The organism is Nocardioides sp. NPDC057772 (genome assembly GCF_042798075.1).
GTDB lineage: Bacteria > Actinomycetota > Actinomycetes > Propionibacteriales > Nocardioidaceae > Nocardioides.
In genome coordinates, this window is sequence record NZ_JBHVKN010000023.1 from 1 (window position 1) to 43106 (window position 43106).

The 43106-nt window shown below is 69.8% G+C and carries 40 protein-coding genes; 16 read left to right on the forward strand and 24 right to left on the reverse strand.

The features are described 5' to 3' along the window. Positions 1 to 197 precede the first annotated feature (197 nt). Both ACFVJS_RS06635 and ACFVJS_RS06640 read left to right on the forward strand, forming a co-directional pair. Positions 198 to 395, forward strand: a complete 198-nt coding sequence (locus ACFVJS_RS06635; RefSeq protein WP_378878129.1) for a hypothetical protein — start codon at positions 198 to 200, stop codon at positions 393 to 395. A 320-nt stretch (positions 396 to 715) separates the two neighbouring features. Next, on the forward strand, positions 716 to 1999 hold the full coding sequence (locus tag ACFVJS_RS06640; protein WP_378878130.1) for a uracil-xanthine permease family protein: 1284 nt from the start codon (positions 716 to 718) through the stop codon (positions 1997 to 1999). A gap of 6 nt (positions 2000 to 2005) precedes the next feature. Here the strand turns inward: ACFVJS_RS06640 and ACFVJS_RS06645 are convergent, their stop codons facing one another. From ACFVJS_RS06645 to hemQ, 4 genes are all read right to left on the reverse strand, one after another. Continuing rightward, positions 2006 to 2704: an Imm52 family immunity protein gene (locus ACFVJS_RS06645; RefSeq protein ID WP_378878131.1), complete on the reverse strand. Its 699-nt coding sequence runs from the start codon at positions 2702 to 2704 to the stop codon at positions 2006 to 2008. Between the two features lie 84 nt (positions 2705 to 2788). Continuing rightward, positions 2789 to 3382, reverse strand: coding sequence for a hypothetical protein (locus ACFVJS_RS06650; RefSeq protein ID WP_378878132.1), 594 nt, complete (start codon positions 3380 to 3382; stop codon positions 2789 to 2791). 9 nt (positions 3383 to 3391) lie between these two features. Beyond that, positions 3392 to 4099 (reverse strand): hypothetical protein, encoded by a 708-nt coding sequence (locus tag ACFVJS_RS06655; protein ID WP_378878133.1) that lies wholly within the window; start codon positions 4097 to 4099, stop codon positions 3392 to 3394. A gap of 151 nt (positions 4100 to 4250) precedes the next feature. Continuing rightward, positions 4251 to 4970 (reverse strand): hydrogen peroxide-dependent heme synthase, encoded by a 720-nt coding sequence (gene hemQ, locus ACFVJS_RS06660; protein WP_378878134.1) that lies wholly within the window; start codon positions 4968 to 4970, stop codon positions 4251 to 4253. A gap of 58 nt (positions 4971 to 5028) precedes the next feature. Here hemQ and ACFVJS_RS06665 point away from each other — a divergent pair, with 58 nt between their 5' ends. Beyond that, positions 5029 to 5982: an alpha/beta hydrolase gene (locus ACFVJS_RS06665; RefSeq protein WP_378878135.1), complete on the forward strand. Its 954-nt coding sequence runs from the start codon at positions 5029 to 5031 to the stop codon at positions 5980 to 5982. Positions 5983 to 6037: 55 nt separating this feature from the next. Here ACFVJS_RS06665 and hemG read toward each other — a convergent pair whose 3' ends face one another. The 7 genes from hemG to ACFVJS_RS06700 all read right to left on the reverse strand — a co-directional run bounded on the left by hemG (position 6038) and on the right by ACFVJS_RS06700 (position 14175). After that, positions 6038 to 7342 (reverse strand): protoporphyrinogen oxidase, encoded by a 1305-nt coding sequence (hemG, locus tag ACFVJS_RS06670; protein ID WP_378878136.1) that lies wholly within the window; start codon positions 7340 to 7342, stop codon positions 6038 to 6040. 70 nt (positions 7343 to 7412) lie between these two features. Then, positions 7413 to 7910, reverse strand: coding sequence for a flavin reductase family protein (locus tag ACFVJS_RS06675; RefSeq protein ID WP_378878137.1), 498 nt, complete (start codon positions 7908 to 7910; stop codon positions 7413 to 7415). Then, on the reverse strand, positions 7910 to 9256 hold the full coding sequence (locus ACFVJS_RS06680; RefSeq protein ID WP_378878138.1) for an MFS transporter: 1347 nt from the start codon (positions 9254 to 9256) through the stop codon (positions 7910 to 7912). The genes ACFVJS_RS06675 and ACFVJS_RS06680 overlap by 1 nt, the downstream gene beginning before the upstream one ends. 11 nt (positions 9257 to 9267) lie before the next feature. Further along, on the reverse strand, positions 9268 to 10416 hold the full coding sequence (locus tag ACFVJS_RS06685; RefSeq protein ID WP_378878139.1) for an LLM class flavin-dependent oxidoreductase: 1149 nt from the start codon (positions 10414 to 10416) through the stop codon (positions 9268 to 9270). A gap of 29 nt (positions 10417 to 10445) precedes the next feature. Then, positions 10446 to 11669 (reverse strand): SfnB family sulfur acquisition oxidoreductase, encoded by a 1224-nt coding sequence (locus tag ACFVJS_RS06690; RefSeq protein ID WP_378878140.1) that lies wholly within the window; start codon positions 11667 to 11669, stop codon positions 10446 to 10448. Further along, positions 11666 to 12772, reverse strand: a complete 1107-nt coding sequence (gene sfnG / locus ACFVJS_RS06695; protein WP_378878141.1) for a dimethylsulfone monooxygenase SfnG — start codon at positions 12770 to 12772, stop codon at positions 11666 to 11668. The genes ACFVJS_RS06690 and sfnG overlap by 4 nt, the downstream gene beginning before the upstream one ends. A gap of 161 nt (positions 12773 to 12933) precedes the next feature. Beyond that, positions 12934 to 14175: an acyl-CoA dehydrogenase family protein gene (locus ACFVJS_RS06700; protein WP_378878142.1), complete on the reverse strand. Its 1242-nt coding sequence runs from the start codon at positions 14173 to 14175 to the stop codon at positions 12934 to 12936. Between the two features lie 146 nt (positions 14176 to 14321). Between ACFVJS_RS06700 and ACFVJS_RS06705 the strand changes: the two genes are divergently transcribed. After that, positions 14322 to 15233 (forward strand): LysR family transcriptional regulator, encoded by a 912-nt coding sequence (locus tag ACFVJS_RS06705; RefSeq protein WP_378878143.1) that lies wholly within the window; start codon positions 14322 to 14324, stop codon positions 15231 to 15233. On the opposite strand, the gene hemE is transcribed toward ACFVJS_RS06705, so the two are convergent. Continuing rightward, positions 15212 to 16294, reverse strand: a complete 1083-nt coding sequence (gene hemE, locus ACFVJS_RS06710; RefSeq protein ID WP_378878145.1) for a uroporphyrinogen decarboxylase — start codon at positions 16292 to 16294, stop codon at positions 15212 to 15214. The two genes, ACFVJS_RS06705 and hemE, sit on opposite strands and share 22 nt — an antisense overlap. A 70-nt stretch (positions 16295 to 16364) precedes the next feature. Between hemE and ACFVJS_RS06715 the strand changes: the two genes are divergently transcribed. Then, entirely contained in the window at positions 16365 to 17003 is a 639-nt protein-coding gene (locus tag ACFVJS_RS06715) for a DUF3000 domain-containing protein (protein ID WP_378878147.1), read from the forward strand. Further along, positions 17000 to 18268 carry an HRDC domain-containing protein gene (locus ACFVJS_RS06720; protein WP_378878149.1) on the forward strand — a complete coding sequence of 423 codons (1269 nt, stop codon included), beginning with the start codon at positions 17000 to 17002 and terminating at the stop codon, positions 18266 to 18268. Before ACFVJS_RS06715 ends, ACFVJS_RS06720 begins: the two co-directional genes overlap by 4 nt. 83 nt (positions 18269 to 18351) lie before the next feature. Here ACFVJS_RS06720 and ACFVJS_RS06725 read toward each other — a convergent pair whose 3' ends face one another. From ACFVJS_RS06725 to hrpA, 4 genes are all read right to left on the reverse strand, one after another. Then, positions 18352 to 19689: an ABC transporter substrate-binding protein gene (locus ACFVJS_RS06725; RefSeq protein ID WP_378878150.1), complete on the reverse strand. Its 1338-nt coding sequence runs from the start codon at positions 19687 to 19689 to the stop codon at positions 18352 to 18354. Between the two features lie 154 nt (positions 19690 to 19843). Then, positions 19844 to 20254 (reverse strand): type II toxin-antitoxin system PemK/MazF family toxin, encoded by a 411-nt coding sequence (locus tag ACFVJS_RS06730; protein WP_378878152.1) that lies wholly within the window; start codon positions 20252 to 20254, stop codon positions 19844 to 19846. A 222-nt stretch (positions 20255 to 20476) separates the two neighbouring features. Then, positions 20477 to 21073, reverse strand: a complete 597-nt coding sequence (locus tag ACFVJS_RS06735; protein ID WP_378878154.1) for a hypothetical protein — start codon at positions 21071 to 21073, stop codon at positions 20477 to 20479. Positions 21074 to 21206: 133 nt separating this feature from the next. Continuing rightward, complete coding sequence (gene hrpA, locus ACFVJS_RS06740) at positions 21207 to 25100, reverse strand: ATP-dependent RNA helicase HrpA (RefSeq protein WP_378878155.1); 3894 nt, start codon at positions 25098 to 25100, stop codon at positions 21207 to 21209. A 175-nt stretch (positions 25101 to 25275) separates the two neighbouring features. On the opposite strand from hrpA, the gene ACFVJS_RS06745 reads away from it, so the two are divergent. Further along, positions 25276 to 26280 carry an alpha/beta hydrolase gene (locus ACFVJS_RS06745; protein ID WP_378878157.1) on the forward strand — a complete coding sequence of 335 codons (1005 nt, stop codon included), beginning with the start codon at positions 25276 to 25278 and terminating at the stop codon, positions 26278 to 26280. Positions 26281 to 26420: 140 nt separating this feature from the next. Here the strand turns inward: ACFVJS_RS06745 and ACFVJS_RS06750 are convergent, their stop codons facing one another. Both ACFVJS_RS06750 and ACFVJS_RS06755 read right to left on the reverse strand, forming a co-directional pair. Then, positions 26421 to 26891, reverse strand: a complete 471-nt coding sequence (locus ACFVJS_RS06750) for a hypothetical protein (RefSeq protein ID WP_378878158.1) — start codon at positions 26889 to 26891, stop codon at positions 26421 to 26423. A gap of 101 nt (positions 26892 to 26992) precedes the next feature. Beyond that, complete coding sequence (locus ACFVJS_RS06755) at positions 26993 to 27979, reverse strand: ArsR/SmtB family transcription factor (RefSeq protein ID WP_378878159.1); 987 nt, start codon at positions 27977 to 27979, stop codon at positions 26993 to 26995. 170 nt (positions 27980 to 28149) lie between these two features. On the opposite strand from ACFVJS_RS06755, the gene ACFVJS_RS06760 reads away from it, so the two are divergent. From ACFVJS_RS06760 to ACFVJS_RS06770, 3 genes are all read left to right on the forward strand, one after another. Beyond that, the gene (locus ACFVJS_RS06760) at positions 28150 to 28341 is read left to right on the forward strand and encodes a hypothetical protein (protein ID WP_378878160.1); all 192 of its coding nucleotides are present in this window, start codon (positions 28150 to 28152) and stop codon (positions 28339 to 28341) included. 69 nt (positions 28342 to 28410) lie between these two features. Further along, positions 28411 to 29715 (forward strand): citrate synthase, encoded by a 1305-nt coding sequence (locus ACFVJS_RS06765; protein ID WP_378878161.1) that lies wholly within the window; start codon positions 28411 to 28413, stop codon positions 29713 to 29715. Further along, complete coding sequence (locus tag ACFVJS_RS06770) at positions 29712 to 30362, forward strand: HAD-IA family hydrolase (protein ID WP_378878162.1); 651 nt, start codon at positions 29712 to 29714, stop codon at positions 30360 to 30362. Before ACFVJS_RS06765 ends, ACFVJS_RS06770 begins: the two co-directional genes overlap by 4 nt. Here ACFVJS_RS06770 and ACFVJS_RS06775 read toward each other — a convergent pair. Further along, the gene (locus tag ACFVJS_RS06775) at positions 30359 to 31600 is read right to left on the reverse strand and encodes an MFS transporter (RefSeq protein ID WP_378878163.1); all 1242 of its coding nucleotides are present in this window, start codon (positions 31598 to 31600) and stop codon (positions 30359 to 30361) included. The genes ACFVJS_RS06770 and ACFVJS_RS06775 overlap by 4 nt on opposite strands. 70 nt (positions 31601 to 31670) lie before the next feature. Here ACFVJS_RS06775 and ACFVJS_RS06780 point away from each other — a divergent pair, with 70 nt between their 5' ends. Together ACFVJS_RS06780 and ACFVJS_RS06785 are read left to right on the forward strand one after the other, a co-directional pair. Further along, positions 31671 to 32177, forward strand: coding sequence for a MarR family winged helix-turn-helix transcriptional regulator (locus ACFVJS_RS06780; RefSeq protein ID WP_378878164.1), 507 nt, complete (start codon positions 31671 to 31673; stop codon positions 32175 to 32177). A 78-nt stretch (positions 32178 to 32255) separates the two neighbouring features. After that, positions 32256 to 33518, forward strand: a complete 1263-nt coding sequence (locus ACFVJS_RS06785) for a S1C family serine protease (protein ID WP_378878165.1) — start codon at positions 32256 to 32258, stop codon at positions 33516 to 33518. A gap of 118 nt (positions 33519 to 33636) precedes the next feature. Here ACFVJS_RS06785 and ACFVJS_RS06790 read toward each other — a convergent pair whose 3' ends face one another. Beyond that, the gene (locus ACFVJS_RS06790) at positions 33637 to 34659 is read right to left on the reverse strand and encodes a GNAT family N-acetyltransferase (protein WP_378878166.1); all 1023 of its coding nucleotides are present in this window, start codon (positions 34657 to 34659) and stop codon (positions 33637 to 33639) included. Next, positions 34656 to 36353: an ABC-F family ATP-binding cassette domain-containing protein gene (locus ACFVJS_RS06795; RefSeq protein WP_378878167.1), complete on the reverse strand. Its 1698-nt coding sequence runs from the start codon at positions 36351 to 36353 to the stop codon at positions 34656 to 34658. The genes ACFVJS_RS06790 and ACFVJS_RS06795 overlap by 4 nt, the downstream gene beginning before the upstream one ends. Before the next feature lie 118 nt (positions 36354 to 36471). Between ACFVJS_RS06795 and ACFVJS_RS06800 the strand changes: the two genes are divergently transcribed. Both ACFVJS_RS06800 and ACFVJS_RS06805 read left to right on the forward strand, forming a co-directional pair. Next, complete coding sequence (locus ACFVJS_RS06800; protein ID WP_378878168.1) at positions 36472 to 37386, forward strand: alpha/beta hydrolase; 915 nt, start codon at positions 36472 to 36474, stop codon at positions 37384 to 37386. A gap of 70 nt (positions 37387 to 37456) precedes the next feature. Beyond that, positions 37457 to 38794 carry a cytochrome P450 gene (locus ACFVJS_RS06805; protein ID WP_378878169.1) on the forward strand — a complete coding sequence of 446 codons (1338 nt, stop codon included), beginning with the start codon at positions 37457 to 37459 and terminating at the stop codon, positions 38792 to 38794. Between the two features lie 666 nt (positions 38795 to 39460). Here ACFVJS_RS06805 and ACFVJS_RS06810 read toward each other — a convergent pair. The 3 genes from ACFVJS_RS06810 to truA all read right to left on the reverse strand — a co-directional run bounded on the left by ACFVJS_RS06810 (position 39461) and on the right by truA (position 41376). Continuing rightward, positions 39461 to 39841, reverse strand: coding sequence for a hypothetical protein (locus tag ACFVJS_RS06810; RefSeq protein WP_378878170.1), 381 nt, complete (start codon positions 39839 to 39841; stop codon positions 39461 to 39463). Positions 39842 to 39917: 76 nt separating this feature from the next. Beyond that, the gene (locus ACFVJS_RS06815; RefSeq protein WP_378878171.1) at positions 39918 to 40526 is read right to left on the reverse strand and encodes a class I SAM-dependent methyltransferase; all 609 of its coding nucleotides are present in this window, start codon (positions 40524 to 40526) and stop codon (positions 39918 to 39920) included. Then, positions 40513 to 41376: a tRNA pseudouridine(38-40) synthase TruA gene (gene truA / locus ACFVJS_RS06820; protein ID WP_378878172.1), complete on the reverse strand. Its 864-nt coding sequence runs from the start codon at positions 41374 to 41376 to the stop codon at positions 40513 to 40515. Before truA ends, ACFVJS_RS06815 begins: the two co-directional genes overlap by 14 nt. A 44-nt stretch (positions 41377 to 41420) precedes the next feature. Here truA and ACFVJS_RS06825 point away from each other — a divergent pair, with 44 nt between their 5' ends. Together ACFVJS_RS06825 and ACFVJS_RS06830 are read left to right on the forward strand one after the other, a co-directional pair. Then, positions 41421 to 42368 (forward strand): ketopantoate reductase family protein, encoded by a 948-nt coding sequence (locus ACFVJS_RS06825; protein ID WP_378878173.1) that lies wholly within the window; start codon positions 41421 to 41423, stop codon positions 42366 to 42368. Between the two features lie 55 nt (positions 42369 to 42423). Continuing rightward, positions 42424 to 43086 carry a hypothetical protein gene (locus ACFVJS_RS06830; RefSeq protein ID WP_378878174.1) on the forward strand — a complete coding sequence of 221 codons (663 nt, stop codon included), beginning with the start codon at positions 42424 to 42426 and terminating at the stop codon, positions 43084 to 43086. The last annotated feature ends 20 nt before the right edge of the window (positions 43087 to 43106 follow it).

A 43106-nucleotide genomic window follows, 5' to 3' on the forward strand; every position in this document is an offset into this window, starting at 1 on the left:
GTTTCCGGGTTTGGAACCAAGGTTAACGACTACTAACCCGGAGATGTTCTCGCAGGTCAGACCCGCAATCCCGGGTTTCCGGGTCTCCGGGTTTGATTCCCGCCCTCGCCCTATAGAGCAACACCCCGAATGGTCCAGCCGTCAACCCGCCAACCGCCCATAGCCAGCCAGCGCAACCCAGCCCGAAAGGACCCGACGTGAGCACGACCGCCACCGGCACCCCCCGAGCTGCAGACGACACCGAGGTGCGCTATCAGTACGCCGACCGCACCGGGCAGGACGCATTGGCAGCCTGGCTCGCTGACCATGAGCCGCCGCCACTTCGAGCCGACGACCGAGAGGCGATCGCCCGACTGATCACGCCCCTACCGAGCCGAACAGCCAGCGCCGCCTGACGAAGCCAAGCAGGGCCGCGAGACTCCAAGTCTCGCGGCCCTGCTGTTATGTTCTGCCCATCCTGGGAGCAGTGGACACCGTACATCGCTAACGACATTAATGGTCCCAGTTGAAGATCACGTCGACACCGATCTCCTCGGCGCGGCGAGCGGCGTCGCGGATCTGGGCGTAGTCGGCGTGCTGGGGCTGGATCTGGACTCCGATGCGGATGGTCATGTGTCCAACCCTACGGAGCGGCTGGCTTTCGTCCTCGCGTGAATCGGCCCTATCGTTCGGCAGGCGGCGGATCGTGCCGTACGAGAGCTGAAGAGGGTGCGAGATGCGATTCGGGTGGGACCTGCACGAAGACGGCAAGAACGTACGCGAGGGGGCGATCGTCAAGCCCGGTGAGCGGCTGAGCTGGCCCCGGACGATCGGCTTCGGCGGGCAGCACGTGGTCGCCATGTTCGGCGCGACGTTCCTGGTGCCGCTGCTGACCGGTTTCCCGCCCACCACGACGCTCTTCTTCTCCGGTCTCGGCACGCTGCTGTTCCTGCTGGTCACGCGCAACCGGCTGCCCTCGTATCTCGGCTCGTCCTTCGCCTTCATCGCGCCGATCGGTGCCGCGATGGGTGGCGGAGGGATGGGCGCGGCGCTCTTCGGCATCCTGGTCACCGGCGCGCTGCTGGCCCTGGTCGGCGTGATCGTGATGGTCACCGGCACCGGCTGGATCGAGGCGCTGATGCCACCCGTGGTGACCGGTGCGATCGTCGCGCTGATCGGTCTCAACCTGGCCGGCGCGGCCACCAACAACGTGGTCGGCGGCGACCCGGCCAAGCCGGATAACGGCTCGGTGCTGGTCGCCGCGATCACCCTGGCCACCGTGCTGGTCGTCGCGGTCGCCTTCCGCGGGCTGATCGCCCGGCTCTCGATCCTGGTCGGCGTCGTCGTCGGCTACATCGCCGCGCTTCTCCTGGGCCAGATCGACACCTCGGCGTTCCGCGACGCTGACTGGTTCGGCCTGCCCGACTTCACCACGCCGGACGTGACCTGGTCGGTAGTGCCGATGTTCCTGCCGGTCGTGCTCGTCCTCGTCGCCGAGAACGTCGGCCACGTACGCAGCGTCGCCCACCTCGCCGGCGACGACACCATCAACCGCGAGACCGGCCGAGCGCTCTTCGCCGACGGCCTCGCCACCTCCATCGCCGGTGGCTTCGGCGGCTCGGCGACGACGACCTACGGCGAGAACATCGGCGTCATGACCGCCACCCGGGTCTTCTCGACCGCGGCCTACTGGGTGGCCGGTGTGGTTGCGATCCTGCTCTCGCTGTCACCGAAGTTCGGAGCTCTCCTGAACACGATCCCTGCGGGTGTGCTCGGCGGGATCACCGTCGCGCTCTACGGCCTCATCGGCCTGATCGGCATCCGGATCTGGCTCGACAACCGGGTCGACTTCGCCGACCCGGTCAACCAGTTCACCGCCGCCGTCGCGCTCGTCGTCGGGATCGGCAACCTCACCCTGACCTTCGGCGACCTGACCTTCACCGGCATCGCACTCGGCACCATCGCCGCGGTCGTGATCTACCACGGGATGAGCGCCCTGGCGCGCCTGCGAGGCCGCTGACCCGGCTCAGAACTTGCTGCGCGTCGTCGGAGTCGGCGAGAAGGCGGCGCTGAGCCTCAGCACCTTGGCGAACTCGGTGGCCTTGTCCACGGACAGGAAGCCGTCGCCCTCACCCGACCCGATGACGACACCGCCGTTGTCGAGCTTGGTGAGGTGCTTGTCCAGGCCGCCCGGCAGGGCCTGCGCCCTGGCCTCGGAGAGGTAGTTGAGGTAGCCGAGCTTCGGCCCCGGCTTCCCGACGGGCTGCACCTCGGCGAGCGCGTCGGTGAAGGACCTCGAGGTCACCGCTGCCCAGTCCGGGTCCCAGGCCGAGACGAGTGAACGGAGGATCGGATCGGCGAGCGTCGCGATATCGGCGCCACGCCACTTCACCACGAAGCTGTTGCGCACCTTTGCGGACTCCGAATATCCCCCGACGACCAAGGTGATAGCCGCCGTATTGATCCGCGTCCCACGCGCCCGATACGACTGGCTGATTCCAAGATGCGGAGCATCCTTGTTATCACGAAATGCCTCGGAGATCGCCTGCAGGGCGTTATCCCGCTCTTCGAGCGGCTTTCCCGGCAGCAGGGGCGAGACCCACGAGATCTTCTCGCCGAGCACCTCGTCCAGGCCCGCGATGAATGCACCCAGCTCGTCGGCGACCTGCTCAGCGGTCTCCTGGCGTGGGCCCCAGAATCCGCGCGCGATCAGCTCTTCATCCACGGTCATGACCGTATCACCGCTCCCTCTCCGTATCGGCCGCCACCCTCGGCCACCGCCAGGCTCGCCATCGTGACGAAATGAGAATTATCCGTTGCTCTTCGGCGCATTCCAGCCGTCCCAATCACCGGGCGGATTGACGAAGTCCTGGTGCCTGACCGAAATAGGAAGGTCGAAGTCCTCGAAAAGGGTCCGCGCGGCTTCCATGGCCTCTTTGTTCGAGAAGACCCATTCAACCGGTGTATCGCCTGCAGCGTCCACCTGCCGCAGTGCCTGATCGAGCCATTCTTTTTCCTTGGCACCGTTGGGATATCCCCACGAGTCGATCATCTTCCCGTAACCGTGCTTTGTCTCGATCAGCTTTCCGTCGAGAATTCCGTCGAACTTGACCTCGTTGTCGAGCGATCCACGAAGAACGAATTCCAGTCCGTCGTCCTTGCCGGTCACCTGGCGCTCGAACTCGGCGCCGAGCTTCTGCTGGAGGAACTTGTGGTTCCGGTTGACGGGCCGCCATTCCCCGGGGCCCAGCCGGCCGTCCAGCACGCGCCGAGCCTCGGCCTGCTTCCTGATGTCCTCCGCGACATCGTCGGCGTTCTTCTTGAGCGCGTCCCCGACCTCGGTGAGCACCTCGCCCGCCTTGTCGAGGGCCTCCTTGGCGACGTCGCCGAGCTGCTTGGCCATAGCTGTCTCCTACGAGGCGAAGAGGGGAAGGGCGGACACTTCGGCGGCGAACGTCCGGCACAGGTCGTACTGGTCGGCGCCGCAGTCGCTGAGCGCGGTGGCGATCTGCTCCATCAGGTCGTAGCTGAGCTGGGTCCCTGTGGTCGCCTCGCCGTCGGTCACCAAGGGCGCTTCCGCGATCGCCATGGCGAGATCGGTGATCGTGCCGGTGAGCGGTTCGATCACCATGCTCGCCACCTGCCCGATCAGCTCCTCCATCGCGATGTCGGTCGCGATGTCGAGCGCCTTCTTCCGCACCGCGATGAGCGCGGCGTTGCCGGCCACGCTGAGTCCGGCGGTGACCACGGCGGTCGCGGCGGCCGCCGCGATCTGCGCGGCGGTGATCGTCAGCTCGGCGATGACCTTGACCTTCAGGGCGACGATCGCGTCGGCGAGCATGTCGATCCCGTTCGCCACCTCGGGCAGCGCGTCGAGCACCGCGTCCATGTTGGCCGTCCGGTTCTCCGTCCACGCCCTGATCAGCGCATTCACCGACTGGGCCTTGGAACCGTCACCGAGCTCGTTGACCCGCATCTCCAGATGATCGAGGGTGCCGCGCAGGTCCGACTCCAGCCCACGCAGCAGCTGTGCGGCGTCGCGTACGGCATCTTCATCGACGTTCGGCCACTCATAGCCGAGCAGGTCGAGAACGAAGTCCAACTCCCCAGGGATCGTCATCCCCACGTCTCTGCCCTCCCAAGGTCACGTGGATGTGTCAGCAGGACGTGACGGGATCGGCAATCGAACCCGAGCACGTGCCACCGCGACGGAAGAGGTTAGTGGAGCGACCCAGGGGCCGACAGTGAATTTCCGAGACCCGACCGAGCGGTCAGGGAAGGCGATCCAGGAGGTCGGCGATGTCGACGCGGGCGCCGGTGTAGAACGGCACCTCCTCGCGTACGTGGCGGCGGGTCTCGGAGCCGCGGAGGTGTCGCATCAGGTCGACGATGCGGGAGAGGTCGTCGGCCTCGAAGGCCAGCATCCACTCGTAGTCGCCGAGCGCGAACGACGGGACGGTGTTGGCCCGCACGTCGGGGTAGTCGCGGGCCATCTGACCGTGCTCGGCGAGGAGGCGGCGGCGCTCCTTCTCGTCGAGGAGGTACCACTCGTAGGAGCGGACGAACGGGTAGACCGCGACGTAGTCGTGGGAGCGCTCGTCGGCCAGGAAGGCGGGCAGGTGGCTGCGGTTGAACTCGGCCGGACGGTGCAGGGCCATCTGCGACCAGACCGGGACCAGGCGGCCGCCGAAGGCCGTGCGGCGCAGGCGGTGGTAGGCCGACTGGAGCTTGTCGGAGGAGTCGGCGTGCAGCCAGAACATCACGTCGGCGTCGGCGCGCAGGCCGGCCACGTCGTAGGTGCCGCGCACCACGATGTCCTCCTCGGCGAAGGCCGCGAAGAGCTCCTCGACCTCGACCGCCTCTGCCTTGCGGTCGGCGTCGCCGAGGGTCTGCTCCAGGGAGAAGACCGACCACATCGTGTAGCGGATGGTCGCGTTGAGCTCGTTGATCTTGGCTGCGTTGGACTTGATGTCGGCCTGGGGGTCGGTCATGCCCCCATTTTGCGCCACGGCAGGTCACCGGGTCGCCACCGGGCTCTAGGGTGAGCGCATGCTGCCGCTGCGTACCCGCATCTTCGCCTTCCTCCAGGAGCGCCTGGTCAAGACGCCGTTGAACGCCGAGGAGATGATCGCCCTGCGCGCGCAGCGTGAGGGGCTCCGCACCGGCCCGGTCACCGCCCTCCTCTTCGGCCGCCCCGCGGACGTCGAGGTGAAGGAGACGTACGTCGACGGGCGCCGCTTCGCGATCTACACGCCTCCTGGCGTCGGCGAGGCGGCCCCCATCGTCATCAACTACCACGGCGGCGGCTGGTGTCTCGGCACGCCGGAGCAGAGCGCCTGGGTCTCCTCGCACGTCGCCGCCGGCACCGGCTCGATCGTGGTCGCGCCGTCCTACCGGCTGGCACCCGAGCATCCGTTCCCGGCCGCCGTCGAGGACGCCTGGTCCTCCCTGGAGTGGGTGGCGAAGCACGCCGCTGACCTGGGTGGCGACCCGTCACGGATCGCGGTGATGGGCGACAGCGCCGGCGGCAACCTGGCCGCGGTCGTGTCCTTGATGGCTCGTGACGCCGGCGGGCCCTCGGTGCGGGCGCAGGTGCTGATCTACCCGGCCGTGGAGATGTACGAGAAGTTCCCCTCCGAGGCCGCCAACGCCAACGGCCCGGTGCTCACCTCGACGCAGATGAGCACCTTCGGCCACCTCTACATGGGCGAGCGCTACGGCGACGAGTCCTGGCAGGCCTCTCCCCTGCGTGCTGCCTCGCACGCCGGGCTGCCGCCGGCCCACATCATCACCGCCCTGCACGACCCGATCCGCGATCATGGGACGCGCTATGCGGAGGTGCTTCGGGCCGCCGGGACGCCGGTCTCGCTCGTCGACTACGACACCGCGTTCCACGGGTTCATGTCGCTGCCCGGGGTCGCGCCGGCAGCGCCTGAGGCGCTTGCGGGGATCGTGGAATTCCTACGGGATGTCGACCGAGGTAACTCGGTGAGCGGTCACTGACTTCGCGGAGTTCCACGAAGTCGGCGGGCCCCGACCGAGTTAGCTCGGTCAGCATTCAGCCGATCTCAGCCGCAGCGCGGTGGGCCGACCCGATCGTCGCCGGGATGCCGACTCCGTCGTAGGAGGCACCCGCGAGGGCGAGTCCGGGGACGCCCCGGAGCCCCTGACGGATCCGGGCGACGCGGTCGAGGTGGCCGACGGGGTACTGCGGGAGCGCGTCGGTCCAGCGCTGGACGTGCACGTCGGTCGGCGTCGCGGTGATCCCGGTGATCTCGGCCAGGGCACCGAGGGAGTCGGCGATCAGGCGGTCGTCGTCGTCCGAGGGCGGCTCGCCGTGCCGACCGATGGACGTACGCAGGTAGTTGCCGCGCTTCCCCACCCACGCCCACTTGGCGAAGGAGAAGGTGGAGGCCTTGATCGCGCACTCCTCGACCGGCGGGACGAGGAACCCGGACCTGCCGGCCAGGTCGGCGGGCAGGTCGGGGAAGGCGAAGGTCACCACCGCGACGCTCGCGGTCTCGATCGCGGACAGCTCGCGCGCGACCGACGGGGCGCTCGAGCGGAGCAGCTTCGCGGCGACCGGAGCAGGCGTGGCGACCACGACGGCATCGGCCGCCTCCACCTCGCCGCCGGTCTCGACGAGGAAGCCTTGCGGCGTACGGGTGACCGTGTCGACCCAGGTGTCGAACCGGATGTCCTGCCCCTCGGCGAGGGTCGCGGGCAGCCGCGACATGCCGCCGTCGATTCCGGCGAAGACCGGTACGTCGGTGGACGGCAGCGCCGCGGCCGCTTCGAGCAGCGACCCCTTCTCGGCAAGCATGAACAGCTGCGGCGCGGCCGCCTTCACCGAGATCGCGCGGGCATGGCCGGCGTAGACCCCGGCGAGCAGCGGGTCCGTCAGCCGGTCGGCGGTCTCGTCGCCGAACCGGGACGCGATGAAGTCACCGACCGAGATGTCCTCGTCCGTCTTCGCGGGCGGGAGGGTGGGTTCGCGGCGTACGACCTCCAGGGTCTCCTCGGAGAGGAGACCGGCCGACTCCAGCGCGGGCAGGTCGAGCGGCACGCCCATGATCGAGCGCGGGATCGGCCGCAGCGCGCCGCGCGACCAGATCGCCGACTTCGCGTCGGTCGGGTGCACGATCTCGAGGCCGACCTCACGAGCGAGGGAGACGCCCTCCGGTCTGCGGTTGAGCATCGCCTCGGCACCGACGTCGACCAGCTGTCCGGCGACCGACTCCCCGCGGATCTTTCCGCCGACCCGGTCCGAGGCCTCCAGCACCGTGACCCGATGGCCCTTCAGGGACAGATCGCGGGCCGCGGTCAGCCCGGCGATCCCTGCTCCGACGACGATGACACGCACACCAGCAGTCTCCCACCCGTGCCTGAGGGCACGCTGATGAGGTGGGCCGGTCAGGTGAACCCTTGCCGAGTCAGCTGGCCAGCTTTCCGAAGTTGGATCGATGGAAGACCAGGGGTTGCCCGGCGCCGTGGTCGGCGGCGTGGAGCTGGAGGAGTACGACGATGTGGTCGCCGGCCTCCACCTCGCGGTAGACGGTGCAGTCGAAGCGGGCGAGGCCCTCGTCCAGGGTCAGCGCACCGTCGACGGTCTCGCTGACGACCAGGCCGTCGAACCGGGAGTCGACCGGGCCGGCGAGCTGGCGGCAGACCTCACCGTGGTGCTCTGCGAGCACCGTGACGCCCAGGTGCGAGGAGCGGCGCAGGTCGGGCCAGGTCTTCGACGTCCTGGCCACCGAGAAGGAGACCAGCGGCGGGTCCAGGGACACCGACGTGAACGACGACGCGGCCAGGCCGACGGGACGTCCGTCGACGACGGCGGCGACCGCCACCACCCCGCTCGGGAAGACCCCGAATGCCTGCCGCAGCGCGGCCGGGTCGAGATCCTGGTTCGTACGCAGCGGACCGGTCATCACGCCACTACCTCTCTCGCGGGCACTGCCCGCGCCTCGTCCACGGCCGTGTCCCGCAGCCTCTCGCCATGGGTCTCCGGCAGCAGCCACATGCAGGTCAGACTGATCGCGGCGACCACGACGTTGTAGCCGGCCACCCACCACAGCGAGCGGTCGTCGGAGAGCGTGACCAGGGCGGCCGCGATCAGCGGCGTCAGCCCGGAGGCCACCACTCCCGAGATCTGGTAGAGCGCGTTGAGCGCGGAGAACCGATAGCGGGTGTCGAACAGCTCGCTCCAGAACGCCGCAAGCGGTCCGTAGACGGTGCCGTAGACCAAGCCGAGCCCGCCCACGAATGCGGCGATCGACGGCACCACCGCTCCCGACTGCACCGCGGCCGCGACCGGGAAGGCGATCACCAGGCCGAGGACGGCGCCGACCGTGTAGACCGGCCGCCGCCCGAACCGGTCGCTCAGCGCCCCCGCGGCGATGGTCGTGACCACGCCCAGCAGCGCACCGGCCATGATCGCGTTGAGCACCACCGACCGGTTCAGACCGGCGACGGCCACCGCGTAGGAGAGCAGGAAGACCGAGTAGAGGTTGTAGGTGAAGCCCTCCACGAACCGGGTGCCCATCCCGAGCAGCAGCGTGCGCGGCTGACGGCGGAAGAGCTCGCCGACGGGCAGCTTGGAGACCTTCTTCTCCGCCTGCACCTCCTGGAACGACGGCGTCTCCATGATCGAGAGCCGGATCCAGGCGCCGATGGCGAGCAGCACGATCGAGATCAGGAAGCAGACCCGCCACCCCCACGCCAGGAACGCCGCATCAGGCAGCCGCGAGGCGATCGCGAACGCCCCCGAGGCGAGCACCAGCCCGCCCGGGACACCGATGTGCGCGAAGCTGCCATAGAGCCCGCGCCTCCCCTGCGGCGCGTACTCGGTGGCGAGCAGCACCGCCCCGCCGTACTCGCCCCCGACGCCGATCCCCTGCAAGATCCGGAGCACCACGAGCGCGATCGGGGCGAGCACCCCGATGGAGTCGTACGTCGGGAGCAGCCCGACCAGCGACGTACCGACGCCCATGATCACGAGCGTCCAGATCAACATGGTCTTGCGGCCGATCCGGTCGCCGAAGTGACCGAAGACCAGCCCGCCGATCGGGCGAGCCAGGAACCCGACGGCGAAGGTGCCGAAGGAGGCGAAGGTCGCGGCGGTGCCGCTGAGCCCGTTGAAGTAGAGCTTGTCGAAGACGAGACCGGCGGCGGTGCCGTAGAGGAAGAAGTCGTACCACTCGATGGTCGCACCCACCGAGGCCGCGAGCGCGACCCGCTTCGGGTTGGCGGTGGCCTGGTGCGTGACCGCAGACATACCGGTCCTCCCTACTGCGCCGCGGCGCCGAAGGGCACCGCGGCCCCTCGGCCGACGACAGGGGCGGGGTGGGACCACAGGCCCCGGCGGGCGAGCTCGGGAAGGACGCCCTCACCGAACCAGTAGGACTCCTCCAGGTGCGGGTAGCCGGAGAGCACGAACTCGCTGATCCCCACCGCGTGGTAGGCCTCGACCAGGTCGGCGATCTCGGCGTAGGAGCCGACCAGCGCGGTCCCGGCGCCACCGCGGACCAGCCCGATGCCGGCCCACAGGTTGGGGTGGATCTCGAGCCCGTCGCGCGAGCCCTGGTTGAGCTCCAACATCCGCCGCTGCCCCTCCGAGACGCTGCGGGAGAGCCCCGCCTGGACACGCGCGATGTCCTCGTCGGAGATGTTCTCCAGCAGTCGGTCGGCCTCGGCCCACGCGGCCGCCGAGGTCTCGCGGGCGATCGAGTGGAGCCGGATCCCGAAGCGGAGCTCACGCCCGCGGTCGGCCGCCAGCTTCTGAACGCGAGCGATCTTCTCGGCGACCGCGGCCGGCGGCTCGCCCCAGGTCAGGTAGACGTCGGCGTGCTCGGCTGCGACCTCCAGCGCGGCCGGCGAGGACCCCCCGAAGTAGACGTCGGGGACCGGAGTCGGCCGCTGCTCGAGCCGGGCGTTCTCCACCGAGAGATGCTTTCCGGAGAAGGTCACCGTCTCCCCCGCCCACAGCCGGCGGACGATGTGCAGGAACTCCCCGCACCGCTCGTACCGCTCGTCCTTGGCGAGGAAGTCGCCGTACATCCTCTGCTCGTGGTCCTCGCCGCCGGTGACGACGTTGAGCAGCAACCGCTGGCCGGACAGGTTCTGGAACGTGCCCGCCATCTGCGCGGCCAGGTAGGGCGAGACCGAGTCGGGCCGGAAGGCGACCAGGAACTTCAGCCGCTCCGAGAGCGAGCTGAGCATCGCGGTCGTCACCCAGGCGTCCTCGCACCACGCCCCGGTCGGCGTCAGCGCCGCCTCGAACCCGAGCTGCTCGGCGCTGCGGGCGATCTGACCGAGGTAGGGCACGGTCGCGGGACGGCCCGCCGCCAGCGCGCTGACGCCGTGGCCGCCGCCGATCACATGACGGCCGTCGCCGCCGTTGGTCGGGAGGAACCAATGGAACTTCAGAGTGCTCATCGCTGCCTTTCACGTGGGGATGCGGGATGTCAGAGCTGCCCGTGCCGCGGCGGTGGTGTGCCGTCGACGGCCCACCGCCCGAGGTGCTGCACCTTCCAGGCGGCCGGGTCGTGCAGCGTGTGGGTGCGGGCGTTGCGCCAGTGGCGGTCGAGGTTGGTCGTCGTCAGAGCCGACCGGGCACCGGAGACCTCGAGCAGCCGGCTGGTGACGTCGACCGAGACCTTGGCGGTCGACGCGCGGGCGGCCGCGACCGCCAGGCTGGCCTCAGCGGCCGACTCGGCGGTGAGGTCCGCGTCGGCCTCGTCCACGCGTCGGCCCGCCTCGGCGAGGAGCGCCTCGGCGCTGCGTACGGCCAGCTCCATCTCGCCGAAGGCCTGGACGACCAGCGGGTCCTGCGCGGCCGTCTCGACCCCGGCGATCGCGACGGCGTCGGCGTAGGGGCGGGACTTCGTGCACACGAACGTGGAGGCCTCGTCCAGCGCACGCCGGGCGATCCCGGCGTCGATGGCCGCATGCAGCAGCTGCGCGAAGGCGCCGTAGGTCGTCGGCACGTCGAACGTGATCGCGAACGGAGTGATCCACTCGTCCGGGACCACGACGTCGGTGAGGCGCACCGTCCCTGACCCGGTCGTACGCTGCCCGACGGCGTCCCAGTCGTCGACGATCTCGACGCCGGGAGACTCCGTGCGGACCCACGCCACCTGCAGCGGCCCGTCGGTGTCACGCCGGGCGAGGACGGCGAGGTAGTCGGCGAAGAGCGAGCCGGTGCAGTAGAACTTCTCGCCGTTCAGCAGCCACTCCCCCTCCTCCCGAGCAGGCGTGAGCGTGGTCCGGATGTCCCGCACGTGCTTGGTGCCGAACTCCGACTGCGCGTTGGCGATCAGCGCCCCGGTCCGCACCTCGCTGTAGATCCGCTGCGCCAGTTCGCGAGTGCCGTTCAGCCGCAGCTGGTTGAGACGGAGCCCATTGAGCATGGCGAAGTGGCTGTGCGGCACCTGGCCGACGTTGGGATCACCCCACGAGACCAGCCGAAACACCTCGGCCACGGTCGTGGCCGGGAGCGCTGGACCGCCGAACTCGAGCGGGACGGTGAGCGCACCGAGCCCGGCGGCGGCGTACGCCTTGACCTGGTCGTAGGGCAGCGTCCGGTCCCGGTCGCGGGCGCCGTCGCCGAGCGCGAGCTCCTCGGCCACCCGGCGGGCGACCAGGGGCGCGGTCTCGGCGTCGAGCCGGGCGATCTCCGTCGTGCTCAAGCCACGGGCTCCAGCTGCTGCGCCTCCAGCTCGCGCACGAGCGGGAGCACGCGCTGGCCGAAGTACTCCACGTCCTCGAGGTAGTGCAGGAAGCCACCGAGGATCAGGTCGGCGCCGGCCCGCTTGAACTCCACGATCCGTTCGGCGACCTGTTCGGGCGTGCCGATCAGCCCGGTGCGGAAGCCGTCGTTGTACTGCACCAGGTCCTCGAAGGTGGAGTCCTGCCACATCCCGGTCTTGTCGCCGGTCGACTGCCCGGCCTGCTTGACCGCGGCCCCGAAGCCCTCGACCGCCTCACGGTCGGCCTTGGCGATGATCTCCCGGAGGGTGTCGCGCGCCTCCTTCTCCGTGTCGCGGGCGACGATGAAGCCGTTGATGCCGAACCGGACCCGGCGACCCAGCGGCTCGGCGACCGCGTTGACGTCCTTGACCTGCGCGGCCAGGCCCTCGGGGGTGTTGCCGTTGGCGAAGTACCAGTCCGAGACCCGGCCGGCCATCGCCTTGGCGTCCGAGGAGTTGCCACCTTGGAAGATCTCCGGGTGCGGCCGGCCCTCGCTGGCCAGCGGCTTCGGCTTCAGGTCGAAGTCGTGGAGCCGATAGAAGTCGCCGTTGAGCTCGGCGGCGTCGCTCGTCCAGATCTCGCGCAGGTAGCGGATGAACTCCTCCGAGCGGCGGTAGCGCTCGCCGTGCTCGAGCCACGGCTCGCCCAGCTTGGTGAACTCGTCCTTGAACCAGCCGGAGACGACGTTGACGGCCGCGCGACCGCCGGAGAGATGGTCGGCCGTGGCCAGCCACTTCGCGAGTACGCCGGGCTGCCAGAGCCCCGGGTGGACGGCGGCGATCACCTTCAGCCGCTCGGTGGCCAGCAGCAGCGCCAGGGAGAACGAGGTGGACTCGTGCTGGTAGGCGGCGCCGTAGGAGGCGATGTAGCGCACCTGGGAGAGGGCGTACTCGAAGCCGTTGTTCTCGGCCAGCTGCGCGAGCTTCTTGTTGTAGTCGTAGCTCCAGTCGGTGCGCTGCTCGATCTTGCTCACCACCAGGCCGCCACTGACGTTGGGCACCCAGTAGGCGAACTTCAGGGGCTCGGTTGCCGGTGAAGTCATGCTGCTCTCCTTGGATCGCTAATGTCTATTAAACTTATCGAATTAAATGGGTGACGGGACCGGATCTTCCGATGTGGACCACCGGCAGACCCGATCCCGTGATAGGCGCCGCCTATCAGGCAGCGTCCGGGCGAGAGGCCCTGCTGATCACCGAGGGCGGCTCACGTGTACCAGGTCGGCGCCGGGATCTCGCCGAGCAGCGCGTAGCGCCCGACCTCGGCCCGCTTGTGCGCCACCGGGTCGTGCAGCGAGTGGGTGCGGATGTTGCGCCAGGCGATGTCGAGACCGACCTTGTTGGAGGTCGCCCGGGCACCGGTGAGGTCGTAGACCTTGGTGCCGATCTCGAGGCCGACGTCGATCGCGACCTGCTTGGCGGCCGCGATCACGACCGCGGCCTCACCGCGCTCCTGCTCGGTGACCTCGTCGGCGTGGGCGTTGATGGCCTCGATCAGAGTCGCGGCCCGCTCGACCAGCGCCTCGGCCGCCCAGAGCTTGGACGTCAGGTCGCCGTAGGTCTCCTGGATGTAGAACTCCTCGCTCGCGCTCTCCTTGACGTCGCCGGCGTAGGGCCACGCCCGGGTCGTGTCGCGGGTGTAGGTCGCCGCGGTCTTCAGCGCACCCTCGGCGATCCCGATGTAGAAGTTGGCGAAGATGATCTGGATGAGCGGGACGTTGAGCGTGTTGTAGACCCGCGGCTGGAACTCGAACGAGCCGTCGGCCTGCTTCACGTAGCCGGCCGCGGCCTCCCACGGGACCCGCACACCGTTGATCTCGACGGCGCCGGACTCGGTGAGCCGCTGGCCGAGGTTGTCCCAGTCCCCGGCGAAGACGATGGCCTCCTGCTGGGTCGGGACGATCGCGAAGACGTGCTTCGCGGTGCCCTCGATGACGCCCTCGAGCACGGTCAGGTCGGAGACCCGCCCGCCGGTCGAGAACGACTTGCGACCGGTGAAGACGAGCTCGTCGCCCTCGACCCGGATCACCAGGTCGTCGTCGCGCGGGTTGACCGCACCACCGAAGAAGAAGTTGTTCTCGGTGTAGAGCTGCTCCACGGCGGCGATCTGCTCCGGGGTGCCGACCAGCCGTGCCGCCCAGGCCCAGAGGTAGTGGTAGCCGAGCAGCTGCCCGATCGAGCCGTCGCCCGCGGCGACCGCCCGGACGACACGCAGCGCGGTCGTCCAGTCCTGACCGGCGCCGCCGTGCTCGACCGGACCGAGCAGCGTGACCAGGCCGCTCTCCTTGAGCAGATTCACCTCGTACGTCGGGACCTGGTTGGCCCGGTCGCGGGCGACCGCGTCCACGGAGAGACGAGTCGCCACCTCGCGTGCCCGGTCGATCCAGCCCTCGGGGGTCGTGGGTGCCGCATCGAACTCCGCGGCGTTGCGTACAGCCTCTGTGGTCATCGCGCCCTCTCAGTCTTGTGTCGTGGAACCTTGCATCCTTAGTTGACCAAATTAGTAGAGAATGAGCGGGCGGGCGCCGGATGGACGCCAGCGATCACCGATCACCCGCTCGGGATGACCGATCACCGCCCGGACGAGAGGACAGCGTGAGGATCGAGCAGCTGGAGTACATCGCCGCCGTGACCCAGTACGGCTCGCTGCGCCGCGCGAGCGAGCAGCTCCACATCTCCCAGCCCGCCCTGAGCGAGGCGATCACCAAGCTCGAGCGCGAGCTCGGCGTGACCCTGCTCGACCGGCGCCGTGCCGGCGCCCGGATCAGCCGCGAGGGTCAGGAGCTGCTCCACTCCATGTCGGACGTCCTGGAGGCGGTCGACCGGCTACGTCTGGCCGCCGGCGACCAGCACGCCGGGGTCAGCTCGGTGCGTGTCGGCACGGTCCACGCCGGCACCTCGACCGTGCTGCTCCCGACGTTGCGGCGCTTCGGCGACGCGCACCCGCGCACGAGCGTCGAGGTGCGCACCATGGTGCAGGAGGACATCTACCTCGCCCTGACCGAGGGCACCGTCGACATCGGCCTGGTCAACCTGCTCGACGGCGACGACCTGCCACCGACGGTCGAGGGCACGCCGCTCCTCCACGGGCGGCCGGTCGTGGTGCTGCCCGCCGGCCACCCGCTCACCTCGCGCGAGGAGATCACCGTCGACGAGCTCCGCGAGGAGCCCTTCGTCGGAATGCGCTCGGGCTACCTGATGTACCGCTTCGCCCACCGCGTCTTCGGTCGCGACCTCCCCCACCACTGGCATGCCACCGACGGCGCCGAGATGGGCAAGATGATGGTCGGCGAAGGCCTCGGGCTCACGCTGCTGCCCGACTACAGCGTCGTCGGCGACCCGCGCGAGACCGGCGGACACATCACCGTTCGTCCCCTCGCAGGGGATCGCTCCCGGGTGACGATGGTCGCGGTGCAGCGACACAACGCGCGTACGACCTCGGGAGCGCGCAGCCTCCTCGACCTGCTGGCCGAGACCGCCCGCTCTCAGCCCTCGGCCGGCTCGTAGCTCTGCACGAGCTCGGTCAGCCGGGCGAGCTGGTCGGGGTCGGTGCTCGGGATGACGCCGTGACCGAGGTTGAAGACGTGGCCCTTCGCCCGCCGGCCGGCGTCGATGATCTTGCCGGCCTGCTCGAGCATCACCTCGGTGGGCGCGAAGACCAGAGCGGGGTCGAGATTGCCCTGGACACCGAAGCCGTCGCCGAGCTGGTCGATCGCCCAGTCCAGCGGGGTGCGCCAGTCGACGCCGACGACCTCGGCACCGGCACTGCCCATGAGCGGCAGGAGCATGGCGGAGTTGACGCCGAAGTGGATCCGCGGCACGCCGAGCTCGCCGATCCGGGACATCACCTCGCTGGAGTAGGGCAGCACATGACGCTCGTAGTCGGCGGGGGTGCAGGCACCCGCCCAGGAGTCGAAGAGCTGCACCGCGGAGGCGCCCGCGCGGACCTGGACCTCCAGGAACGCGGCGGAGATCCCGGCGATCTTGCGCATCAGGGCATCCCACACGTCGGGGGCGCCGAACATGAGCGCCTTGGTCTTGGCGTACTCCTTCGAGGGGCCGCCCTCGACCAGGTAGGAGGCGACGGTGAACGGGGCGCCGGCGAACCCGATCAGCGGGGTGCCGCCGTTGATGCCGGCCAGCTCGCCGGTGAGGTTCTGGACGGCCTCGGTGATGTAGGGGACGTGCTCCGGAGTCAGGTCCGGGATCGCCTCCACGTCGGCCATGGTGCGCACCGGCTCGGCAACCACGGGACCCACACCGGGCTTGATCTCGAGGTCGACCCCGACCGCCTTCAGCGGCAGCACGATGTCGGAGAAGAAGATGGCCGCGTCGACCCCGTAGCGGCGTACGGGCTGGAGGGTGATCTCGGTGATCAGGTCGGCGTTCTGGCAGGACTCGAGCATGCCGATGCCCTCGCGCACCTTCAGGTATTCGGGCAGCGAGCGACCTGCCTGGCGCATGAACCACACCGGCGTACGGCTCGGCTTCTGCCCGGCCAGCGCCTGCAGGAACGGGGAGGAAGCGAGCGCGTCAGCGGTGTTCCCAGGAATGTGTACAGCGGCCACCAGGCAATGGTCCCATCCGGTGCGGCGTGTACGCACATCGCGAATCGCACAGAAGACATACCCTGTTCACATGGTCGTCCGTGGAGAGTCGCGTCCCGCCGCGGGGCCGGAGAGCGGTCCTGCCGTGTTCCGGTCCGCCGCGGAGGGGATGCGCGCCGCGACCTTCCGGCCCGAGGTGCTGGCCGAGGAGATGCCGGCCCCGCAGCGGATCGCTCCCTACGCCGCGGCCCTGTCGGCCGATGTGACCGTCGGCGACGTCGACGTGGCGACCGGGCGGCTGATCCTGCTGCACGATCCGGACGGCAACGACGCCTGGGGCACCGTGCACGGACTGCCCGGCACCTTCCGGCTGGTGGCCTACGCACGGGCCGACATCGACGTCGAGCACATCAGCGACCCGCTGCTGGGCGAGGTCGGCTGGTCGTGGCTCATCGACGCGCTGTCCGCTCACGGCGCCGAGCACGTCGCCGCTGCGGGCACCGTGACCCGCGTCGCCACCGAGTCCTATGGCGGGATGGCCGATGAGGACGGCACTGCCCAGATCGAGATCCGCGCTTCCTGGACTCCGGTCGGGAGCGTCTCGGGTGATCTGGACCTGCGACCGCACACCGAGGCGTGGGGCGAGCTGCTCTGCACGGCTGCGGGACTTCCTCCGGTGCCGGAGGGTGTCACCGTCATGCCGAGCCGGCGAGGGCAGCGAGGCGCGTGATCGAAGAGAACGCCGAGGCCGAGAAGGGGCCGGACACACCAGAAGATGCTGCTCCGGCGCCGCTGCTGACCCTGCGCGACGGGCTGCCCCCGGTGACCGACACCGACGAAGGCCTGGTGAAGGCCGCTGCGGCCATCGCCGCCGGGACCGGACCGGTCGGGATCGACGCCGAGCGTGCCTCCGGCTACCGCTACTCCAACCGCGCCTACCTGATCCAGCTGCGCCGCGAAGGCTCCGGGATCTGGCTGATCGACCCGATCGAGCTGACCACGATGGACCCGCTGATCGAGGCGCTCGAGGGCACCGAGTGGATCCTGCACGCCGCCACCCAGGACCTCCCCTGCCTCAGCGACCTCGGCCTGCACCCGTCCGCGCTGTTCGACACCGAGCTCGCGGGGCGGCTGCTGGGCTATCCGAGGGTCGGGCTCGGCACCCTGGTCGAGACGGTGCTGGGATTCACCATGCTCAAGGAGCACTCCGCGGCCGACTGGTCGACCCGGCCGTTGCCCGACGCCTGGCTGGAGTACGCCGCGCTGGACGTCGAGGTCCTCGTCGAGCTGCGCGAGGCGCTGGCCGCCGAGCTCGTCGCGCAGGGCAAGGACGCCTGGGCCCGCCAGGAGTTCGACTGGCTGCGCGGGTTCGAGGCGCCGGTGCGTACGGATGCCTGGCGGCGCACCTCCGGCATGCACCGCGTCCGAGGCCGTCGCGGGCTCGCCGCCGTGCGCGAGCTGTGGATCGAGCGCGACCGGATCGCCCAGCAGCGTGACGTCACGCCGAGCCGGATCATCCCCGACGCCGCGATCGTGGCCGCCGCGCAGGAACTCCCGCAGGACAAGGCCTCGCTGCTCGGCCTGAAGGGGTTCCACGGCCGCGGCGCCGAGCGCTACGCGACCTCGTGGGTGAAGGCCATCAACCGGGCGCTCACGATGGACGAGGACGAGCTCCCGGTGCGGTCACCACGTGCCGAGGGTCCTCCCCCGCCGCGCGCGTGGGCCGACAAGGACCCCGCGGCCGCCCGCCGTCTCGCACTGGCACGTGAGTCCGTCAACGCGCTCGCCGAGGCGCGCAACCTCCCCGCCGAGAACCTGCTCACCCCCGACTTCCTGCGCCGCGCCATGTGGACGCCACCGAAGACCCGCGACCCCGGCGCCCTCCTCGACGGCATCATCGAGATCCTCTCCGGCTTCGGCGCCCGCGGCTGGCAGATCGCCCTCACCGCGCCGCTGCTCACCGACGCCGTCCTTCACGCAGACATCGAGCCCTGACCCGATCCCAGCCTCACGCTGGTCGACACGCTCGGCCGCGGGCGGCCTCGCGGCTCGACCGGCGGTCACTGACGCCTCGGCGGCTAGGAGCTGGGCGAGGTGGACGGGGTCGGTGAGGTCGATGGGGTCGTCGGGGTCGGCTGCGGGAAGACGGTCTTGGAGAGCTCGTCGATCTGGACGGCGAAGTCCTCGACCTGGTCGGGCTCGACGACCGCCAACGAGCTCCGGACCGCGACGGCGGCGACCTTCTGCAGCTGGGCGAGCTGGGTGGCCTCGGGGAGGACCTGCATGTCACGGACGGTGTCGGTGAAGATGCGGGCGTTCCTGGGGTTGCGCTCGGGCTGGGTGAAGACCGGGGCGTAGCCGACCTCGGAGTTGACCGGCACGAAGTGACCGGTGCGGACCATCTTGACGACCGACTCGGTCGAGATGAGGTAGGTGAGGAAGTCGGCGGTGGCGTCGGGGTCGACGGTCTCCGAGCCCATGCACAGGCCGGCGTAGTCACCGGTGGTGCCGTTGCCGCCCGGCATCGGCATCACGTCCCACTCCATCCCCTCGGTCGCGCGGAGGTCGGAGACCAGCGAACGGTCACCGGCGAGCGCGACCAGGCGGCCCTGCTTGAAGGCCTGGAACGGGGTGCGACCGCCGAGGTCCTTCGCGGTGGCCAACACGTTGGGCTGGCTGAGCACCTCGACCAGGTCCTCGTAGGACCCTGCCGAGTCGCCGAGCGTCGTGGTGGTCGGGGCCAGCGGGTCGTCGAAGAGGGTGGCACCGGCACCGGCGAGCCAGGGCATCAGCGCGCCGAGGTTCTGCTCGACATAGGTGCCCCGCACGCCCTTGTTGTGCTCGGCGGCGTACGTCATCGCAGCACCGAACTGCTCCAGGGTCCAGCCACGCAGCGAGCCGTCGGCCCGGACGGTCGGGGTCGGCAGACCCTCCTCCTTCATGGCCTCGAAGTCGATCAGGCCGGTGTTGACGTAGACGACCTGCGGAGAGACGGAGTAGGGCATGCACTCCAGACGGCGGTCGACGGAGAAGTCCTCCATCGCCTCACGCGAGTACTTGTCGCCGAAGTCGACGTTGCGGGCCTCGAGCAGGGTGTCGACGGGCTGGATCAGCTTGTCCTCGGCGAACACCTCGACGTCAGCCCGCGGGGTCAGCACCACGTCGACCTTCTCGCCGCCGCTGACGGCCGCGGTGAGCTGGTCGGCGGTCGGCCAGGACTTCACCTCGACGGTGACGTTGGGGACCTCTTGGGTGTATTCGGCGGCGAGCTGCTTGTAGGTGTCGACCAGCGTCTTGTGGCCCGAGACCCCGAAGACGAGCTTCACCTTCGCGGGAGCCTTGGTCGTGGTGCTCGGCGAGGGCTTCGAGGTCGGCTCACCACCGCAGGCCGCAAGGGACGCCGAGAGAACCGTCACCAGAAGCGCCGTTGCCAGTCGCGTGCGCCGCACCATTTCCTCCATCTCAACACCGGGACCGGGTCTGTGATGGAACCACAGACCCGGTTTACCAGCGATTCACTTTACGATACGTACCTGGACACTTCCTGAGAAGACGGCCCTGGGGGCCGCCTCAGGCGAGGTGATCGCGTGCGGCCTTGATCACATCGTCGAAGATCTCCTTGGCCAGCACATCGCCCTCGCGGCGTACGTCGGCGGGGTCCATCCGGATGAGCCGGTCCAGGCGCACCTCCGAGGGCCGGCCCTGCCGGTCCCAGCCGCCGGTGCCGACATCCATCCAGTACCGACCGTGGCGGGCCTCCTGCGCCTCGTCGCGGTCGTGGTCCTTGCTGGTCAGCATCAGGCAGAGGAGTACGCCGGCCTTCTGCCCGATCACCAGGACGGGACGGTCCTTGCCCTGGGTCTCGTCGTCCTCGTAGGGCACCCAGCCCCACACGACCTCGCCCGGGTCGGCGTTGCCGTCGCCGAGCTCCGGCTCGTAGGAGATGGCGCCCTCGCGCGGGGCGGGCTGGGTGTCGGTCACTTCGGCTCCTCGGTCGGTGGCTGGCGTCATGGCCGCCCAGCCGAGGCGCACCGGAAAAGATGATGAACACGCCGGACCGGGAGCGCCTCACGGCGCAAGGCCGCTCGTAGCGGCTGAAGTTGGGACCCGGGGCTGCCGCAGCCCGACGTGTTCGGCGACCAGTGTAACGGTGCCCCCAACCTCTGCCACATCAAAGCGAGCAGGAGGCTACCGCACCGAGACTCACGTCAGCCGGTGGTCCAGCTCGGCGTGCCCCGCGGCCTCGAGCTGCTCGGAGAGCTGCAGCATGTTGCGTACGTCCTTGGCGGCTGCGTCCGGGTCCAGGGCCGCCCGCCCGGCGGCGATGACGCGGGAGAAGGCGGCAGCGCGGAGGAGCACCACGGCGAAGTCGCTGCCGGCGATGCCACGCAGCACCTCGTCGACCATCGCCTTCAGCTCCTGCGGGCCCGGCGGCTCCGCGACCCCGGCCACGACCTGCGCGACCTGGGCCTTCGCCCGCCCGGCCTCGAACTCGCGCGCGGCGCCGACCGGGTCGGCGTAGACCCAGCTGCGGAGCAGGTAGAGCCGCCACAGACAGCCGGCCAGCGACTCCGCCGGCGAGCTCGACCACACCTCCGCGATCGTCTCGATGCCCTCGGACTCGGCCAGGTGCAGGATCCGCTCGGCGACCGCGGGGTCGTCGCTCTCCCGCGCGCCGCGTACGAGCGCCGTCGCCGCCGCGTCGGCCGCCTCCTGCACCAGGGCAGGGTCGTCGCCCCCGAGGAGGGAGTCGAAGAAGCCGTCCCCGGGACGCATCGGCGAATGAAACTCTCTGGGCATCAGATCGAGCGTAGCGGCCGCCGCGGCCATGTAACACGTCGTTCGTAGGACTGGTCGCCCTGTCAGAACGACCGGATAGTCCTACGAACGACGTGTTACACCGCGCCCGCGCCGGCTCGGCACCGTTCCGAGATCAGCCGAGCAGCTTGCGGATGCGCGCGTCGGAGACCTTCTCGGCGGTGCCGAGCTGCTGCGCCCAGAGCTGGACGCGGTACTCCTCGAGCATCCACCGCACCTGGCGCAGTCGCGGCCCGGGCGGACGGCCCTCGGCCAGCGCCTCGACCTGATGCAGGTAGGCGTCCTGGAGCGACGCGATCCGGTCGTGGGTCGTGCGGTCGCCGCGCAGGTCGCTGTCGAGCTTGCGACGGCGCTCGACGATCGCCTTCAGATAGGTCGGGTAGCGCCGGATGTGCTGGGCACCGGCCTCCGCGACGAAGCCGCGGTGGACCAGCCGAGCGAGCTGCTCCTTCATGTCGGTCAGGGCAGGGAGCTGGAACATGTCGGCCCGTCCGGAGAGGGCCTTGTCTGTCTCGCGGTACGCCTCGAGGGCCCGCATCACGTCGGCCAGGACCGCCCGAACGGCCGCCACCAGATCGGCTTGGCTGCCGGCGGCGGCCAGCAGCGCGGCGTACGTCTCCTCGGTGCGCGGCAGCGGACGGGCATCGACCAGCTGGCGGACGACGGCCGCTCGGCAGTCCTCGACCAGCTCGGCGGCGCTGGGGTAGGGAGAGCCGGCCAGCGCGAGCTTCTCCATGGTGGTCAGCCCGTCGACCACCTGCTTGCCGACGTCGGGCAGCGCCAGGAGCAGCAGCCGGGCGACGCCGAGCCGGTGACGGGCCTCCGCCTCCTCGACAGACCCGGCGACCACCAACCCCACCGTCGTGCCCTCGTCGGAGAGGCACGGAAAGACGGTGACCTCGTGGCCCGCCCGCTTCTCCGTCACCGTCGTGGAGATCGACCCGAAGACCCACGAGGTCTCGCCGGTGCGGGTGTGGCCCGCGGAGGCGGCGACCTCGGCGATCGCTGCCTCGAACTCGCCTTCGAGCGGCGCCTTGAGCGCGTCCAGGTCCTTGCCGCGAGCCGTCTCGCGGCCGTCCTCGCCCACGACCCGGTAGGTCGGCCGCAGGTGCTCGGGCACTTTGTCCCAGTCCCACGCCTCGCGCGGGATGTGCACGCCGGCGGTCGAGCGCGCCCAGCGCTCCAGCGCCGTCAGCAGCGGCTCCTCACCCGGAGGTGTCTCCTTCAGGAACGCCCGCGCCTTGTCGGGAGCCGGCACGAAGCTGACCCGCAACTGCTTGGGGAGCGACCGGATCAGCGCGGTCACCAGCTCCTCGCGCAGCCCCGGCACCAGCCAGGAGAAGTCGTCGGCTCCGACCCGGTTGAGGGTCGCCACCGGCACGTCGATCGTCAGTCCGTCGTCGGCCGCACCCGGCTCGAACTGGTAGCTCAGCGAGAAGGTCAGCGGGCCGCCCCCAGGATTCTGCAGAGCCCACTCGGCCGGGAAATCCGCCTCGGTCACCTCACCGGCGGCTTCGTTGGTGAGCATCGAGAGGTCGAAGGTGAGCAGGTCGGGCGTCTCCCGGCGGGCCTGCTTCCACCACTGGTCGAAGTGAGCCCCCGACACGATCGATGCCGGCAGCCGGCGGTCGTAGAAGTCGAAGAGCGCGTGCTCGTCGACCACGATGTCGCGGCGGCGGGCCCGGTGCTCGAGCTCCTCCGCCTCCTCCATCAGCTTGGCGTTGTCACGGAGGAACCGATGGTTGGTACGCCACTCGCCATAGACCAGCGCATGCCGGATGAAGAGCTCACGGGAGAGCTCGGGATCGATCTTGCCGAACGCCACGGGACGGTCGGCGACCAGCGGGACGCCGTAGAGCGTCACCTTCTCCCGGGCCATCACCGAGGCGCGCTTCTGTGACCAGTGCGGCTCGGAGTAGGTGCGTTTGACCAGGTCACGGCCGAGTCGCTCGGCCCACTCGGGCTTGATCGAGGCGTTCTGCCGGGCCCAGAGACGCGAGGTCTCGACCAGCTCGGCAGACATCACGAACTGAGGGTTCTTCCGGTGCAGCGCCGATCCGGGGAAGATCGCGAACTTCGCACCGCGCGCGCCCTCGTACTCCCGCGGACCCGGCCGCCGCCGGTCGCGACCGGCAGCGGCATCCGCCTTCTTGTCGCGCTCCTCCAGCGCCCCGATGTGCGAGAGCAGGCCGGAGAGCAGCGCCTGATGGATCCCGTCGGCGTCATAGGCCGCTTTGTCGTCGCCGTCCTCGTGACCGATGTCACGGTGCCCCTTGCCGAGGTCGATCTTCATCTCCCGGCACACCTGCCGCAGCTGCGACTCCAGGTCCTGCCACTCCCGGACGCGTACGTAGTGCAGGAACTCCCGCTTGCACAGCCTCCGGAACGCACTCGACGAGAGCTCGTGCTGCTGCTCCTTGAGGTAGCGCCACAGGTTGAGCCAGGTCAGGAAGTCGGAGGTCTCGTCCTTGAACCTGGCGTGCAGCTGGTCGGCCTGAGCCTGCTCCTTGGGGTGGTCCTGCCCCGGACGCTCGCGCGGGTCCTGGAGCGAGAGCGCGGCGGCGACGACGATGACGTCGCGTACGCAGCCGAGCCGCTCGGCCTCGAGCACCATCCGCGCCAGCCGCGGGTCGATCGGCAGCCTCGCCAGCCGCCGGCCCAGCTTCGTCAGCCGCTGGCCCCGCATCGCGCCGAGCTCCTCCAGCAGCTGTACGCCGGCGGTGATGTTGCGCCGGTCGGGCGCCTCCACGAACGGGAACCGGGCGATGTCGCCGAGCCCGAGGGAGGCCATCTGGAGAATGACCGAAGCCAGGTTGGTCCGCAGGATCTCCGGGTCGGTGAACTCCGGCCGCCCGAGGAAGTCCTCCTCGGAGTAGAGCCGGATCGCGATGCCCGCCTCGACCCGCCCGGTACGCCCCGAGCGCTGGTTCGCGGAGGCCTGCGAGATCGGCTCGATGGGCAGGCGCTGCACCTTCGTGCGTGCGGAGTAGCGGGAGATGCGGGCGACGCCGGTGTCGACGACGTACTTGATCCCTGGGACCGTCAGCGAGGTCTCGGCGACGTTGGTGGCGAGCACGATCCGGCGGCCGGTGTGGGGTGAGAAGACGCGGTGCTGGTCGGCGGCCGAGAGCCTCGAGAACAAGGGCACGATCTCGACCAGACCGGTCGACGGGCCGCCGCGGTTCAGGCCGAGCGCGTCGGCGAGGGCGTCGGCCGCGTCGCGGATCTCCCGTTCGCCGGGGAGGAAGACGAGCACGTCGCCGGGTCCCTCGGCGGAGAGCTCCTTGACCGCGTCGACGATGGCCTCGGTCTGGTCGCGGACGACGACCTCGCCCTCTTCGTCCTCCTCGGAGAGCTCCATCAGCGGGCGGTAGCGGACCTCGACCGGGTAGGTGCGGCCGGAGACCTCGATGATCGGCGCCGGCTCGCCCGTCCTCGGGTCGGAGAAGTGGGCCGCGAACCGCTCCGGGTCGATCGTCGCGGAGGTGATGATCACCTTCAGGTCCGGCCGCCGTGGCAGCAGCCGGCGCAGGTAGCCGAGCAGGAAGTCGATGTTGAGCGACCGCTCGTGGGCCTCGTCGATGATGATCGTGTCGTAGCGACGCAGGTCGCGGTCGCGCTGCAGCTCGGCGAGCAGGATGCCGTCGGTCATCAGCTTGATCCGGCTCGCGGCGGAGGACTTGTCGGTGAACCGCACCTGATAGCCGACGAGATCCCCGAGCTCGGTGCCGAGCTCGGAGGCGATCCGCTCGGCGACCGACCGGGCCGCGATCCGGCGCGGTTGGGTGTGCCCGATGATCCCGTTCGATCCGCGGCCCAGCTCCAGGCAGATCTTGGGCAGCTGCGTCGTCTTGCCCGACCCGGTCTCACCGGCGACGATCACGACCTGGTGGTCACGGATGGCCGCGGCGATGTCCTCGCGGCGCTGGGTGACCGGGAGCTCCGCGGGATAGGTGATCGCGACGGAGGTGGCGGCGGGCTGGTCGGACTCGGACATGAGGTCTCCCATTCTCCCCCGGCGCACCCCTCGACCGCACATCGGTTTCTCCCGAGGGCTCAACCGGGACCCGGCCCGCCGGGTGGCGGGAGCGGTCGATGTGATTCCCGCCACAGGCCGGGTTCCGTGAGGTATGAACCCGGGAGGACGCTGGGTACACCCCCGTTCACCGAAGGAGTGGCCCCCCATGACCGAGACGACCGACGACCAGATCTTCCCCGACGCGCCCGTCCGCCCGCCGTTCGACCCGGAGCTCGTACCGGTCCTCGAGCTGGTACGCGAGGCGATGCCGTCCCTCTCGGCCGAAACCCTCTCGGTGGCCCGGCAGCAGAGCACCGACGGCTTCCCCGGCATGGAGCCGGTGGACCTGACCGTCGGCGGTGCGGTCACGGTCGAGGAGCGTCAGGTCCCCGGCCCCGAGGGCGACCCCGACATCACGCTGCTGATCCTGAGCCCCGCCACCGATGGCCCACCGCGGCCGGCGGTCTATCACACCCACGGCGGCGGCATGGTGATCGGCAACCGCCGGCTCGGGGTGGAGATGTTCCTCGACCAGGTCGCGGCCGGCAACGCCGTGGTCGTCTCGGTGGAGTACCGCCTCGCTCCGGAGCACCCCGACCCCGCGCCCGTGGAGGACTGCTACGCCGGCCTGGTCTGGACCGCCGAGAACGCGGCCGAGCTCGGCATCGAGCCCGAGCGCATCATGATCGCGGGAGCGAGTGCCGGTGGTGGCCTCGCCGCCGGCACGGCGCTGCTCGCCCGCGACCGCGCCTTCCCGAAGCTGAGCCACCAGATCCTGATCTGCCCGATGCTCGACGACCGGTTCGAGACCCACAGCAGCCACATGCTCGACGACGAGGGCGTCTGGGACCGCCAGGCCAACCTGTTCGGCTGGACGGCGCTGCTCGGCGACCGCCGCGGCGGCCCCGACGTCTCCCCGTACGCAGCGCCGGCCCGCGCCGAGGACCTCACCGGCCTCCCCCGCACCTACATCGACACCGGCTCGGCGGAGACGTTCCGCGACGAGACCCTGGACTACGCCCGGCGGCTCTCGGAGGCCGGGGTCAGCGTCGACCTCCACATGTGGGGCGGCGGGTTCCACGGCTTCGACCTGATGGCCGGCCACGCCGCCGTCTCACGTGCCTCCGTCGCGACCCGCGAGGAGTTCGTCCGCCGAGCGCTCGAGGGCTGATCCGCTGGTCTGCTCGCTTCCGGTGGGCGAGAGCAGGCCCGGGAGGTTCGGGGGCGAGATCCGATCGGCAAGCTGCGCCACGCAGAACGGGCGATCTCGACATGAGATCGCCCGTCGGCTCCGCTGCGCGCTGCTGGTGGTCAGCAGACGTCGATGAAGTTGATCGGGTCCCAGTTGATGGAGCGCTCACCGTGCTTCGCGGTCGACCTCAGGTACCGGTCACCCCAGCTCCGCTCGAAGTAGGTGTTGGTTCCGCTGGTCTGGTTGTTCTCGAACTCCGGGGTGTTGGTCGAGTAGAAGGCGGAGAGCGAGTGCGTCTGGCACCGGTAGAACTGGAACACCTTGTAGGTGCTGCGGGTCGGGTCCCACACGTCCACGCACAGACGACCCGACGGGCAGTCGTACTCCCGGACACCGGTCGCCCGGTAGGCGACCGCCTCTGCCGCCGGCGAGACCGTCGGCGACACCGCGGCCGCGACCACGCCCTCCCGAGCGTCGTCGCCGGCCTTCGTCGCCGCGTCCGTGCCTTCGCCGGTCGCCGCCATGGCGCCGGAGCTGATGCTGGTGACCGCCATCGTGAGTGCCGCCGCCGCGAGGATGCGCTTGATCATGAGCTTTCCTTTCAGAGAACCTGATGTGGAGCAATGACGCTCCGAGGTTCGGGTCGGCGGCCACGTCGGCGAAACCTTTTTGGCCAGGGCCGAAAGGCGTATCAGGACGCCGCCGCTCCGCTCAGCAGCTGCACCCCGAGGCTGGTGATCTCGTGACAGACCGAGGTGCCCACGCGCCGGGTGGTGATGAGTCCGCCTTCGCGGAGGATGCTCGCCTGCTGGCTGGCGGAGCCGACCGAGATCTCGCACCGGCGGGCCAGCTCACCGGTCGAGCACCCGGTCCCGATCGCGGCGAGCGCGGCCGCCCGCGTACGCCCCAACAGCGCGGTCACCGACCGCCCGGGCACCGATGCCGACTCTGCCGAAGCCGTGAGTCCGGTGGCCGGCTTGGCAGTGGGATAGACCAGCATCGGCTCCGGCCCGGGATCGCACAGCTTGATCGGGGTGTCCGGCTCGCAGAAGTAGGACGGCTGGAGCAGGAGGCCACGGCCCTCGAGGCGTACCTCGGCGTCTTTGTAGTTCTCGATCTCCAGCACCGGCGCCCGCCAACGGCACCCGGGAAGCCCGGCCAGCACCGCCCCGACGCCCCTGGCGGACATCTGTTGAGCGCGCATGCGCCGGTCCGCGGCGACGACGTCCGACAACGATCGCCACACCGGCGCGATCGCGCCCTCGTGATAGATCGCCACCGCCCGCCCCAACGTACGCAGCGCCGACGTCTCGGCACGACGTACGGCTTCGAGCCAGGGGGTCAGCCGACGCTGGTCCGCCATGGCGGCCACCTGCGCGGAGATCGTGGCCCTCGGCGTACGCAACGAGATCTCCATCCCGTCGCCGAACCCGTGAGCACCGCCCGACGGCGTCAGGAAGTCCGGCGAGATGCCGCGCGGTGGCGCGATCTCGGCGAGCGGTCGCACCACCTCGCGCGGCAGTGTGTGCAGCGTGTGTCGACGCCACGGCGTCAGCTCCACGGAGCGCCCGTGCGTCTGGAGCGCATGCAGGCTGAGCTGCACCTCCCAGAGCGCATCGGGTCCGTCGGCGATCCTGACCCGGGCAAGGTCCTCGTAGGTGAAGTGAATCCGCAGCATCGAGTCCCCCCGAGCATGATGGCGTCTCCAGCCGCTTCCGCGACCATCGTCCGACCATGCTGCGCGCCCGACCTCACAGACTTCTGACAGAAATCTGCCAGCCCTGGGATCCGCGAGCCGGAACAACCCGCGGTCGCTTCCCTTGGCCCGGGCACCTAGATTATGTCCCCATGACCGGGGAGCCGAGCGAGACCGAGATCCAGGAGGCGCTGCGTGCGCTCCGCGGAGAGGACGAGACCCAGGACGGGCGGTCGGTGCAGACCGTTCGCGACCTCCATCGGCTGCGCGACGCGCTCACCCGGTTCGGCGACGACGAGCCGTCCGGCGACACCCACCCGGCACGGAACAGGTTCCGACTCTGAGTCGAAATCGGCCAATGGGTGGGACGCCGAGTTACGTAGGCGATTTCAAGAGGGTTACCGTTGCTGATCGTGACCGAATCTCTAACAGTGCGTGACAACCGCACCGGGGTGGAGTACGACATCCCGATCACCGACGGCACCATCCGCGCCGCCGACCTGGGGAAGATCAAGGCCGCCGACCCGGCTACCCAAGAAGAAGGTCCCGGCCTGGCCGTCTACGACCCCGGCTTCGTCAATACCGCTTCGTGCCGATCATCCGTCACCTATATCGACGGCGACAAGGGGATCCTCGAGTATCGCGGATACCCGATCGAGCAGCTCGCGGAGAACTCCAACTTCCTCGAGGTCTCCTACCTCCTGGTCCACGGCGCGCTGCCGACCAAGGAGGAGTACGACGCGTGGGTGCACGAGATCACCTACCACACGTTCGTGCACGAGAACATCAAGGAGTTCATGCAGGGCTTCCGCTATGACGCCCACCCGATGGGCATGCTCATGGCGTCGGTCGGTGCGATGTCGACGTTCTACCCGGACGCCGCCAACATCTCCGACCCCGACAACCGCCGCCTGCAGATCATCCGGCTGATCGCGAAGATGCCGACCCTCGGCGCCTGGGCGTTCCGGCACGCGCAGGGCAAGCCGTACGTCTACCCGGACAACGACCTGTCCTACACCGGCAACTTCCTCTCCATGCTCTTCAAGATGAGCGAGTCGAAGTACGCACCGGACGAGCGCATCGAGAAGGCGCTCGACACCCTCTTCATCCTGCACGCCGACCACGAGCAGAACGCCTCCGCCAACGCGGTCCGCAGCGTCGGCTCGACCCAGGTCGACCCCTACTCCTCGGTGGCCGCCGGCGTCGGCGCCCTCTTCGGCCCGCTCCACGGCGGCGCCAACGAGGCCGTGCTCCGGATGCTGCGCCGCATCGGCAAGGTGGAGAACATCCCCGCCTTCATCGAGGGCGTCAAGGCCGGCAACGAGCGGCTGATGGGCTTCGGCCACCGGGTCTACAAGAACTACGACCCGCGGGCGAAGCTGATCAAGCAGCAGGCCTACAACGTGTTCGAGGTGACCGGCACCAACCCGCTCCTCGACATCGCCCAGGAGCTGGAGAAGATCGCGCTCGAGGACGAATACTTCGTCAAGCGCAAGCTCTACCCCAACGTCGACTTCTACTCCGGCCTGATCTACGAGGCCCTGGAGTTCCCCCCGGAGATGTTCACCGTGCTGTTCGCCATCGGGCGTACGCCGGGCTGGCTCTCCCAGTGGCTGGAGCTCGTCCAGGACAAGGAGCAGAAGATCGCCCGTCCGAAGCAGATCTACACCGGCGAGCGCGGTCTCGAGTTCGTGCCGCGCGACGTGCGCTGGGCGTGACGGCTCCCGACACGCAGACCCCGTCCACCACGGCCGTGGTGGACGGGGTCGTCTGGGATTTCGGGAATGTGCTGATCCGCTGGGACCCGCTCCCCGCGATCGCCGCCGGCATCGGTGACGCCGACGCCCGTGCCTTCCTGGAGTCCTACGACTTCGGCTCGTGGAACTACGCCCAGGACGCCGGCCGCACCTGGGCCCAGGCGCTCACGGTGCTCGAGCAGGAGGCGCCCGAGTGGATCGCGGCAGGGGCGGCGTACGTCGACAACTTCCCGCTCTCGCTCCTCGGTCCGGTCCCCGGCACCCATGAGCTGGTCCGCGAGCTCGCGGCCGTCGGATTCCCGCAGCTGGGGCTGACCAACTGGTCGGCCGAGCTCTATCCCCACGCTCCCGCGACGTACGACGTGATCGAGCTGCTCGCCGACGTCGTGGTCTCCGGTGAGGTGCGCCTGGCCAAGCCCGACCCGGCGATCTACCGCCTCGTCGCCGAGCGCGCCGGACTCCCGCTGGAGCGGCTGGCGTTCATCGACGACAGCGTCGCCAACGTTGCCGCCGCCGCGGCTCTCGGCATGCAGGCGATCCATTTCACCGGGGCCGAGCAGCTCCGCCGGGACCTGATGGCGCTCGGCCTTCCGGTGACGGCCTCCTAGACGAGACCCTGCTCGGGCGCACGTTCCAGGCGGCGTACGCCTGCGAAGGACATCGACAGCAGCGCGCTGCCGGAGATCACCGCGGCGACCACGAGCAGCCAGGTGTCGAAGCCGACCGCGACGGCGACCGGTCCGACGAGCGCGAGACCGACGGGGCGGGCGACGAACGAGCCCACGATGTCGAAGGAGTAGACCCGGGAGAGCTTGTCCTCGGGGATCTCCTGCTGGATCGCGATCTGCCAGAAGACGTCGAAGACCTGCAGCCCGAACCCGTGCAGGAAGGCGCCGAGCAGGATCGGCCAGAGCGTGTCGGAGACGGCCATCGAGATCGGGAAGAGACCGGTCATCGCGAGGAAGACCACGCCCACCGAGAGCAGCCGGCGTGGGCGGAACCGCAGGCAGAACAGGCCACCGACGAAGAAGCCCGCCATCAGGGCTGCGAGCGCGAACCCCCACGACGCCCTACCGATGCCCTCGCCGACCACGATCGGCCCGAGCACGCTGTGGGCACCCGACCAGAACAGGTGGTAGAGCAGCGCCTGCAGGATCAGGAACCACAGCCACGAGTGCCGCATCACCTCGCGGAAGCCCTCCCCCAGGTCGGCGAGCATCGAGGCCTTGCGCGGCTCTCGGTCGTGCGGGACGCGCATCCCGGAGTAGGCGATCGCGGCGATGGCGAAGGTGACCGCGTCGATCGAGATCGCCCACCCCGGCCCGACGGCCGCGACGAGCACCCCGCCGAGGGCGTAGCCGACGGTCGCGGCGGTGGTCTGGAGCAGCGACCGCAGCGAGATGGCGGCGCCGAGATCCTCCTCGGGCACGACGACCTTGGTCATCGCCATCGCCGAGGGCTGGTTGAGCGCCGCCACGATGCCGGCGAGGCCACCCATCACCGCGATCGACGGGATCGTGGCGACGCCGAGGATCACCGTCGCGGCCAGTGACCCGATCACGACGGCGCTGATCGCCGCCGTGCCCTCCATCATCACCTTGCGCGAGACGCGGTCGCCGAGGACGCCCCCGGCCAGCGTGGTCAGCACCTGGCAGGCCGCGAACACAGCCTCGACCAGGCCGAGCTGGGTCGCGGTGCCACCCAGGTCGAGCACCGCGAAGGCCAGCGCGACCGGAGTGATCGCATTGCCCAGCGACGAGGACGCCGTCCCCGTGACGAGCCGGCGGAAGTTGCGGTGCCTCAGCGGCGTGGGGCGCTTGGCCGGCGCGTCGGCGGTAGCGGTCATGCCTTCAAGGTAATTCGTCAGCGAACTATTCGCCATCGAATTATCAGAGAGCGAAAGGTAGGCTCGGCCCATGGCAGACACCGAAGACCGGGCCGACCGTCACGTCGCCCGATGGCGCGACCACTGGATCGACGTCGACTTCGACGACGAGATCGAGGCGATCACGGTGCGGATCGGGTTCATCGCGAAGTTCTTCGACGACGCCCTCGCCGCGGCCGCGAGCGAGGTCGGGCTGGCCCACTTCGAATACAAGACCCTCCACATGCTGATGATCCGCGACACCCCCGGCCACGCCTCGCCCACCGCCCTCGCCAAGGACCTCGACATCAGCCCGGCCGGGATGACGGGCCGGCTCGACAGCATGGAGAAGGCCGGGTGGGTGCGGCGTACGGCCTCGGTGGAGGACCGCCGCAAGATCAGCGTCGAGGCGACGAAGGCGGGCATCGAGATCTGGCGACGGGCGATGGACCTGCGGGGCGAGGCCGAGACCAGGCTGCTGCAGACATTGAGCTCCGAGCAGCGTACGGAGCTGGCGGCCCTGCTCAAGCAGGTGACTCTGCGGATCGAGGCCGAATAGGCAGGTTCCCGGCTTCTCTTCGAGACCGCATAGCCCTGTCTCAGCCGGTTCACAGGGACGCTGGCCACACTCGAAGACATGACCGAACTCCCTCCTCAGCAGCCGAGTGGGACCCCGCCGCAGTGGACTCCCCCGGCTCCTCCTGCCGGATCCACCCAGCACCCCGCCGGCCCGTTCGCGGCCCCGCCGGCCCAGACCTCTGTCATGCCGGCCGCGCCGGCGGCGCCTGCCAAGAAGCGCACCGGTCGCACCGGTCTCGTCGCGGCGGTCCTCGCCGGTGCCCTGGTCGCCGGCGGCACCGCGGGCGTCGGGGGCGCGGCGATCTACGACGCCCTCGCCGGTGACGGCACCGGCGGCGGCGCGCACACGCCGGCCACCTCCCAGGTCGTCGACGCGAAGGCCCCCGAGGGCAGCATCGAGAAGGTCTCGGCCAAGGTCCTCCCCTCGGTGGTGAAGATCGAGGTCGGCTCCCAGCAGGGCTCCGGCTCGGGCTCCGGCGTCGTCATCTCGTCCGACGGCACGATCCTGACCAACAACCACGTCGTCGAGCTGGCCGCCAACGGTGGCAGCGTGACGGTCGACTTCAACGACGGTACGTCCGCCTCCGCCGAGGTCCTCGGCACCGACCCGCTCACCGACACCGCCGTGATCAAGGCCCAGGGCGTCTCCGGCCTGACCCCGATCACGTTCGGCAAGTCGTCGAACCTCACCGTCGGCCAGAGCGTCGTGGCGATCGGCTCCCCGTTCGGGCTCGACTCCACGGTGACCACCGGTATCGTGAGCGCGCTCGACCGTCCGGTCAACGTCGGTGTGGACCAGAACGGCGCGGCGACCGTCTACCCGGCGGTGCAGACCGACGCGGCGATCAACCCCGGCAACTCGGGTGGCGCGCTCGTCGACCTCAACGGCAACCTCGTCGGCATCAACGCCTCGATCCGCTCCGGCGGCGGCGCGACCAGTGAGGACGCAGGCTCGATCGGCATCGGGTTCGCGATCCCGATCGACGAGATCCGCCCGATCGTCGAGCAGCTCGAGAAGGGCGAGCAGGCCACCCACGCACAGTTCGGCATCTCGGTCTCGGACGCTCCCGCGGCCCAGAACGGCCAGAACTCGGTCACCGGAGCCCAGGTCCAGGAGGTCAGCTCGGGCAGCACCGCCGAGAAGGCCGGCCTCCAGAAGGGCGACATCATCACCAAGGTCGACGACCACGTCATCACCGGATCGGACTCTCTCGTGGCGACCGTCCGCTCCTACCGCCCGAACGACGAGGTCGAGGTCACCTGGACCCGCAACGGCGAGGAGCACACCGAGAAGGTGACCCTGGACTCCGACGCCTCCTGATCTCCCCGCAAGACGCAGGGATCCGCAGGGGTCTCAGCGCCGCGGGGTGCCACCATCCGAGCGCCTCATGCCCGACTCTGACCGGGTGTGAGGCGCTAGTGCATCGCCACCGCTCGACTCAAGAGACCTGCTTCTGGACGCTGCACAGCCACTCGACCGGCTCGAAGCCCATGGCCTCGTTGACCTGGATCATGTGGCGGTTGACCTCGGCGTTGTACGTCCCCAGGGTCGGCACCTCCGGACGCTCGGCCTGGAGCAGCCGGAGGTTGGCCACCTTCACCGCCAGCCCGAGCCGGTGGCCCCGATGAGCCGCCTCGACCAGGGTGCCCCACTGGTAGCTCTTGCCGTCCCGGCTGGAGTAGCCGATCACCGTGTAGGCCACCACCTTGCCGTCGCCGTCCAGCGCCACCGAGTGGTAGAGGGTCCGCTTCTGGGCGGCGACCAGCTCCTCGGTCTCGCGCACCTTCGCCACGTCGGGCTCGGGCGCCTCGATGTCCAGGTCACCGGTGGGTGCCTCGGTCTCCAGGCTGGCGTCGAGAACCGCCCAGCTCTCGACGATGTCGTCGGGCACCCTGCCGACCCAGGACCTCAGCGTGTAGTCGCCGTGCCGCTCGGCGGCCTGCGCCGCCAACCGATCGAGGACGTCGTCGGGCACCGGGAGCCTCAACAGGCGGCGTACCTCCACCAGGGCGGGCGCATAGCCCCGCGCCACGCCGAAGTCGCGACCCGGCGAGCCCTCGCCGCCAGAGCCGAGCGACCAGGGCCACCAGATCTCACCCGTCAGCGACGTACGTCCCTGGGCGCGGGCCTCCGCCTCGACATGGTCCAGCACAGCGGTGCCGTGGCCACGCCTGCGGTGGGCCGGCAGCACGGCCACGACGATCGTGGCCCGGTGGAGATTGTCGAGCAGCGGCATGGCCACCCAGGCGGCGGCCACCGTCGTGTCGCCGACCCGGCCGACGTACGCCCGCCGGTCGGTCTTCTCGGTCTGCTGCTGCAGCTCGACGCGCTGCTCCTCACGTGCCCACAGATCGGCGTCGGGGCCGCGTACGTCGAGCCACGACGCGGTCATCACGTCGTACCACGCGTCGAAGACGTCGTCGTCGAACGGGTCGACGCGCTCGATCACCAGCTCACTCATCGTGACCTCTCCACTCTGGTCTCGTCCCAGACCGGCTCTGGGGACTCGTAGACGTCGCCGTTGGCGCCATAGACCAGGAAGCGGTCGAAGCCCCGGGCGAACCAGCGGTCATGGGTGACCGCGATGACGGTGCCCTCGAACGACTCCAGCCCCGCCTCCAGCGCCTCGGCGGACTGGACGTCGAGGTTGTCGGTCGGCTCGTCGAGCAGCAGCAACGTGGCGCCTGACAGCTCCAGCAGGAGGATCTGGAAACGGGCCTGCTGGCCGCCCGAGAGCGAGTCGAAGGTCTGCTCCGCGGCGTGCGCGAGCTCGTAGCGGTCGAGCACCCGGGAGGCGGCCTCCCGGCCCATCCCGGCACGTCCCCGACCGTCAGGCGTGGCCTCGCCGCGGTGCAAGATGTCGAGCAGCGTACGTCCCACCAACTCCGGATGGGCATGGGTCTGCACGAACCAGCCCGGCCGCACGCGGGCGCCGAGCTTGGCCTTGCCACGGTGGCGGACCGGCTCGATGGGGGTGTCCTCGACGGGGCGGTGCTCCACATCGGGATCGGTGCCGCCGCGCGCCAGCAGACGCAGAAAGTGGGACTTGCCCGAGCCGTTGGACCCCAGCACGGCAACCCGCTCGCCGTACCAGACCTCCAGGTCGAACGGACGCATCAACCCGGTGAGCTCGAGCGACTCGCAGACCACCGCCCGCTTGCCGGTGCGCCCGCCACGCAGCCGCATCTGCACCGCCTGCTCACGTGGCTGCTCGACCGGCGGGCCGGCCTCCTCGAACTTCCGGAGCCGGGTCTGGGCCGCCTTGTACTGGCTGGCCATACCGTCGTTGTACTCCGACTTGATCTTCAGTCGTAGGACCAGTGCCTTGATCTTGGCGTGCTCCTCGTCCCAGCGACGGCGCTGCTCCTCGAACCGCAGGAACCGGTCCTTGCGGGCCTCGTGGTAGGACGCGAACCCGCCAGGGTGCGTCCACGTGCTGTTGCCGGCACCGGACGCGCCGAGCTCGACCGTGACCACTCTGGTCGCGGTGTTGTCCAGCAGCTCGCGGTCGTGGCTGACGTAGAGGATGGTCTTCGGGGACTCCCGGATGCGCTGCTCCAGCCAGATCTTGCCGGGCACGTCGAGGAAGTTGTCGGGCTCGTCGAGCAGCAGGACCTCGTCGGGGCCGCGGAGCAGGTACTCCAGGACGAGGCGCTTCTGCTCACCGCCGGAGAGGGTGTCCAGCGAGCGGTAGCGGGCCCGGTCGTAGGGCACCCCGAGCCCGGCCATGGTGCACACGTCCCAGACGACCTCGAGGTCGTAGCCGCCGGCGTCGGCGTACTCGGCCAGTGCTGTCGCATAACGCATCTGCAGCGGTTCGTCCTCCGACGACATCAGATCCAGCTCGCACGCCTCCACCGCCGCGGCCGCCTCACGCACGCGCGCGGGCGCGACCGAGAGCAGCAGCTCACCGACGGTCGAGGAGCCCTTGCCCACCATCTGCCGCATCACCCCGAGGCCGCCCGAGCGCACCACGGATCCGGCCGTCGGGGTCAGCTCCCCGGTGACGATCCGCAGCAGCGTCGTCTTGCCGGCGCCGTTGGCACCGACCAGCGCGACCTTCGCGCTCTCTCCCACCCGGAAGGAGACGTCATCGAGCAGCACTCGCCCGTCAGGCAGCTGGAACCGCACTCCAGCAACGTCCACATGTCCCACAGCCCTCCAGTCTGGCACCCGTGTCGAATGGTTATTCCCGGTCGGGTTGGACACATCGGTCCCATCAGTAGAACGTGACGCTCGACACATTTTGGCGATTACCGATATGACTGACGCCATGCCTCCGCTCGACAGCCAGATCGCTGACCTGCTCACTCTCTTCGCAAAGGGCCAGCCCCTGGAGTCCTACGATCCGCCGACGGCACGAGCGCTCTATCGCGCGCTGGCCGAGGGGGTGCCACTTCCACCCGTCGGCTCCGTGGAGACATCGGCGATCCCAGGGCCCGCCGGCGACCTGGACGTACGCATCTACCGGCCCACCACACAGGGCCCGCTGCCGACGATCGTGATGTTCCACGGCGGCGGCTGGGTGGTCGGCGACCTCGACACCCATGAGGATCAGGCCCGCAATCTCTCCACGATCTGCGACGCCGTGGTCGTCGCGGTCGACTACCGGCTCGCGCCCGAGCACCCCTTCCCCGCCGCCTACGAGGACGCCCTGGCGGCGGCTCGCTGGGTCAGCGACAACACGGCGAGGTTCGGTGGTGACAGCCGGGTCGCGGTCGCCGGCGACAGTGCCGGCGGCAACCTGTCGGCCGCCGTGGCCCAGGCCTTCGCCGCCGAGGGCCGCGAGCTCGCCGGCCAGCTGCTGATCTACCCGGCGACCGACATGACCAGCGGCTACCCCTCCTACGCGGAGAACGGCCACGGCTACTTCCTCGAGCTGCCGACGATGAAGTGGTTCTCCGACCACTACGTCGGCGACGCCGACCGCGCCGACCCGCGGCTGAGCCCGATCAAGGGTTCCTTGGAGGGTCTGGCACCGGCGGTCGTGGTGACCGCGGAGTTCGATCCGCTGCGTGATGAGGGCATCGCGTACGCCAAGGCGCTGGAGAGCTCGGGGGTCCCGACGACCTACCACCACTGCGACGGCCTCATCCACGGCTTCTTCGCCATGGGCCACCACTCGCAGGCCGCGCAGCTCGCGATCGAGGAGACGTGTGCGCTGTTCAGGACCGTGCTTCACGGGTGATTCAGGACACACCCGCAAACCAGGGGTATTCCTGATGACCGTCGTTTGAGGATGGTCCAGACTGGGCCGCATGCCGATTGCTGCCCAGGTCAGTTCCTCTCTACGGGCGATGGTGCGACCGCTGAGCGAGCGTGTCCGCAAGGTTGCCCTGCAGTTCGCGATGCGGGGCAAGGAGTCGCCGATCCCCGACATCACCACGCTGCGCAAGATCCCCGAGCATCTGACCTTCCCGCTGCGCCGTGACGGCGTCGACCCGGTGCCGCTGCTCGCCGAGAGCAGGGCCCAGGCGCCGGTCACCAAGCTCGGCTCGGTGCTCGGCCTCGACATCGTGCTGGTCACCGGACACGCCGAGTCCAAGCACGTCCTCGCCGACAAGGACACCTACTCCAACGACATGCGCCACCTGCTCGGCACGCGCAAGCGCACCGACGCCGAGGGCATCGGTGGTCTCGGCATGACCGATCCGCCCGACCACACCAAGCTCCGCGGGCTGCTGACCCCGGAGTTCACCATGCGCCGCCTGGGTCGTCTCAACGGGATGATCGACCGGATCGTCACCGACGCCCTCGACAGCATGGAGGCCAACGGCCCCGAGGTCGACCTCGTCCAGCACTTCGGCTTCGAGATCCCGTTCCGGGTGATCTGCGAGCTCCTGGGGATGCCCGAGGACGTACGCGACGAGTTCCACAAGCTCGGCATGGCCCGCTTCGACCTCTCCGAGGGCGGCGCCGGCGCCTTCGGGGCCGCCACCGAGACCAGGACGTTCCTCATCGAGCAGGTGCGCCAGCAGCGGGCCGACCCCGGCGACGGCATGATCGGCGAGATCATCCGCAACAAGGGTGCGGAGTACGACGACGTCGAGCTCGGCGGCCTCGCCGACGGCGTCTTCCTCGGCGGCTACGAGACCTCCGCCTCGATGCTCTCCATGGGCGCCTACGTGCTGATGCAGAACCCCGAGGCGTACGAGCTCCTGCGCTCGGGCGATCGGGCCGAGGTCGACAAGGTGGTCGAGGAGCTGCTCCGCTACCTGTGCCCGGTGCAGCTCGCCTTCCCGCGCTTCGCACGTGAGGACCACGACCTCTTCGGCCTGCCGGTCAAGAAGGGCGCGGTCGTCCTGGTCAGCCTCACCGGCGCCAACCGCGACCCCGCGGTGGTGCCGCAGCCGGAGCAGTTCGACCTCCGCAACGCCGAGACCATGCACTTCGCCTTCGGCCACGGCATGCACCGCTGCGTCGGCGCCGAGCTGGCCCGGATGGAGCTCCGCGCCGCCCTCACCGGCCTCGCCCGCCGCTTCCCCGACCTGGCCATGGCCACCGACCCCGGCGACCTCGGCTGGCGCGACCTCTCGGTCGTCTACAGCCTCGACCGCCTCCCGGTCCGGCTCGCGAAGGACCCGGTCCCCGCCTGACCTTCCGCTCCAGCAGCCGATGGTCGGGGATCAAACGGTCGGCCTACCAGGTAGTAACCGACCGTTTGGTCCCCGACTACTGCGGATTCGCCGACTCACCCCGGGCCGGTTCTGTCCTGATCACAGCCCGGTGTCAGCACTCCACACTCGCGCCAGCACGCAGACACACGTCGCGACGCAGATCCATCTGAAGGCAGGATGACGTGGCGCGGGCGTACCGGCTACAGCGGCACCAGCCCCTGGCGCGAAGGCCAGAAGAATCACGGGGAGGGCCGGGTGGACGGCAGCCGCCGTATACGAGAGCGCAAGGCACCCCAGGGTCGCCCATCCGCTCAGCCAGGGCAGCCCGACCAGCCTCGTCAGGACAAGGCCACCCCCACCGACGACCGCCACGAAACCGGCGATCACCCACCCAAGCCTGGCGAACGGGTCGCCCCAGCCCTCGGCGTCCAACACCCAACGCCATATCGGCCACCCAGCCACGGCTAGAGCCACCGCGACGATCCAGGCTGCGTACGAACGGAGAATGGCGCGGTACCAGGTGGGGTCTGACCTGCTCATGCGCAGATCGTGGCGGACCGGCGCGGTGCCACGCATCGGTACGGATACTCAGATCCGCCCCTCTCCCGGCCACCCGTGAACTACCGCAGGCAGGGCCTGAGCGAGTCAGCCGTTCCAGCGCTGAGGTGTCGGCTCCTCGCTGATCGCGACGGCGATCCAGGGCGCCAGGAGGTACGCCGGGATCGCCAGCAGCGGCAGGCTCGTCATCGGGGTCGCGATGATGACGAACGCGGCCCCGGTGCAGAACCGCCCCAGTCCGGCGCGCATGCTCAGGAACGCCCCGACGACCGGCCCGATCAGCCCCACCACGACCATCACCGGAACGCTCACCAAACGCGACGGCTCGATCCCGGAGCTCGTCACGGCGAGGTAGACAGGCAGCACCGTCACCAGGCTCAGCAGCGCCGCGACGCCCCAGGCCTGGTAGGAACGGGCCAGGCGCTGACGGTTGGTCAGCGCGGGAGTCATCATCGCAGGATCGGTCATGGGCGGAGTCTGGCAGCGCATCTGGCGCGGTCGACCTCGAGACGCGCTGGACGGCGGAAACCAGCACCTGGACCGTTCAGGCGCGGCGGGTCTCCAGGACGCGGAAGCCCTTGGCGCTGCCGATGCGGATGGTCGGGAAGCCCTGCTCGCCGAGCCAGCGCTGGAGCGAGTCGCCACCGAGGTTCTTGCCGACGACCATGACGGCCCGGCCGTCGGGCGCGAGGCGCGGGAGCCAGGTGAGGAGCAGCTCGTGGAGAGCCTGCTTGCCGATCCGGATGGGCGGGTTGCTCCAGATCTCGTCGTACGTCATCTCCGGGTCGATCTCGGCCGGGACCGCTGCGCGATAGCGGTCACCCAGACCGAGCTTGGCGGCGTTCTCGTTCGCGAGGAGCACGGCGCGCTCGTTGACGTCGACGCCGGTGACCTGGGCGGATGGCGCGGCCAGGGCGCAGGCGAGGCCGATGATCCCGTAGCCGCAGCCCATGTCGAGGATGTGGCCGCCCTCGGGCGGCTCGGTCTCCTTGAACAGCACCGACGTTCCGATGTCCAGGCGACCCTTGGCGAAGACCCCCGATCCGGAGACCAGCGACAGGTCCATGTCCCACACGGTCGCCGAGACCGGGATCCGTTCGAAGGGCACCGAGGGGTCGGCGGAGAAGTAGTGCTCGTCGTCAGTCCCCGTCAACCTCGTTCGCCTCTCTGCGGTTCATGGTGCGCTGGTGCTGGGCCGCCAGCATGTCGTCGGGCGGATACGCGACCTCCTCGAGGGTCAGCCCGTTGGCCGGCGCGATCGGGATCGACGAGGAGCGCGAGCGCGAGGCCAGCGACTCCTTGGCCCAGGTGACGTCCTTGCGGCCCTCCCCGATCACCATCAGGCAGCCGACCAGGGAGCGCACCATCGAGTGGCAGAAGGCATCGGCCAGAACCGTCGCCTCGATGATCCCGTCGGCGCGTCGCTCCCAGGTGAGCTGGCGCAGGTCGCGGATCGTGGTGGCGCCCTCGCGCGGCTTGCAGAAGGTGGCGAAGTCGTTGAGGCCGACCAGGTCGGCGGAGGCGACGTTCATCAGCGACAGGTCGAGCGGCCGGGTGCGGTAGAGCACGTGTCCTCGCTGCAGCGGATCGACGTACGCCGGGTCGTCCACGATCCGGTAGACGTAGCGCCGCCACAGCGCCGAGAACCGGGCGTTGAAGCCTTCCGGAGCCTCGACGGCGGCACGGACCCGCAGGTCGGCCGGGAGGATCCCGTTGAGCCGGCGCACCAGCGAGTCGAGCGGCGACTGCTCCGAGCGTCCCCGCGAGGACTCGAGCACGTCGGCGCCGATGTCGAAGTGGGCGACCTGCCCGCGCGCGTGCACGCCGGAGTCGGTGCGCCCGGCGACCGTCACCCAGACCTGGGACCGCTCCCCCGTCGCCGGCACCCGCAGCGCGGTCGCCAGGGCGTCCTGCAGCTCGCCCTGGACCGTACGCAGCCCCGGCTGGGTCGCCCAGCCGTGGAACATGGTGCCGTCGTAGGCGAGGTCGATCCTGATGCGCACGGGCCCATTCTCGCAGCGACCACGTCGTTTGCCAGACTCGGCGCATGCGCTACGTCATCTTCGGGGCAGGGGCTGTCGGCGGTGTCGTGGGTGGTCTGCTGCACCGGGCAGGGCTCACGGTCACCCTCGTGGCCCGCGGTGAGCACCTCCGTGCGATTCAGGACACCGGCCTCAGGCTCGACACCCCAGACGGCGTCCTGACCCTCGACGTCGCCGCCGTCGCGGACGCGAGCCAGGTCTCCTGGACCGAGGACACCGTCGTGCTCCTCAGCGTCAAGAGCCAGCAGACCGAGGCCGCGCTCGAGGATCTCGCTGCGTACGCACCACCGAGCACCCCGGTGGTCGCGCTGCAGAACGGCGTCGCGAACGAGCCCCGGATCCTGCGGCGGTTCGCCCGGACGTACGCCATCCATGTCGTGCTCCCCGCCACCTTCCTGACCCCCGGCACCGTCGTCCAGGACTCCGGCGACAAGCCCGGCATCCTCGACATCGGCCGCTACCCTTCCGGCATCGACGAGACCGCCGTCGCGATCGCGAACGACCTGGTCGAGGCCGGGTTCCTGAGCGAGCCGCGCGCCGACATCATGGCCTGGAAGCACCGCAAGCTGCTCAACAACCTCGGCAACGGGATCAACGCCGCGATCGCCCCCGGTCCCAGCGACGAGGAGATCTACGCCCGCTGCCTGGCCGAGGCCGAGGCCGCCCTCGCCGCCGCCGGGATCAGCGTCGTCACCTCCGACCAGGACCGGATCCGGCGGGCCGACCACATCACCAGGCGCGGCCGTCGCAACCACAGCTCGACGTGGCAGAGCCTTGCCCGCGGCAGCGGCGTCGAGATCGACTACCTCGCCGGCGAGATCGTGCTGCTCGGCCGACTCCACGGCGTCCAGACGCCTGTCAACGAGGCAGTCCAGCGCGCGGTCCACGACATCGCCCGCACCAGCGCCGAGCCCGGCAGCATCGATGGCGCAACCTTCCTCGCCGGCCTCTGACCGTCCTACCCGAAAGGGGTGGTCACCCCGCGGCGGATCGGGCAGTCTGCCTGGCATGAGCTACGCCGCACCGCCTCCGCCGTCGCCGTTCCCGCCAACCCACCTCACCGAGGCGTCCCCTCGATCGACCAAGGGCACCGCCATCGTCGTGATCGTGGTCGCGGTGATCCTGCAGCTGGCGATCGCGCTGGTCGGCCTCGTCCTGACGTACGTCCTCGACGGCTCGACGACCAGCATGACCCTCGCCACGATCGCGACCGTCGTGCTCAACGCGCTGGTGTACGCCGTCGTGGCAGCGGGCGCTGCCTACATCGCCCGCACTCCGACGGGTCGACTCCTGGGTATCGCGCTGCCGATGCTCTCCTGGCTGTTGAGCTCCGGGCTCTGGTACGGCCTCCCCCAGCTGCTCGACTTCTACAGTCCTGCCGTCGCGGGCCTTCTCGGACCGCTGTTCCTGGTGATGGTTCTGGCCGGCTGGGGATGCGCCGCCTGGGCCGGCCGCCGTTGGCTTATCGGGCTCCCCGTCACGTATCTCCTGCTCATCGGCGTGCATGTGTCGCTGTCGCTCGCGATGACACCCGCAATGTCCATCGACAACATCCCCGTCATGCTGATCCTGACCGCATTCACCACCCTTGCGACGACCCTCGTCCTGGTCCTCGGCGGGGTCGTCTGCTGGCTGCTCGCCCGTTCCGAGCAGCAGCCCGCCGGGCAGTGACGGTCAGGAAATGACGGCGG

Excerpts from the sequence above, each read along its gene's own strand:
- ACFVJS_RS06640 (WP_378878130.1), top strand. The coding sequence starts at position 716 with ATGCGATTCGGGTGGGACCTGCACGAAGACGGCAAGAACGTACGCGAG.
- ACFVJS_RS06650 (WP_378878132.1), bottom strand. The coding sequence starts at position 3,382 with ATGGCCAAGCAGCTCGGCGACGTCGCCAAGGAGGCCCTCGACAAGGCG.
- ACFVJS_RS06655 (WP_378878133.1), bottom strand. The coding sequence starts at position 4,099 with ATGACGATCCCTGGGGAGTTGGACTTCGTTCTCGACCTGCTCGGCTAT.
- hemQ (WP_378878134.1), bottom strand. The coding sequence starts at position 4,970 with ATGACCGACCCCCAGGCCGACATCAAGTCCAACGCAGCCAAGATCAAC.
- ACFVJS_RS06665 (WP_378878135.1), top strand. The coding sequence starts at position 5,029 with ATGCTGCCGCTGCGTACCCGCATCTTCGCCTTCCTCCAGGAGCGCCTG.
- ACFVJS_RS06675 (WP_378878137.1), bottom strand. The coding sequence starts at position 7,910 with ATGACCGGTCCGCTGCGTACGAACCAGGATCTCGACCCGGCCGCGCTG.
- ACFVJS_RS06680 (WP_378878138.1), bottom strand. The coding sequence starts at position 9,256 with ATGTCTGCGGTCACGCACCAGGCCACCGCCAACCCGAAGCGGGTCGCG.
- ACFVJS_RS06685 (WP_378878139.1), bottom strand. The coding sequence starts at position 10,416 with ATGAGCACTCTGAAGTTCCATTGGTTCCTCCCGACCAACGGCGGCGAC.
- sfnG (WP_378878141.1), bottom strand. The coding sequence starts at position 12,772 with ATGACTTCACCGGCAACCGAGCCCCTGAAGTTCGCCTACTGGGTGCCC.
- ACFVJS_RS06700 (WP_378878142.1), bottom strand. The coding sequence starts at position 14,175 with ATGACCACAGAGGCTGTACGCAACGCCGCGGAGTTCGATGCGGCACCC.
- ACFVJS_RS06715 (WP_378878147.1), top strand. The coding sequence starts at position 16,365 with ATGGTCGTCCGTGGAGAGTCGCGTCCCGCCGCGGGGCCGGAGAGCGGT.
- ACFVJS_RS06735 (WP_378878154.1), bottom strand. The coding sequence starts at position 21,073 with ATGCCCAGAGAGTTTCATTCGCCGATGCGTCCCGGGGACGGCTTCTTC.
- hrpA (WP_378878155.1), bottom strand. The coding sequence starts at position 25,100 with ATGGGAGACCTCATGTCCGAGTCCGACCAGCCCGCCGCCACCTCCGTC.
- ACFVJS_RS06745 (WP_378878157.1), top strand. The coding sequence starts at position 25,276 with ATGACCGAGACGACCGACGACCAGATCTTCCCCGACGCGCCCGTCCGC.
- ACFVJS_RS06750 (WP_378878158.1), bottom strand. The coding sequence starts at position 26,891 with ATGATCAAGCGCATCCTCGCGGCGGCGGCACTCACGATGGCGGTCACC.
- ACFVJS_RS06755 (WP_378878159.1), bottom strand. The coding sequence starts at position 27,979 with ATGCTGCGGATTCACTTCACCTACGAGGACCTTGCCCGGGTCAGGATC.
- ACFVJS_RS06760 (WP_378878160.1), top strand. The coding sequence starts at position 28,150 with ATGACCGGGGAGCCGAGCGAGACCGAGATCCAGGAGGCGCTGCGTGCG.
- ACFVJS_RS06775 (WP_378878163.1), bottom strand. The coding sequence starts at position 31,600 with ATGACCGCTACCGCCGACGCGCCGGCCAAGCGCCCCACGCCGCTGAGG.
- ACFVJS_RS06780 (WP_378878164.1), top strand. The coding sequence starts at position 31,671 with ATGGCAGACACCGAAGACCGGGCCGACCGTCACGTCGCCCGATGGCGC.
- ACFVJS_RS06785 (WP_378878165.1), top strand. The coding sequence starts at position 32,256 with ATGACCGAACTCCCTCCTCAGCAGCCGAGTGGGACCCCGCCGCAGTGG.
- ACFVJS_RS06790 (WP_378878166.1), bottom strand. The coding sequence starts at position 34,659 with ATGAGTGAGCTGGTGATCGAGCGCGTCGACCCGTTCGACGACGACGTC.
- ACFVJS_RS06800 (WP_378878168.1), top strand. The coding sequence starts at position 36,472 with ATGCCTCCGCTCGACAGCCAGATCGCTGACCTGCTCACTCTCTTCGCA.
- ACFVJS_RS06805 (WP_378878169.1), top strand. The coding sequence starts at position 37,457 with ATGCCGATTGCTGCCCAGGTCAGTTCCTCTCTACGGGCGATGGTGCGA.
- ACFVJS_RS06810 (WP_378878170.1), bottom strand. The coding sequence starts at position 39,841 with ATGACCGATCCTGCGATGATGACTCCCGCGCTGACCAACCGTCAGCGC.
- ACFVJS_RS06825 (WP_378878173.1), top strand. The coding sequence starts at position 41,421 with ATGCGCTACGTCATCTTCGGGGCAGGGGCTGTCGGCGGTGTCGTGGGT.
- ACFVJS_RS06830 (WP_378878174.1), top strand. The coding sequence starts at position 42,424 with ATGAGCTACGCCGCACCGCCTCCGCCGTCGCCGTTCCCGCCAACCCAC.